This window comes from Pseudomonas sp. AC255 (assembly GCF_979258175.1).
Window position 1 is genome coordinate 2,105,179 of record NZ_OZ409841.1, and the last position, 57,671, is coordinate 2,162,849.

At 60.6% G+C, this 57,671-nt stretch carries 40 protein-coding genes (1 of these 40 running past the window's edge); 29 read left to right on the forward strand and 11 right to left on the reverse strand.

The genetic code is table 11. The annotated features are described in order from the left end of the window. Positions 1 to 1,775, reverse strand: the 5' portion of a protein-coding gene (locus tag ACZZ0K_RS09740) for an efflux RND transporter permease subunit (protein ID WP_041480270.1). 1,417 nt of this gene lie to the left of the window's left edge; only the first 1,775 of its 3,192 coding nucleotides appear in the window; it begins with the start codon at positions 1,773 to 1,775; its stop codon lies off the left edge, out of view. 15 nt (positions 1,776 to 1,790) lie between these two features. Further along, positions 1,791 to 3,044 carry a multidrug efflux RND transporter periplasmic adaptor subunit MexE gene (gene mexE, locus ACZZ0K_RS09745; protein WP_039761553.1) on the reverse strand — a complete coding sequence of 418 codons (1,254 nt, stop codon included), beginning with the start codon at positions 3,042 to 3,044 and terminating at the stop codon, positions 1,791 to 1,793. A gap of 370 nt (positions 3,045 to 3,414) precedes the next feature. Between mexE and gcvA the strand changes: the two genes are divergently transcribed. From gcvA to ACZZ0K_RS09760, 3 genes are all read left to right on the forward strand, one after another. Next, positions 3,415 to 4,320 carry a transcriptional regulator GcvA gene (gene gcvA, locus ACZZ0K_RS09750; RefSeq protein WP_252884283.1) on the forward strand — a complete coding sequence of 302 codons (906 nt, stop codon included), beginning with the start codon at positions 3,415 to 3,417 and terminating at the stop codon, positions 4,318 to 4,320. 75 nt (positions 4,321 to 4,395) lie between these two features. Continuing rightward, positions 4,396 to 5,223: a DMT family transporter gene (locus tag ACZZ0K_RS09755; RefSeq protein ID WP_041480272.1), complete on the forward strand. Its 828-nt coding sequence runs from the start codon at positions 4,396 to 4,398 to the stop codon at positions 5,221 to 5,223. Positions 5,224 to 5,252: 29 nt separating this feature from the next. Beyond that, complete coding sequence (locus tag ACZZ0K_RS09760) at positions 5,253 to 6,014, forward strand: SDR family oxidoreductase (RefSeq protein WP_258706753.1); 762 nt, start codon at positions 5,253 to 5,255, stop codon at positions 6,012 to 6,014. Between the two features lie 3 nt (positions 6,015 to 6,017). On the opposite strand, the gene ACZZ0K_RS09765 is transcribed toward ACZZ0K_RS09760, so the two are convergent. Beyond that, a complete protein-coding gene (locus ACZZ0K_RS09765) occupies positions 6,018 to 6,932 on the reverse strand; it encodes a LysR family transcriptional regulator (protein ID WP_016774850.1) in 915 nt (304 codons plus the stop codon). 270 nt (positions 6,933 to 7,202) lie between these two features. On the opposite strand from ACZZ0K_RS09765, the gene ACZZ0K_RS09770 reads away from it, so the two are divergent. From ACZZ0K_RS09770 to pgm, 4 genes are all read left to right on the forward strand, one after another. Further along, on the forward strand, positions 7,203 to 8,225 hold the full coding sequence (locus ACZZ0K_RS09770) for a zinc-dependent alcohol dehydrogenase family protein (RefSeq protein ID WP_041480274.1): 1,023 nt from the start codon (positions 7,203 to 7,205) through the stop codon (positions 8,223 to 8,225). 550 nt (positions 8,226 to 8,775) lie between these two features. Further along, the gene (locus ACZZ0K_RS09775) at positions 8,776 to 10,242 is read left to right on the forward strand and encodes a hypothetical protein (protein ID WP_258706752.1); all 1,467 of its coding nucleotides are present in this window, start codon (positions 8,776 to 8,778) and stop codon (positions 10,240 to 10,242) included. A gap of 49 nt (positions 10,243 to 10,291) precedes the next feature. Then, positions 10,292 to 11,692, forward strand: a complete 1,401-nt coding sequence (locus ACZZ0K_RS09780) for an aminotransferase-like domain-containing protein (protein ID WP_236169045.1) — start codon at positions 10,292 to 10,294, stop codon at positions 11,690 to 11,692. A 108-nt stretch (positions 11,693 to 11,800) separates the two neighbouring features. Next, the gene (pgm, locus tag ACZZ0K_RS09785) at positions 11,801 to 13,447 is read left to right on the forward strand and encodes a phosphoglucomutase (alpha-D-glucose-1,6-bisphosphate-dependent) (protein ID WP_016774846.1); all 1,647 of its coding nucleotides are present in this window, start codon (positions 11,801 to 11,803) and stop codon (positions 13,445 to 13,447) included. Between the two features lie 54 nt (positions 13,448 to 13,501). On the opposite strand, the gene ACZZ0K_RS09790 is transcribed toward pgm, so the two are convergent. Then, a complete protein-coding gene (locus ACZZ0K_RS09790; RefSeq protein WP_016774845.1) occupies positions 13,502 to 14,197 on the reverse strand; it encodes a pirin family protein in 696 nt (231 codons plus the stop codon). A 259-nt stretch (positions 14,198 to 14,456) separates the two neighbouring features. Here ACZZ0K_RS09790 and ACZZ0K_RS09795 point away from each other — a divergent pair, with 259 nt between their 5' ends. Continuing rightward, complete coding sequence (locus ACZZ0K_RS09795; protein ID WP_258706750.1) at positions 14,457 to 16,931, forward strand: UvrD-helicase domain-containing protein; 2,475 nt, start codon at positions 14,457 to 14,459, stop codon at positions 16,929 to 16,931. Between the two features lie 50 nt (positions 16,932 to 16,981). Here the strand turns inward: ACZZ0K_RS09795 and ACZZ0K_RS09800 are convergent, their stop codons facing one another. Beyond that, positions 16,982 to 17,254 (reverse strand): DUF1652 domain-containing protein, encoded by a 273-nt coding sequence (locus ACZZ0K_RS09800; RefSeq protein WP_041480416.1) that lies wholly within the window; start codon positions 17,252 to 17,254, stop codon positions 16,982 to 16,984. 265 nt (positions 17,255 to 17,519) lie between these two features. Between ACZZ0K_RS09800 and ACZZ0K_RS09805 the strand changes: the two genes are divergently transcribed. The 13 genes from ACZZ0K_RS09805 (at position 17,520) to ACZZ0K_RS09865 (ending at position 38,933) form a co-directional block, all read left to right on the forward strand. Beyond that, positions 17,520 to 18,332 carry a helix-turn-helix domain-containing protein gene (locus ACZZ0K_RS09805; RefSeq protein ID WP_150740904.1) on the forward strand — a complete coding sequence of 271 codons (813 nt, stop codon included), beginning with the start codon at positions 17,520 to 17,522 and terminating at the stop codon, positions 18,330 to 18,332. 52 nt (positions 18,333 to 18,384) lie between these two features. Further along, the gene (locus ACZZ0K_RS09810) at positions 18,385 to 19,791 is read left to right on the forward strand and encodes an NAD(P)/FAD-dependent oxidoreductase (RefSeq protein ID WP_056789827.1); all 1,407 of its coding nucleotides are present in this window, start codon (positions 18,385 to 18,387) and stop codon (positions 19,789 to 19,791) included. A gap of 31 nt (positions 19,792 to 19,822) precedes the next feature. Continuing rightward, positions 19,823 to 20,167: a cupin domain-containing protein gene (locus ACZZ0K_RS09815; protein ID WP_041480281.1), complete on the forward strand. Its 345-nt coding sequence runs from the start codon at positions 19,823 to 19,825 to the stop codon at positions 20,165 to 20,167. Positions 20,168 to 20,222: 55 nt separating this feature from the next. Next, positions 20,223 to 21,308 (forward strand): polyamine ABC transporter substrate-binding protein, encoded by a 1,086-nt coding sequence (locus ACZZ0K_RS09820; protein ID WP_150740902.1) that lies wholly within the window; start codon positions 20,223 to 20,225, stop codon positions 21,306 to 21,308. Positions 21,309 to 21,764: 456 nt separating this feature from the next. Beyond that, positions 21,765 to 23,210: a serralysin family metalloprotease gene (locus tag ACZZ0K_RS09825; protein WP_095180087.1), complete on the forward strand. Its 1,446-nt coding sequence runs from the start codon at positions 21,765 to 21,767 to the stop codon at positions 23,208 to 23,210. 121 nt (positions 23,211 to 23,331) lie between these two features. Further along, positions 23,332 to 23,682, forward strand: a complete 351-nt coding sequence (locus ACZZ0K_RS09830) for an AprI/Inh family metalloprotease inhibitor (RefSeq protein ID WP_463559085.1) — start codon at positions 23,332 to 23,334, stop codon at positions 23,680 to 23,682. 220 nt (positions 23,683 to 23,902) lie between these two features. Beyond that, positions 23,903 to 25,675 carry a type I secretion system permease/ATPase gene (locus ACZZ0K_RS09835; RefSeq protein WP_252867671.1) on the forward strand — a complete coding sequence of 591 codons (1,773 nt, stop codon included), beginning with the start codon at positions 23,903 to 23,905 and terminating at the stop codon, positions 25,673 to 25,675. Then, entirely contained in the window at positions 25,672 to 27,021 is a 1,350-nt protein-coding gene (locus tag ACZZ0K_RS09840; protein WP_041480285.1) for an HlyD family type I secretion periplasmic adaptor subunit, read from the forward strand. Before ACZZ0K_RS09835 ends, ACZZ0K_RS09840 begins: the two co-directional genes overlap by 4 nt. A 2-nt stretch (positions 27,022 to 27,023) precedes the next feature. Beyond that, a complete protein-coding gene (locus ACZZ0K_RS09845; RefSeq protein ID WP_258706747.1) occupies positions 27,024 to 28,394 on the forward strand; it encodes a TolC family outer membrane protein in 1,371 nt (456 codons plus the stop codon). A gap of 362 nt (positions 28,395 to 28,756) precedes the next feature. Next, positions 28,757 to 31,702: an autotransporter serine peptidase EprS gene (gene eprS, locus ACZZ0K_RS09850; RefSeq protein WP_374046274.1), complete on the forward strand. Its 2,946-nt coding sequence runs from the start codon at positions 28,757 to 28,759 to the stop codon at positions 31,700 to 31,702. Between the two features lie 244 nt (positions 31,703 to 31,946). Next, positions 31,947 to 35,024, forward strand: a complete 3,078-nt coding sequence (locus ACZZ0K_RS09855; RefSeq protein WP_463559086.1) for an autotransporter domain-containing protein — start codon at positions 31,947 to 31,949, stop codon at positions 35,022 to 35,024. 57 nt (positions 35,025 to 35,081) lie between these two features. Next, positions 35,082 to 36,770, forward strand: a complete 1,689-nt coding sequence (locus tag ACZZ0K_RS09860) for a polyurethane esterase (protein ID WP_258706744.1) — start codon at positions 35,082 to 35,084, stop codon at positions 36,768 to 36,770. A 309-nt stretch (positions 36,771 to 37,079) separates the two neighbouring features. Further along, entirely contained in the window at positions 37,080 to 38,933 is a 1,854-nt protein-coding gene (locus ACZZ0K_RS09865; protein WP_258708206.1) for a polyurethane esterase, read from the forward strand. A gap of 142 nt (positions 38,934 to 39,075) precedes the next feature. Here the strand turns inward: ACZZ0K_RS09865 and ACZZ0K_RS09870 are convergent, their stop codons facing one another. After that, complete coding sequence (locus tag ACZZ0K_RS09870; protein WP_016774830.1) at positions 39,076 to 39,300, reverse strand: YgdI/YgdR family lipoprotein; 225 nt, start codon at positions 39,298 to 39,300, stop codon at positions 39,076 to 39,078. 195 nt (positions 39,301 to 39,495) lie between these two features. Here ACZZ0K_RS09870 and ACZZ0K_RS09875 point away from each other — a divergent pair, with 195 nt between their 5' ends. The 4 genes from ACZZ0K_RS09875 to ACZZ0K_RS09890 all read left to right on the forward strand — a co-directional run bounded on the left by ACZZ0K_RS09875 (position 39,496) and on the right by ACZZ0K_RS09890 (position 45,999). Beyond that, positions 39,496 to 41,148, forward strand: a complete 1,653-nt coding sequence (locus tag ACZZ0K_RS09875; RefSeq protein WP_258706743.1) for a VRR-NUC domain-containing protein — start codon at positions 39,496 to 39,498, stop codon at positions 41,146 to 41,148. Beyond that, on the forward strand, positions 41,145 to 43,475 hold the full coding sequence (locus tag ACZZ0K_RS09880; RefSeq protein WP_258706742.1) for an ATP-dependent DNA helicase: 2,331 nt from the start codon (positions 41,145 to 41,147) through the stop codon (positions 43,473 to 43,475). The genes ACZZ0K_RS09875 and ACZZ0K_RS09880 overlap by 4 nt, the downstream gene beginning before the upstream one ends. Continuing rightward, on the forward strand, positions 43,468 to 45,387 hold the full coding sequence (locus ACZZ0K_RS09885; RefSeq protein ID WP_258706741.1) for a hybrid sensor histidine kinase/response regulator: 1,920 nt from the start codon (positions 43,468 to 43,470) through the stop codon (positions 45,385 to 45,387). Before ACZZ0K_RS09880 ends, ACZZ0K_RS09885 begins: the two co-directional genes overlap by 8 nt. 78 nt (positions 45,388 to 45,465) lie before the next feature. Next, entirely contained in the window at positions 45,466 to 45,999 is a 534-nt protein-coding gene (locus ACZZ0K_RS09890; protein ID WP_016774826.1) for a hypothetical protein, read from the forward strand. Positions 46,000 to 46,233: 234 nt separating this feature from the next. Here the strand turns inward: ACZZ0K_RS09890 and ACZZ0K_RS09895 are convergent, their stop codons facing one another. From ACZZ0K_RS09895 to ACZZ0K_RS09915, 5 genes are all read right to left on the reverse strand, one after another. Continuing rightward, positions 46,234 to 46,527: a hypothetical protein gene (locus ACZZ0K_RS09895; RefSeq protein WP_056786199.1), complete on the reverse strand. Its 294-nt coding sequence runs from the start codon at positions 46,525 to 46,527 to the stop codon at positions 46,234 to 46,236. Between the two features lie 184 nt (positions 46,528 to 46,711). Beyond that, positions 46,712 to 48,055: a cation:proton antiporter gene (locus tag ACZZ0K_RS09900; protein ID WP_150740892.1), complete on the reverse strand. Its 1,344-nt coding sequence runs from the start codon at positions 48,053 to 48,055 to the stop codon at positions 46,712 to 46,714. A gap of 42 nt (positions 48,056 to 48,097) precedes the next feature. Further along, complete coding sequence (locus tag ACZZ0K_RS09905) at positions 48,098 to 48,709, reverse strand: Yip1 family protein (protein ID WP_056786193.1); 612 nt, start codon at positions 48,707 to 48,709, stop codon at positions 48,098 to 48,100. Positions 48,710 to 48,796: 87 nt separating this feature from the next. Continuing rightward, positions 48,797 to 49,654, reverse strand: a complete 858-nt coding sequence (locus ACZZ0K_RS09910) for a glucose 1-dehydrogenase (RefSeq protein WP_016774822.1) — start codon at positions 49,652 to 49,654, stop codon at positions 48,797 to 48,799. A gap of 229 nt (positions 49,655 to 49,883) precedes the next feature. Next, entirely contained in the window at positions 49,884 to 51,038 is a 1,155-nt protein-coding gene (locus ACZZ0K_RS09915; protein ID WP_258706740.1) for a MalY/PatB family protein, read from the reverse strand. Positions 51,039 to 51,389: 351 nt separating this feature from the next. Here ACZZ0K_RS09915 and fdnG point away from each other — a divergent pair, with 351 nt between their 5' ends. From fdnG to fdhE, 4 genes are read left to right on the forward strand one after another with little or no spacing between them, the layout of a single operon-like run. Continuing rightward, on the forward strand, positions 51,390 to 54,455 hold the full coding sequence (gene fdnG, locus ACZZ0K_RS09920) for a formate dehydrogenase-N subunit alpha (protein WP_258706739.1): 3,066 nt from the start codon (positions 51,390 to 51,392) through the stop codon (positions 54,453 to 54,455). Beyond that, positions 54,456 to 55,391, forward strand: a complete 936-nt coding sequence (fdxH, locus tag ACZZ0K_RS09925) for a formate dehydrogenase subunit beta (RefSeq protein WP_258706738.1) — start codon at positions 54,456 to 54,458, stop codon at positions 55,389 to 55,391. Continuing rightward, positions 55,388 to 56,053, forward strand: a complete 666-nt coding sequence (locus ACZZ0K_RS09930) for a formate dehydrogenase subunit gamma (protein ID WP_071172525.1) — start codon at positions 55,388 to 55,390, stop codon at positions 56,051 to 56,053. The genes fdxH and ACZZ0K_RS09930 overlap by 4 nt, the downstream gene beginning before the upstream one ends. 3 nt (positions 56,054 to 56,056) lie before the next feature. Further along, on the forward strand, positions 56,057 to 56,983 hold the full coding sequence (gene fdhE / locus ACZZ0K_RS09935; RefSeq protein WP_252884264.1) for a formate dehydrogenase accessory protein FdhE: 927 nt from the start codon (positions 56,057 to 56,059) through the stop codon (positions 56,981 to 56,983). Positions 56,984 to 57,671: the final 688 nt, after the last annotated feature.

Here is a 57,671-nt window from a genome sequence, read left to right on the forward strand (position 1 = left end):
CTCGCGGCATCTGGCAATTGCGCGAAGGCCACCAGGTATTGCTTGTCCTGGCCGGGTACGAAACCGGTCGGCGTGCTGGAGAAACCGAAGAAGGTCAGTACCATCAGGCCTGCATACACAAGCAGGGCGATGCCGCTGCTACGGATAACCCGGCGCACGGTGCCGACGTAGCCATGGCTGGCGCGATCGAAGAAGCGGTTGAATGGACGGAACAGCCAGCCACCGAAGATCTTGTCGAGCACTTTCGAGAAGCGGTCTTTCGGCGCATCGTGGCTTTTCAGCAACACAGCAGCCAGCGCTGGCGACAGGGTCAGCGAGTTGAACGCCGAGATCACTGTCGAGATCGCGATGGTCAGTGCGAACTGTTTGTAGAACTGCCCGGTGAGGCCGGAAATGAACGCCGCTGGAATGAACACCGCACACAGCACCAGTGCGGTGGCCACGATCGGCCCGGTCACTTCCCGCATGGCGCGCTTGGTCGCTTCGACCGGCGTCAGGCCGAGTTCGATGTTCCGTTCGACGTTTTCCACCACGACGATGGCGTCATCCACCACGATACCGATGGCCAGTACCAGGCCAAACAGCGACAGGGCGTTGAGCGAGAAACCGAACAGGTGCATGACCGCAAACGTACCGATCAACGATACCGGCACCGCCACCAACGGGATGATCGAGGCGCGCCAGGTCTGCAGGAACAGAATCACCACCAGCACCACGAGGATCAGCGCTTCGAACAGGGTGTGCACCACCGCCTCGATCGAGCCACGAACGAAGATCGTCGGGTCATACACGATGCTGTAGTCCATGCCCTGCGGGAAGCCTTTCTTCAGCTCTTCCATCTTGCCGCGCACTTCGTTGGAAATGTCGATGGCGTTGGAACCGGGACGCTGGAAGATCGGAATCGCTACAGCCGGCTGATTGTTCAGCAGCGAGCGCAAGGCGTATTGGCTGGAACCCAGTTCAATGCGTGCGATGTCCTTCAGGCGAGTGATCTCACCGTCGTCGCCTGCGCGAATGACGATATTCTCGAACTCTTCTTCGGAAACCAGACGGCCTTGAGTGTTGACCGACAGCTGGAAACTTTGCGCGGTCGGGGCAGGGGGCGCGCCCAGTTGACCGGCGGCGACCTGACGGTTCTGCTCGCGAATCGCGGTCACCACATCGGTGGCGGTCAGATTGCGTGAAGCGGTCTTGTTCGGGTCAAGCCAGACGCGCAGCGAGTAGTCGCCCATACCGAACAACTGCACGTCACCGACACCACCGAGGCGAGCAAGCTCATCCTTGATGTTGAGGATCGCGTAGTTGGACAGGTACAGCATGTCGTAGCGCTTGTCCGGTGAGGTCAAGTGCACAACCATGGTCAGGTCGGGCGATGCCTTGTCGACGGTGATACCGATGCGCGTTACTTCCTCGGGAAGCTTCGGCTCTGTCCGGGTCACCCGGTTCTGCACCTGCACCTGCGCGTTGTCCAGGTCAGTGCCCAGGGCGAAGGTGATGGTCAGGGTGATCTTGCCGTCGGCGGTCGACTGCGAGGACATGTACAGCATGTTCTCGACGCCGGTGATGGCCTGTTCCAGCGGAGCGGCCACGGTTTCACCGATGACTTTGGGGTTGGCGCCCGGGAAGTTGGCGCGCACGACCACGGTCGGCGGCACGACTTCCGGGTATTCGCTGATCGGCAACTGGAACAGCGAGATCGCACCGGCGATCAGGATCAACAGCGACAGCACCGCTGCGAAGATCGGCCGGGAAATGAAGAATTGGGAAAAATTCATCGGAGTTGTCGTCCCTTAACCGCGTGGGGTCGTAGCAGCCAGCTTCGCAGCCGAACCCGATGCACCCTTGGCAGGGGCGACTTTGGGCAGGTTGCTGGCTTCCAGCGCTTGACGTTGTTGAGCGAGGGCGGCGAGGGTCTGCTCGCTGGCCATCGGAATCACTTCAGGGGTGACCGGGGAGCCAGGACGAACCCGTTGCAAGCCCTTGACGATGATGGTGTCGTCCTTGTTCAGACCGTTGCGGACGATGCGCAGGCCTTCGATTTTCGGACCGAGTTCGACGGCGCGGTAGGCGGTCTTGTTGTCGCCATCCATAACCAGCACAAACTTCTTGCCCAGGTCAGTGCCCACGGCTTCGTCATTGATCAGCATGGCGTTGTAGGTGCCGCTGCCGACCAGTTTCAGCCGTGCGTACAGGCCCGGGGTATAGGTGCCGTCAGCGTTGTCGAAGACTGCGCGACCACGGATGGTGCCGGTTTTCGGATTGACCTGGTTGTCGACGAAGTTCATCTGGCCGAGGTGCGGGTTGCCGTCTTCGTTGGACAGGCCCATGTACACCGGCGTAGTGGCGCCACGCTGGCCGTTGCGGGCCAGTTGGGTGTATTTGAGGAATACGCGTTCGTCGGCGTCGAAATAGGCGTAGACCTTGTCGGTGGAGACGACGCTGGTCAGTGCGGTGGTGTCGGCGGTCACCAGGTTGCCGGCAGTGATTTCGGCGCGGCTGACGCGGCCGCTGATCGGTGCGGTCACGCGGGTGAAGCTCAGATTCAGTTTGGCCAGGTCCAGTTGTGCCTGTAGAGCACCGACGGCGGCGCGGGCCTCTTGGGCAGCGCTGGTGCGCGAGTCGGCCAGTTCAGCGGAAATGGCGTTGCTGGTACGCAGACGTTCACCGCGAGCGGCTTCGTTTTCGCTGCGAGTGGCGGTGGCGCGGGCTTGAGCAACCAGAGCTTCGAGGCGGCGTACCTCGGCCTGGAACGGACGCGGATCGATCTGGAACAGCAGGTCGCCTTTCTTGACCAGCGCGCCTTCGGTGAACGCGACCTGATCGATCTGGCCCGAAACCCGTGGGCGGATTTCAACGGTTTCCGGCGCTTCGAGGCGCCCGGTAAATTCGTCCCACTCGTTGACCGGTTGTTCCAGCACCTTGGCTACGCTGACTTTGGCAGCGGGCGGGGCGCCGGCAGTCTCCGGAGTTTTGCCGCAAGCGCTCATCACCAGTACGGCCAGCATGGCCAACGGGAAGCGCAAATGTTTGAGTGATTGTTCCATGGATGCAATCCGCCGAAGTATTGAAGATGGGCGGATGATGCTCGGCGCGGGTGTGATGGCACGAATCGAATGAAGCAAAGGTAACTATCATTCGGAATGATATAAGCGCCGAGGCAGCCCTCTAGCATGCACCTTTCGTTAGGGGGCTAACAATCGGCCTGAAAGCAATTCTGTGTTGCTTGATCTGCAATGATTGCGACCGACGCTGCGCGCGGAGGATTATCCGGCGATTAAATACCTCGCTGTTACCAGCACCTCGCCCACTTGCCGGAGCAATACGCCAATATCGCGGAACGGGCAACCAAGGGAGTTTCGCTCTAACATGAGCGTAACCTCATGCTCTGACATTTATCGTCCTCGGATCATTTTTATGCGAGACCTGCCCCCGACCGCGACCCTGCGGGCTTTCGAAGTGGCCACCCGGCACCCGACGTTCACCGCTGCCGCTCAAGAACTGCACGTGACCCAGAGCGCCGTCAGTCACCAGCTCCGGCACCTCGAAGAACTTTGGGGCTTGCAATTGTTCGAGCGCGGCAAGGCGTTACGCCTTACAACAGCGGGGGCGACGCTGGCGCCGATCGTGCGCGAGTTTTTCATCAGCCTTGAAGCAACGCTGGAGGATCTGCGCGAGCAAAAGGACAGGGTTCGCCTGACTGTCAGCACCACTTATTCGTTTGCCTTGAAGTGGCTGCTACCACGCTTGCCGACTCTGTCGCGCCTGCACCCGGAGCTGTTGGTTTCGCTGGATACCACGGACAAGATCATCCACTTCGCCAATGGCGAAGCCGATGTCGCAATCCGCTTGGGCAAGGGCAATTACCCCGGTCTGTATTCAGAGTTCCTGTTCGGCGAACAGGTGTTTCCCGTGGCCAGCCCCGAACTGCTGCAGCGCGTCGGCAGGCCGGGCAGTCCCGCGGAGTTGCTGCAGATGCCGTTACTCATTCGCGACGGCGCCGAGTTGGCGCCGAAATGGGAGGTGTGGTTTCAGTCCGTCGGGCTGGAGTTTTTACCGCTGCGCGAAGGCGTCAGGTTTGGTGATACCAACATGACGGTGGAAGCTGCGTTGCTCGGCCAGGGCGTTGCATTGGTGCGCAGCGGCCATGTCGAAAACGAAATCGCCGATGGCCGTCTGGTGAGGCTGTTCGATGTGCCGTTCACTTCGCCGCTTGCTTATTATTTCGTCTGCCCCAAAGGCATCGAGGCCCAGCCGCACATCCTCAGATTTCGTCAATGGTTACTCAGTGAAGCGCTGAAGGTGCAGAGCGCACAGCGCTGAAGTATGAGCAATTGCTCACGGTGTAATGAGGAGACTTCACTGTAAGGCCAATGCCAGGGATGCCTAGAATGCTGCATGCCAATCCATCTCGTACTCCTCGTTCTGTTCGCCGCGCTCCTGCACGCCAGCTGGAACGCGCTGCTGCGCGGTGGCGCCGATCGGCTCTGGTCGATGACGATGATGTGCGTGGCCATCGCCATCGTCTGCCTCATCGCCACCTTTTTCATGGCCGCGCCTGCACCTGAGAGCTGGGGGTATGCGCTGCTATCGGCACTGCTGCATGTCGGCTACAACCTGTTTCTGGTGCGCAGCTATCGGGTCGGCGATCTAGGGCAGATCTATCCGATTTCCCGTGGGTCGTCGCCAGCGCTGATCACCCTCGGCGCCGCGCTGTTTGCCGGCGAAACCATAACCCCCGGCGAACTGCTCGGCATTGGTCTGGTGTCCGGGGGGATCATTTCGTTGGCGTTCCGAGGGCGCAGCCTGTCGGTGCCGAGCCTGCCGTATGCGCTGGGCACCGGTTGTTTCATCGCCGCCTACAGCGTCGTCGATGGCATTGGCGCCAGGCTGTCCGGTGCGCCGCTCGCGTACACGGTGTGGATGAGCGCCCTGTGGGGTGTGTTGATGCCATTGGTGTATATCGGCCTGCGCGACGCCCGCAGTCTGTTTTCCGTACGGCCCGGCATGCTCGCCGCTGTGGGCGGCGGACTGGTTTCCTTACTGGCTTACGCAATCGTTATCTACGCGATGAACGAAGCGCCACTGGGCGCGGTGTCGGCCCTGCGTGAAACCAGCGTGCTGTTCGCGGCATTGCTCGGCTATTTGTTCCTCGGTGAAAAGCTCACCGTCCGCAGGATGCTGGCATGCGTGGTCATCGCCAGCGGCGCCATCATCATCGGCTGACATAGGCCAACTGCTCAGGAGAACGTCGCATGGATAAAGTCTCGCAAGCACCGCTGATTCTGATCACCGGCGGCAGTCGCGGAGTCGGCGCCGCCACCGCCCGACTCGCCGCCGCGCAAGGCTATGACGTTGCCATCAGCTACGTTGCCAACGAGTCTGCCGCGATGGCGGTGGTGGCGGATATCGAAGCGTTGGGGCGAAAGGCGCTGGCGGTGCGTGCTGACAGCGCTGACCCTGAGCAGGTCGCTGAGCTGTTCTCGGCCATCGATCGTACATTCGGGCGTATCGACGTTCTGGTCAATAACGCTGGCGTGCTGGCGAAGCAGTCACGCATGGAGAACCTGAGCTTCGAACGCATGCAACGCATCTTCGCGGTCAATGCTCTGGGACCGATCCTGTGCGCGCAGCAAGCGGTGAAGCGCATGGCTTATCGGCACGGCGGCACAGGTGGCGCAGTGATCAACGTTTCTTCTGCCTCGGCGCGCCTGGGCAGCCCGAATGAATACGTCGACTACGCAGCATCGAAAGGCGCGCTGGAAACTTTCACCATCGGCTTTGCCAAGGAAGTCGCGCGCGAGGGGATTCGGGTCAACTGCATTCGCCCGGGGCACATCTATACCGACATGCACGCCAGCGGCGGCGAACCGGGGCGGGTGGATCGCGTGAAGGAGTCGATCCCGATGGGCCGGGGCGGTCAGCCGGAAGAGGTGGCGCGGGCCATCTTGTGGCTGGCCAGCGCGGAGGCTTCGTTTGTCACCGGGACTTTTCTGGATGTGACGGGTGGCAAGTAGTTCCTAAAGACTATCCGGATCTCCAAAAAACATCTGAATCCGCGACCTCAACCACCGCTCTCCCGGGTCGTTATCCTGCGACCCACGCCATGCCATGTGCAATTCAAAGGTCCGCGTCGGCAGCGGTGGATCTTCAGCACGAAGCCCTCCAGCTGCCGTCAGTGCCTCAGCCGTGTAATCCGGCACGGTCGCGACGATATCGGTGCCTGCCAGCAGCGTGCCCAATCCGTTGAACTGCGGTACCGCCAGCACTACGTGCCGTTTGCGTCCGAGTTTTTCCAGTTCTTCATCGACAAAACCACTGAGGTCGCCAGCGAACGACACCAGTGCATGCGGTCGGGCGCAGTAGTCGTCCAGGCTCAGCGGCCCCGGCACGGTGTCGGCGCGCAGCAGCTTCGGTGCGCTGCGGCGCAGGACCTTGCGCTTGGCGTTGGCCGGTAGGTCGGTGGTGTAGCTGACGCCGATCGAAATCTCGCCGGAGGCCAGCAGGCCCGGCATCAGGATGTAATTGACCCGCCGTACCACGAGGACAATGCCCGGTGCTTCGGCGCGCAGACGCTTGAGCAGCATGGGCAGCAGCGCGAATTCGACGTCGTCGGACAAACCGATGCGAAACACCGAGGTGCTGGTCGCCGGATCAAAATCGGCGGCACGACTGACGGCGGTCGAGATCGAATCAAGGGCAGGCGAGAGCAGGGCGAAGATTTCCACCGCGCGCGCGGAAGGTTCCATGCTGCGACCAGTGCGGACAAACAAGGGATCGTCAAACAGGCTGCGCAGGCGCGACAGCGCCGCACTGATAGCCGGTTGGCCGAGGAACAATTTTTCCGCGGCCCGAGTCACACTGCGTTCGTGCATCAATGTTTCGAACACGATCAGCAGGTTCAGGTCGACACGACGCAGGTCATTACGATTCATCTGGAGTCCTGGCAGAGTCATCAAACTTGACGAGGGCGGCCATATGAGAACAATGGCCGGCATGAATCTTACGGGGAAAGGCTGGTACTCTGCACCGGAAAATTCAGCTTTACTGCGACGGTGGCAGGCCTTTTTTCATGGATTTTGCCAATGCCGCCCTTGATGCGGAATCAATGACAGGCATGTCGACTATTAATAGCCACTGATGGTCTTGGGTCCAAAGCCCAGATAGAGTTCATGGCATTAGAGGTTACTTTGACGAGGTTTGCGATGTCCCGCACGATCCGTTTTCACAAGTTTGGTCCGGCCGAGGTGCTCAAATGCGAAGAGCATGCGGCTGCTCAGCCAGGTCCTGGCGAAGTGCAGGTGCGTGTCGAGGCAATCGGCATCAGTTGGTACGACACCCTGTGGCGCCAGAATCTGGCGTCGTCCCAGGCACGTCTGCCTTCGGGCCTCGGTCATGAAATGGCTGGCGTGGTCACTGCGGTGGGCGCTGATGTTGACGACCTGTCCGTCGGCGACAAAGTGGCCAGTTTTCCGGCGGAAAGCCCGAACGACTATCCGGTTTACGGCGAGTCGATCGTCCTGCCGCGCACCGCGCTGACCCGTTATCCCGATGTGCTCAGCCCGATCGAAGCGAGCGTGCATTACACGCCGCTGCTGATCGCCTACTTCGCTTATGCCGATCTGGCGCGGGTCAAACCCGGTCAATTTGCGCTGGTGACTGACGCCAGCCACTGCGCCGGCCCGTCGTTTGTGCAATTGGGCAAGGCGCTGGGTGTGCGAGTGATCGCCGCGACCAAATCGGCGGAGGAGCGGGAGTACCTGCTGTCCCTCGGTGCGGAGAAGGTCATCGTCACCGAAGAGGAAGATCTGTTGATGCGTATCAACAAGATCACCGACAACCGCGGCGTCGATGTGGTGTTCGATGGTCTTGGCGGCCCGCAGATGTCGTTGCTCGGCGATGTGCTGGCGCCACGCGGCAGTCTGGTGCTGTACGGGCTGCAAGGTGGTAACCAGACCCCGTTCCCGGCGTGTGCAGCGTTCCAGAAAAACATTCAGTTCTTTGTGCACTGCATCGGCAACTTCACCGGCAAGCCGGAGCTGGGCATTGTCCAGGACCACGTCGCTCTGCAGCGTGCTTTGCGTGACATCAACCAGTTGACCGCTGACCGCGTGCTTTTGCCGCTCAAGACTCGTGTATTCCCGTTCAACGAGTTCGTCGAAGCACATCGCTACATGGACGAATGCCCATGCCGCGAGCGAGTGGCCCTGCAAGTGGAAACCGCGTAAATCCGCTCATCAGAGTCCGTGGCCGCCACGGACTCTTTTCTGTTTATACCCTCGCTGTCAGTAAACCCTCCCCAATATCGAAGCATTGGCCTTTTCAGCAACTGAACTGGTTTTTGCCGTTCATCTGTATCTTCTAATCACACTATAAGCACTGATAATTGAATGATTACTTTCATCTCAAGGAATGAGCTATGGCTGTGCATTCAATTTGTCCGAGGCAATATCAAATGGCTGGCTCAGCTGGCTTCGTCAATTTCTGTTTAATTGCTGTAGGGCGATTCGGAAGTTGCTTCTCTTTTTCTTGTAATGATTTGGCGTGGGACGTTGTGGGAAGTTTCCTCAGAACATTGTTGAGTGGCGAAAGGCCAATGAATACGGGTGGTTGAGCGTCAAGCCTGGCATCTGGAAGGCTTTGTTCAGGTGAAGTGTTTCAAATAACTACAACTTTGTAAGTGTTAGCATTTCAGCGTCTATTACTTATTGATCCAATTGCCGCGCGCCTACTGTCATGTCTGCGCGGCATGAAACTTTTGATACCGGGTAAATACCGATGAGCACGATCCATGATCAGGCAATGAACTATGTCTATCAGCAAGTATTGCAGCGTTTGCTGAGTTTCTTTTCCCGAGCCGAGCGCACGGCATTGCAATTGCTGATACAGCGCCTGGTGGTGGCCGCAGGCGGCATGGAAAACATCGGGCAATTCAAGGTGCTGGTGCCTCAGTCCGGCCTGCGGGACGGCTGCTATACCCTGGCCTTGCTCCGGGCCGCTCAGTTGACCATTGCCGGCCGTGCTCCGGCGACCTTTCAGCTGCGCGTGGCTTCCCTGCGCTGGAATGGCGACAGCCCGCTCGCCCTGCAAAACCTGCATCGCAGCTACAGTGCGCTATTCCTTTATGACGATCCGCGGGTCGAGGTGCTGATGGTGGATAACCGCGAGGTCCTGCCGTTCGACCATCGCACGCCTGTCAGCAATGAAGGGCGCGAGGCCAGCCGGGTCAATCTGCTGCTGGTGGGGCACTGCCGCACCTGGCTTGAAACACCTGAATTATGGGATGACGCCTACCTGGCGACGGCCGAGTACTACAGCCAGATCGCGCGCTGGAACAACGGCGTCGACGCCATGATCAGCACCGAAACCAAAGGCAGTCAGCAGCATTTCCTCGAAGGCCTGAACCGCGCGATGCAGCGAGTGGCAATACCGGCTCCAGGCCTGGTCAATGCCGGATTCGAAACGCTTTTTCCTCTGCTCGACGAGCTCGGTGATGACTTTTACCGGGAACTGCGTGCCGATGATGACCGGACCGTGTGGCGGCCGGAAGGTGAATTCGAAGCCTGCCGGCGCACCAGTTTTATCGACATCAACGACATGATGGTCGGCAAGCTCGAGGACCGCTGGCCGCTGTTGGGCGAGTTTCTCGGTTATGAACCTGATGATCTGGCGCTGTACCAAGGCGAAGCGGTGTTTGCTGATCCTCTGATCTCGGCACACGTGCGAGGGTTGTATGCACGGTTCATCGAAGGGCGCGCCTATGAGGCGGGCATCGACGATTACTTCCGGCACACGCTGGCCGACATGCGGCGAAAGCAAGTTGCCGAAACCGTCTGCGAGCACTTGCTGGCCAGCTACGACAACGCCGGCGGGCCAGAACAACTGCGGATGCTTGCCGAGGATTACCTCAGCAATGGTTTCGGATTGAACGAAACGCAGTTGGCGTGCCTGCTGTTTGCGCCGTTCATCGACAACGGCAAAGGTCTCGAACGCTTCCTGCGCAATTGTCATCCCGGCATGCTGGTCGCCATGCCGGACCTGCACCGCGCCATGCAGGGTCTGCACGCACCTGAGCAGGTGATGAAGTGGCTGACGGAAGTCAGCGGCTTGCCAGTCAGGCTGTTGAACCGCCTGTATGCGATGGGTCCTGTGCAGATTGATGCACCTGCGCAATTCTCCTCGGAGAGTTCGGGTTCGGACGAGGCGCGTTCGGCTGCGCCGTTCGAGCGGTCGACGGAACGCTGACGGTGAGCCAGAGCCTGGATTGTGAACCAATATCTACGGAAATGAGGGTGTGAAGGGCGCGCGGGACAACGACTTTGTTTATCAGGCAGTTTATCGATATCTGACAACGCTGATTGATGCTGCCGGAGGTGGCGGGGCGGTACGCATGCCTTCCTTGCGACAACTGGCGGACCGGCTGAATGTCTCCATCTCAACGGTGCAATACGCCTATTCGCTTCTGGAAAAGGAAGGCCGGGTCTATTCGATCGCCAAGTCAGGGTATTACGCGCAAGCGCAGTTCAGCATGGATGCACCCGGCAACGGCAATGACCTGCTGGAGACCCTGTACGTCAACGCCAGGCGTCCCGGGATGTGTGTGTTGAGTGCTGACGAACCGGCCTCGCTGCAACCGTTGGACAGTCCGTTGCTGACCTCGGAACGTGAGCTCTTGCGTCAATACCCGCGTCAGTTGCAGACATTCGTGCAGCCTTGCGGTGAACTGGAACTGCGGGTTGCGCTGGCGGCGCGGTATACCAGCTCGACAGAGCACTTCTGGCATGCCGATGACATTTATATCGGCGCTGATCTGCGTGGCGTCCTGGAGATTCTGATTTCGGTGCTTGGATTGCGTCAGGCCACCGTGATTGTCGAATCACCGTGCGACTGGGTCATCCTGCGCCTGCTCGAGTCGTGCGGAGTACGCGTGATCGAGTGGCCATTGCTTGCCCGAGGCGTGCTCGATCTGTCGGCACTCGAATCACTGCTGAAGAACGAGCCGGTTCGTTTGATCCTGCTGTCTTCCGTACTGAGCATGCCCCAAGGCAACGGTTTCACTCGCGAGTGTCAGCAGGCCACGGCGCAGTTGCTCAATCATCATGGCGTCTGGGTACTGGAAAACGACTGCTACAGCGAGCTTGACGAGCGCAATGATTCGCAGCGTTTGCGCAGTTGGCTCGATCCTGATCGTCTGCTGGTGTTTTCCACTTTCGAGAAATTCATCGGCGCCGAAGCACCATTCGGCTTTGTCTTGTCGCGTCACTGGCGCGAGGAATTGCAGCGCCATTTTCTGCTGCGGGCGTTTCGCTTGTCGCCCATTCGCCAAAAGGCGATTGCGCGGCTGTTGAATGGCGGACGGCTTGATCAGCATTTATTCGTGTTGCGGCGAATGCTGGGTGAGCGGCGAGCCGTGTTGATCCAGACACTGCGCGAACGCCTGGGCGATACCCTGCAGATTGGCGAGCCGCCGGGCGGGGCGACGGTGTGGGTGCGTTCGTTACGCCCGGTCGACATGGCAAGCGTGTTTCATCGCCTGCTCAAGCAACAGATCATCGTGGCGCCGGGCGAGCTGTTCAGTCTGCAGGGCTTGCATGCGGATCATCTGCGTTTGAGCGCGCTGAACCATGGCGAGCGGGATTTGCCGAGTGTCATCGGCTTGCTCGGCGATGCCTTGCGCCTGTCGCCCGGCCAATAACGTTAAAAAACATCGGGCGAGTTTCGGATACATCCCGTCGCACAGTGGTCAAACTGCCAGTAAACTGCGCTGCATTTCCTGAACCACTCCGATTTCAGAGGTTTTTGCATGACACTCAGTCCTTTTGCGGGCAAACCGGCACCGGCAGAACTGTTGGTCGACATCCCGCGACTGGTTACGGCCTATTACACCGGCCAGCCTGATGCATCGATTTCTACCCAGCGAGTGGCGTTCGGCACGTCCGGCCACCGCGGCAGTTCGTTCGATTTGAGTTTCAACGAATGGCACGTTCTGGCCATCAGCCAGGCGATCTGCCTGTATCGCGAAGCCCAGGGCATCACCGGCCCGCTGTTCGTCGGCATCGACACCCATGCATTGTCGACCCCGGCGGGCGCCAGCGCACTGGAAGTCCTCGCCGCCAACGGCGTCACCGTGATGATCGCCGAAGGCGATGAGTACACGCCGACCCCGGCAGTTTCACACGCCATTCTCTGCTACAACCGCGGCCGTACCTCTGGCCTGGCGGACGGTATCGTCATCACGCCGTCGCATAACCCGCCACAGAGCGGTGGCTACAAATACAACCCAACCAACGGTGGCCCGGCCGATACCCACATTACCAAGTGGATCGAAGCCAAGGCCAACGAGCTGCTGGCGAACAAACTGGCCGGGGTTAAACGCATCAGCTACGAGCAGGCGCTCAAGGCCAGCACCACCCATCGCCACGATTACTTGAACACTTATGTCGCCGACCTGATCAACGTCATCGACTTCGATGCCATCCGCGACGCCAAGCTGCGTCTGGGTGTCGATCCGCTGGGCGGAGCAGGGGTGCGCTACTGGTCGGCCATCGCCGAACACTACCGTCTCGACCTGGAAGTGGTGAATAAACAGGTCGATTCAACGTTCCGTTTCATGACCGTCGACTGGGACGGTCAGATCCGTATGGACCCATCGTCCAGCCACGCAATGCAGGGCCTGATCGGCCTGAAAGAGCGCTTCGACGTGGCGTTTGCCTGCGACCCGGATCATGACCGCCACGGCATCGTCACGCCGTCCGGTGGTTTGCTCGCGCCGAACAACTATCTGGCGGTATCCATCGACTACCTGTTCCAGAACCGTCCGCAATGGCGCGCTGATGCCGCCGTGGGCAAAACCGTGGTCAGCAGCGGCCTGATCGACCGCGTGGCCAAGCGCCTGGGCCGTCGTCTCTACGAAGTGCCGGTTGGTTTCAAGTGGTTCGCCGATGGCCTGTTCGATGGTTCGCTGGGTTTTGGCGGTGAAGAGAGTGCTGGCGCCTCGTTCCTGCGCAAGGATGGCGGTGTATGGAGCACCGACAAGGACGGTCTGATTCCAGCCTTGCTCGCCGCTGAAATGACGGCGCGCACCGGGCGCGATCCAAGTCAGGCCTACCGAGCGCTGACCGACGAACTGGGCGAGCCGTTCTCGGTACGCGTCGACGCCAAGGCCAACCCTGAGCAAAAGGCACTGCTGAGCAAGCTGGCGCCGGAACAGGTTACCTCGACCGAGCTGGCAGGCGAAAAGATCCAGAGCATCCTCAGCCATGCACCGGGCAATGATCAAGCCATTGGCGGCCTGAAAGTCATGACCGAAAACGGCTGGTTCGCGGCGCGTCCGTCCGGCACCGAAGACATCTACAAGATCTACGCCGAAAGCTTCCTCGGCGACGACCACCTCAAGCAATTGGTGGCAGAAGCGCAAACTTTGGTGGATGGCGCTATTTCCACTAAATGATGGGCACATGAAAAAGGGCAACCGTCAGGGTTGCCCTTTTTTATTGCCTGCGGATCAGGCCAGGTCGACCAGTACGATCTCGCTGTCCTCGATCGCCGTGACCGTCAGCACTTGCTCATGGGCTACCGCCACACCGTCACGCGCTTGGGCACGCAAGCCATTGACCTCGATCACGCCAGTGGCCGGAACCAGATAGGCGCGCCGTCCTTCATCCAGTCGATATTCAGCGGTTTCACCGGCCTTGATGTTCGCCGCCACCAGGCGCGCATTGGCGCGAATGTGCAGGCTCTCATCGTCGCCGTCCTTGCCGCTGGCCAAGGTGACAAAACCTTCGCGCTCGCCTTTGGGAAACGGCTTGGCGCCCCACGACGGCGGCGCACCGGTTTCGGTCGGCAGAATCCAGATCTGGAAGATCTTGGTTTCCTTGTCTTCTAGGTTGTACTCGCTGTGGGCGATGCCGGTGCCGGCACTCATCACTTGTACGTCACCGGCTTCGGTGCGGCCCTTGTTGCCCAAATTGTCCTGGTGCGTGATGGCACCTTCACGCACGTAAGTGATGATTTCCATGTCGCGGTGCGGATGCTGCGGGAAACCGGTGCCTGCGGCGATGATGTCGTCGTTCCACACGCGCAAATTGCCCCAGCTCATACGCTGCGGATCGTAGTATTCGGCAAACGAAAAGTGGTGATGCGCGTCCAGCCAGCCATGATGGGCGCCGCCCAGCGAGCTGAAGGGTCTGAGTTCAAGCATGATCGTCTCCTTAAATTAGGTTCGTCAGGGGGCGGGCCCCGTGGTTGATGACGACGATCATCTATCAGGCAATCATCGATAAAAAGCGCAAAAACTGCCGCATCATGATCAGGTTATTTGATAGGAATTTGCCTCAAAATCGTCTTATCCGACTTTCAATTCGTCGCCTAAACCGATGACCTGTAAGCATTTCGCTAGAACTCATCAGCAAATCCAGACACCATAGCCGCCACAGCCTCACACCCTGGAGTCCGTCAGCGTGGCGCAACACACCCCCGATCTTCCCCCTGAACTTCGTCCACTGGCCGAGATGCCCTGGTTCAAGCGTCTGGCCGCGCGATTCTTTGGTCACGGGTTGACCAAGCTGCGCGCGCAGCACCGGGCATCGTGGCTGCACGGGCAAGCTGACGGATTTCGCAGTGGCCACACAGCCGGCGTCGAATATGGTTTCAAGGAGGGCAAGCTTGAGGGTCTGGAGGAAGGCCGCCAGGTTCTGCTGATTCGCGACAGCCGCAACACCGAGCATCGGCCGCCCAGCGTCGATAACAACCTGTTCGATGACTGGCGCCTGCCGCTCACCGCCGAATTGAAAAAACGCATCAAGGCTGACGTCGCTCGTTTGCTCCCGGCCCACGCCCAGCCCAGCGCCGCGCAATGGAAAATGATCTTCAGCGATACGCCGTCCACCTCGGTGGTCGCCGGTGCGGGCGCCGGCAAGTCGACCACATTGGTGCTGCGCATACTGTTGCTCAGCCATTATCTGGGTTTTGAGCTGGATTCGATGACTGTGGTGACCTTCACCCGTGAATCGCGCAAGGACTTCATCAACAAGCTCATCGAAATATTCACGTTGTGGGGGCAGCCGCTGAACCTCAAGCAGGCGCGCGAACTGGTGCGAACCTTCCACTCGCGCATCCTGCCGATGGTGCGCAGCCTGCCGGGTTTCGAGCGCTTGCAGGCCTTCGAGAACCTCAGCGATCGCCCGCAAAGTGGCGCAGAGGAGGTCGACAGCAATCCGTTTGACCTGCGGATCAACGACGCGCAACGGCAGCAACTCAATGCCTGCTACCACCGCTTGTTCAACGAGGATGAGCGTTTCCGCCAATTGATCCAGCCGCTGTCCCGCGCGGGTTTGCAATTAAAGGAACTGGAACGCGACCACCCCGATGTGCAGAAACGCATGGCGGTCACCGAACTGGCGGCCAAGCGCGATGAAGAGCTCTGCGATGTGATTGAAGATTTATGGTTTCGTGCAGGGGCGTGGCCCATTAAAGGCATCGAGCCGAATCGGCAGGCCTTCGAAATCAATGGCTCGAAGTTCCACGCTCATGGCTATATTCCCAGTCTCGATGCCTGGGTGGTGCTCGGCTTTGATCCCAGGGAAAACGCCCAGCTAACCCGACCCAACGCCAAGCTGAGTGTCCGCGCAGAATGGGCGGTCAAGCGCACCCTGTTTCAAGCTTTCTGCCGTAAGCCATTGATATGGCTGGATAGTTACGAGTCATCCAGGCGCGTTCTTGCGACGTTGGCCGGAGATGCCAGCGCCGGTCCCGGATTTGATTACAAGGTCAAGGGCGAGCTGGCATCCGCGCCATTGCTGGACTGTTTTGTCGCCGCGGCGGGCTTCATCGAAAACCTCGGCCTGGATGTGCCGGACGCGGTCAGCCGGATGAGCTTCGCCAAGGACGATCCTGATCGTTTTTTCTTTGAGGCCCTGAGCCTGTTCTGGCGCGCATTTGAAGATCACCTGCTGGATCAGAAACCGCCAGTCATGACCTACAACCGCATGTTCGCGCTGTTCAGCGAACACTCGCCGGAAAACCTCAAGTTGCTCAGCGACGAGTTGCTGCGGCCGATGGCGCATCTGATGATCGACGAATTCCAGGACGTATCGCCGCAGATCGTTTCGTGGATTCGCGCCAGCCTCAATGAAATCCGCAGCCGTGGCCCGGCCATGCACGTTGGGCGAGGGGCACAACGTTCATCGCTGCTGTGTGTCGGTGATGACTGGCAGTCGATTTACGGCTGGCGCGGCAGTTCTCCGAGTTACTTCATGGAGTTCAACAAGGAATTTCCGTCGCCGAGCACCACGCGGGTCATGCTCAGTGACAACTACCGCAGCCACCAGCACATCATCGACGCCGCTGAACACATTGTCCGTGCAGCGCCGGCGATCGCAGGCAAGAAGGCCAAGGCCAGTGGTGAGCCCAAGCCGCTTCACCCGGTCAACGTGCTTGAGCGTGAAGATGAAGCGTTGGGACAGCGTCTGGCCGAGCATTACCGGCGGGGTGATTCAATCCTGATGCTTTATCGAAAAAGCAGCGATAAGTTATTGATAGAGCAGCATATTCAGCCTGTACTTAATGTGGATTCGAGCTTGCCCAATGAGGCTCGGCGGCTGAAACAGCTGACCTATCACAGCGCCAAAGGCTTGCAGGCTGATGCAGTATTTCTGCTGGGTGATTGCCAGCATCTGACCAGTTCTCCGTACAAGAACCAGGTGTATCGCATGGCGGGATTGGGCAAAAGTGGCGATAGCGAGCCGTACGACAATGCGCAAAAAGACGAAATCCTGCGCCTTGCCTACGTTGGTATCACGCGCGCCGTCAGCCATTGCTACTGGTACGTCGAACCGCAGGAAACCCAAGCGGTAAATATGCCGAGGGCATCGGATCGAGTTGCCAAGGGCAAGCCGTTCTTCGTCGATCATCGAACCGAGAAGGCCAGCGCCTGATCAATAAAAAAGCCCGCATCGCTGCGGGCTTTTTGTTTTAAATCAGTCGTTTATGCGTAGTTCTTGAGAGATTCCGGAGGAGTGAAAGCTTCCAGCTCATCTTCGATGGCCTCGATGATGCGCTCGACGTCCGCCGCGTTCATCACCGTTGCGCAGGGAATGCCAGCGATGGCGATCATGGTTTCGCCGCTGGCACGATCAAACAGACGGGCGATCAGGCTGCCCGGCGCATCCATCGTCGCCTCGAAACCCATGGGATGAAAATGCCAGCGCATCAGCTGGCAAGCGTTTGGAAAGGTGACTTTGCTGAACCCTTTATTCATGGTGTTGCCCGCCTGCTTCATCGAGCGCTTCCTTTTGCTCATGTTAGGTGGGAAGAGCCTTCATTGGCTCAACCAGTGCTTGAGCTTTAAAAGTAGCATCCGTGTGTGAAAAAACTGTGAGTTTTTTCAGTCCGTTTAGCGATTGATTCGCATTTTTTGATGTAAGTCACTGGCTCATCGATTATCGCCAAAACGCCACCATGGATTTTTCATTGAAGCGGCAGACGAAGTTGGGCAAGCTCGGTTCTTTTTCGCCGAGCCGCTTATGCACGCCGATGACGACGGCCCAGAACAGACCCAGGCCACGGCCGCCACGGTCATGCGCTATCACCTGAGCTGGAAACACCGGGATCTGGACAGCGTCATGGCGCTTTATCACGCCGATATCCAGTACAGCGATTTCTTTCAGAACCGTGTACTCGGTCTTAATGAGTTGCGCGACTACGTGCGCGTGAGCATGCCGCGAGAATCCGACGAACTGCTCGAGCATTGCGACCGCATTCGGGTGGATGGCAATACCGCGTTCATTCAGTACGAAGTGACCTTGCGTGGCGGCGATGGTTTGGTGTCGTTCCGTTCCAGCGAAGCGATCACGGTCAAGGACGGCCTGATATGGCGCGTCAATGAATACGCCTCGCTGGTGCGTACCCAAACCGACGGCAGTTCGGCACCGAGCCGTCCGGCGGTCAGTCGTCTCGGTCTGTCACCGCGCCAACTGAGCTTCATGGCCGAAGACCTGCAGCAGTATTTCGAAAAGCAGCAGCCCTATCTGGACCCTGAGCTTGACCTGCAAAGGGTGGCGAAGGAGTGCGGGTACAGCCGCAATCAGATTTCCTATCTGCTCAATCAGGTACTCGGGCAAAGCTTTTATCGCTACGTCAACCAGGCGCGCCTGCAGCATTTGCTGCGTGCACTGGACAGCGCCGCACCGCCATTGCGCGTCGACGAGCTGGCGTTTGCCGCCGGTTTCAATTCGCTGTCGGCGTTTTACAAATGCTTTCGAGAGCACACCGGCCAGTCGCCCAAGGCCTACGCCAAACAAATTTCTCTGCGGGCACGCGCGCAAGACATCCACTGAAGGCAGCCACTAGGATCGACGCCATCGAAGGTTTTCAGTGGCGGAGTCTGGCATGTCGGCGTGGCGCACGATCAGTTTGTGGATGGATCAGCTCGATGAACCGCTGCTGGCGCGCCCTGCGCTTGAGCGGGATCTAGATGTCGACGTGGCGATCATCGGCGCCGGTTACACCGGACTGTGGACGGCGTACTACCTGAAAAAACAGGCGCCCGGCCTGGATATCGCCATCATCGAGGCGCAAACCGCCGGGTTCGGTGCGTCCGGACGCAATGGCGGCTGGCTGATGGGTAACTTGCTGGGTGAGGATCGCTTGCTCGCAGGCTTATCGCCGCAGCAACGGCGGGCGTCGTTTGATCTGCTGCACAGCATTCCTGATGAAGTAGAGATCGTCGTTGAACGCGAAGGCATCGACTGCGATTACCGCAAGGGCGGGGTGCTTTATTGTGCTGCGCGCTACCCAGAGCAGGAAACCGTTCTGCGCGATTACCTGAACAAGCTGCATGCCCAAGGCCTGACTGACGACGATTACCGCTGGCTGAGTCCCGAGCAACTGGCCCAGCAGATCCGCGTGGCCAAGCCCTACGGCGGCATCTTCGCCCCCCATGTCGCGACCATTCACCCAGCGAAACTGGTCCGTGGCCTGGCGCGTACCGTGCAGAACATGGGCGTGAAAATCTACGAAAACAGCCCGGTTACCCACTGGCAATCCGGCAGTTTGCGCACGGCCAAGGCCAGCGTACGCAGCCGCTGGATCGTCCCGGCCGTGGAAGGCTATTCGGTGACGTTGCCGCCGCTGGGCCGTTATCAGTTGCCGGTGCAAAGTCTGATTGTCGCCACCGAGCCGCTGTCCGCCGCGACCTGGGACGAAATCGGCCTCAATCGCGGCCAGGCCTTCAGTGAATTCAGCCGTCAGGTCACCTATGGCCAGCGCAGTGCCGACAACCGCCTGATTTTCGGCGCCCGTGGCGGTTATCAGTTCGCCGGCAAGCTTCGCCATGACTTCAACCTCACTCGCGATGAAGTCGAGTTGCGCCGCTATCTGTTCGGCGAACTGTTCCCGCAGCTGAAAAATGTGCAGATCACCCACGCCTGGGGCGGCAACCTCGGCATGTCGCGGCATTTCAAACCGCACATGCTCTGCGACCGCGCCAACGGCATCGCGCTATCGGGCGGTTACGGCGGCGAGGGCGTCGGCGCCAGCAACCTTGGCGGGCGCACCCTGGCCGATCTGATTCTCGAGCGCGACAGCGAGCTGACCCAACAACCGTGGGTCCTGCCCGACGGTGGCATTCACGCGCTGCGTGCCTGGGAGCCAGAGCCATGCCGCTGGCTCGGCTACAACGCGATCATCAAAAGTTTCGTGCATGAAGACCAGACGCTGGCCAATCCGGCGACTGCGCCCTGGCGGCGCAAGCTCGCCAGCCAAGTCGCCGGGTTCATGGAAGGTTTCATGCACTAAACGCCGTTTCCCTCAATAAACAGGTCACGCCATGAGCATCACCCAATTCAAGAACACCGCCACGCTGGAGCTCGATGAATCCAGCCCGGTCGCCGTGCCCCTCGGCGAGCCCGTCGCAATTGCCTCGACCACCAGCGTCGAGCGCGATGACGGCGTTGAAACCGGCGTCTGGGAATGCACCCCGGGCCGCTGGCGGCGGCAGATCACCGCGCAGGAGTTCTGCCATTTCATTTCCGGGCGCTGCACCTTCACCCCCGACGGTGGCGGCGAAACCCTGCACATACAAGGCGGCGACGCACTGATGTTGCCAGCCAACACGCTCGGGATCTGGGATATCCAGGAAACCGTGCGCAAGAGCTACGTGCTGATTTTCTGATTGTTCGATCCTTTGATTGCCTGCCAACAAAAAAAGCCCATACAGGAATCGCCCCATGATCCAGAAAACCCTCGCATTGGCGCCGCTGCTGCTGGCCGCTTCCGTCAGTCACGCGGCCGAGACGGTCAAGGTCTACAACTGGTCCGACTACATCGCCCCGGACACCACGAAGAATTTCCAGAAAGACACGGGCATCGGCGTCACCTACGACGTCTACGACAGCAACGAAACCCTCGACGGCAAATTGATGACCGGCAAATCCGGTTACGACGTGGTCTTCCCGTCGAACCACTTCATGGCGCGGCAGATTCAGGGTGGGGCGCTGAAGAAACTCGACAAGAGTCAGTTGCCGAACTGGAAGAACCTCAACCCGGCACTGCTCAAAGCCTTGCAGACCAACGACCCGAACAACGAGCACGGTTTCCCTTATCTGTGGGGCAGCACCGGCATCGGCTACAACATCGCCAAGGTCAAAGCGGTGCTGGGCGACGACGCGCCGGTGGATTCCTGGGATCTGATCTTCAAACCCGAATACATGGAAAAACTGCAAAAGTGCGGCGTGGCGATCCTCGATAACGGCCCGGAACTGCTCCCGGCGGCACTTAACTACCTCGGCCTGCCGCACCACAGCAAGAATCCCGAAGACTACAAAAAAGCCGAAGCTTTGCTGATGAAAGTGCGGCCCTACGTCAGCTACTTCCATTCCTCGAAGTACACCAGTGACCTGGCCAACGGCGACATCTGCGTAGCAGTCGGCTTTTCCGGCGACATCCTGCAAGCGGAGAACCGCGCCAAGGAGGCCAAGAACGGCGTCGAGATCGGTTATGCGATTCCCAAGGAAGGCGCGGCCATCTGGTTCGACATGGTCGCCATGCCCGCCGACGCACCGGACGAAAAGGCCGGCTACGCCTTCATGAACTACCTGCTGCGCCCCGATGTCATGGCCGGCATCACCAACTACGTGCACTACGCCAATGGCAACGAACAGGCGGACACGCTCATCGATCCGGCGATCAAGAACGACACCAAGGTTTACCCGAGCGCGGAAATGATGGGCAAGCTGTTTGCGCTGGAAGCGATGCCGCTGAATATCGACCGGATCCGGACGCGGGTCTGGAACAAGATTCGTACCGGTAGCTGAACCTCCGTCCTCTGTAGGAGCTGACGAGTGTAACGAGGCTGCGATCTCTTGATCTTGATCTTCAAAAGGTCAAAGTCAAAAGATCGCAGCCTCGTTGCACTCGTCAGCTCCTACAGTCCGAATGACGTCGTAGAGTTGATATCAAATCACTGGCACCATTGGCCGAAAGTGTGACTTGCCCAACAAATCCAAACTTACCGATATTTAATATTTAAATAGAAAATCGTCAGACAATTTGCGCCCTCGCTACAACTAAAAACAATATTTCCTCCCCGCACGCTTTGTTTACGGCAGTTTCCTGATACCACCAAATTGGATCGCAAAAAAATCCTTTACGACAGATTTCCAATTGTGTCAGGTTCGTTACGCCTTCATTGGGCGAGTGATAGGACGATCTCGCCAAAGATCGTCCTGTCGGACAAAAACTGTTCCATTGCTAAACAAGGAAGTGTGTTTATGTCGAAAGTTAAAACCAATGCTGTTGATTCCGCCGAACAGGCTTTCCAGCTGGCTGCCTTCAGCTCGGCGTACAACCAGATCAATAGCTTCAGCCATCAGTATGACCGTGGCGGCAACCTCACGGTCAATGGCAAACCCTCGTACTCCGTCGACCAGGCGGCTACGCAATTGCTGCGTGACGGCGCTGCCTATCAGGACAAGGACAGCAGCGGCAAGATCGAACTCACCTATACGTTCCTGACCTCGGCCTCGAACAGCACGATGAACAAGCACGGGATCACCGGGTTCAGTCAGTTCAGCGCGCAGCAACAGGCGCAGGCCAAGCTCGCCATGCAGTCCTGGGCCGATGTGGCCAATGTCACTTTCACCGAGAGAGCCTCGGGCGGCGACGGGCACATGACCTTCGGTAATTACAGCGGTGGCCAGGATGGCGCTGCGGCGTTTGCCTATCTGCCGGGGACCGGCGCCGGTTATGACGGCACCTCGTGGTACTTGATCAACAGCGGTTACACGCAGAACAAGAACCCGGATCTGAACAACTACGGTCGTCAGACCCTGACCCACGAAATCGGCCATACCCTGGGCCTTGCTCACCCTGGCGACTACAACGCCGGCAACGGCAACCCGACCTACAACGACGCGACCTACGGCCAGGACACCCGTGGCTACAGCGTCATGAGTTACTGGAGCGAGAGCAACACCAACCAGAACTTCAGCAAGGGCGGCGTCGAAGCCTATTCGTCCGGCCCGCTGATGGACGACATCGCAGCCATCCAGAAACTCTACGGCGCCAACACCACCACCCGCACCGGCGACACCACCTACGGCTTCAACTCCAATACCGGCCGCGATTTCCTCAGCGCGTCGTCGTCGAGCGACAAAGTGGTGTTCTCGGTCTGGGATGCCGGCGGCAAGGACACCCTGGATTTCTCCGGTTTCACCCAGAACCAGAAGATCAACCTCAACAGCGCTTCGTTCTCCGACGTTGGCGGCATGGTCGGTAACGTGTCGATCGCCAAGGGCGCGGTCATCGAGAACGCGATTGGCGGTTCCGGCAGCGATCTGTTGATCGGCAACAGCGTGGCCAACGAGCTGAAGGGCGGTGCCGGTAACGACATCCTGTACGGCGCTGGCGGTGCCGACAAGCTGTGGGGCGGCGCCGGTTCGGACACTTTCGTGTTCGCCGCCAGCTCGGACTCCAAGCCGGGTGCGATCGATCAGATCCTCGATTTCGTCAGCGGTCTGGACAAAATCGACCTGACCGGCATCACCAACGGTGCGGGCCTGCACTTCGTCAACAGCTTCACCGGTTCGGCCGGCGACGCAGTGTTGACCTCGTCGGGCGGCAATAGCCTGTTGTCGGTGGATTTCTCCGGGCATGGCGTGGCTGACTTCATCGTCAGCACCGTGGGCCAGGCTGCGACCAGCGACATCGTGGCGTGATGTGAAAGGAAAGCGGCGCCTCGTGCGTCGCTTTCTTCGCTTGCATCGGCCTGATCCCCGAGCAAGGCTACGAGCGGAAGTGAAATTTCCTATGACTCGATACGTTTTAACTGACACGACGATGGCATGGCTGATGGCAGTCACGCTGATGATGACCGGAGCGACAAGCATGGCAAGCAGCCTCAGACTCGAAGAACCCTCGGCATTCGCCGGGCGCTGGCAGGCCACATTGACCGGTCACAACGACACACCCGAAACGCGGTCGTTGCAAGACAAGCCGTCGAACACATGCGTTGTCGATCTTGCGCCAAACAAGACCTTGGGCGAGGGCGCCGATTGTCTGGGCGCATGGTTGAGCGAAGCCCCGATTGGTTGGTTTCCAGAACCCGATGGCATTGCCATCACTGGCAAGGAGGGTTCGAAAATCGCCTTTTTCAGCCGCCGGGGGATGGCTCTTACGCAAGCAGGTTGAGTTCGCAATTGCTTATCTTGCTCGAACGCGTCGGGCACTAAGCGGTGGCTGGGTAGTTGCGCGAAGTTGATGTACTGCAATAACTGAGCGTTATAACCGCGAAGCCGATCAACTTGTTATGAAATTGTAAGCACTACTTGCAAATGATCTTTGGCAGGTACGCGAAATATCAATGGAATGCTCGTCCGCACCGACGAGACTATGAACTCAGGAAGAATCAATGAAGATGGCGAAGTCTCCGGCCGCTCCGTTAATCAAGGCATTGGGCGACTATAAAAGCATTCTGATCAGCGTCGGTTGTTTCACTGCGTTGATCAACGTGCTGATGCTGGTTCCGTCGATCTACATGCTGCAAGTTTACGACCGGGTGCTGTCGTCACAGAACGAAACCACTCTGGCGATGCTGTCGTTGATGGTGGTCGGGTTCTTCGCCTTCATCGGCCTGCTGGAAGTGATCCGCAGCTTTATCGTCATCCGCATCGGCAGCCAGTTGGAGCGTCGTTTCAACCTCCGCGTCTATCAAGCCGCGTTCGAGCGCAACCTGTTCAAGGGTGAGGGTAACGCCGGGCAGTCGCTGGGCGACCTGACCCACATTCGCCAGTTCGTCACCGGACCGGCGCTGTTCGCCTTCTTCGATGCGCCGTGGTTTCCGGTCTATCTGTTTGTCATTTACCTGTTCAACGTCTGGCTTGGCGTGCTGGCCACGGCAGGCGCGTTGCTGCTGATCGCACTGGCCTGCCTCAACGAATACATGACCAAAAAACCGCTGGGCGAAGCCGCCGGCTTTTCCCAGCAGTCGAGTCAGTTGGCTACCAGCCACTTACACAACGCCGAAACCATTCAGGCGATGGGCATGCTCGGCTCGCTGCGCAAGCGCTGGTTCGGGGTGCATTCGCGCTTTCTCGGCTTGCAGAACCAGGCCAGCGACACCGGCGCGGTGATCAGTTCGCTGAGCAAGACCTTGCGTCTATGCCTGCAATCCCTGGTGCTGGGCCTGGGCGCGTTGCTGGTGATCAAGGGCGACATGACTGCGGGGATGATGATCGCCGGTTCGATCCTGATGGGGCGCGTACTGAGCCCGATCGATCAGTTGATCGCCGTTTGGAAGCAGTGGAGTGGGGCGAAGCTGGCTTACCGGCGCCTTGATGCGTTGTTGCAGGCGTTCCCGCCTAGCGACGAGGCGATGGCACTGCCGGCACCGAAAGGCCAGATCAGCTTCGAACAAGTCAGCGCCGGCCCGCCGGGGCAGCGAGCGGCCACTTTGCACATGGTCAATTTCAATCTGAGTGCTGGCGAAGTGCTCGGCGTGCTCGGCGCGTCTGGTTCCGGCAAGTCGACGCTGGCTCGAGTGCTGGTCGGCGTGTGGCCGGTTCTGGGCGGCACGGTGCGCCTCGACGGCGCTGATATCCACCGCTGGAACCGTGATCAGCTCGGCCCATACATTGGTTATTTGCCGCAAGACATCGAGTTGTTCAGCGGCAGCATCGCGGAGAACATCGCGCGCTTCAGCGAAGCCGACCCGCAAAAAGTCGTCACCGCCGCGCAACAGGCCGGTGTCCACGAGATGATCCTGCGCCTGCCGCAAGGTTACGACACGCAACTGGGCGAGGACGGCAGCGGCTTGTCCGGAGGCCAGAAGCAACGCGTGGCCCTGGCCCGCGCGCTGTACGGCACGCCGAGTCTGGTGGTGCTCGATGAACCCAATTCCAACCTCGACACCGTCGGCGAAGCCGCACTGGCCAGCGCCATTGCGCAACTCAAGGCTCAGGGCACCACGGTGATTCTGGTCACGCACCGTTCTTCGGTGCTGGCTCAGGCTGACAAATTGCTCGTGCTCAACGATGGCCGCTTGCAGGCGTTCGGCCCGAGTCAGGACGTGCTCAAGGCACTTTCCGGCCAGCACGAACAGCAACGTGAAAAAGCCGCACAAACACCGGGCGGGCTCAGCATGAGCCGGCAGTATCAGCCCTCGACAAGGAATTCGGGTGTATGAGCAGCGCCAGCATGAACACTGAAAACGAAGCGAATATGGAACACGCCTACCTCACCGAGCGCCCGGAGCGTGATGCGAAATTCTTCGCGCGCATGGGCTGGATTCTGGCCATCGTCGGCGCTGGCAGTTTCTTCACCTGGGCGGCACTGGCGCCGCTGGATCAGGGCATTCCGGTGCAGGGCACGGTGGTGGTCTCGGGCAAGCGCAAGGCCGTGCAGTCGATGAGCAGCGGCGTGGTCAGCCGGATTCTGGTGCGCGAAGGCGAGATCGTGAAGCAGGGCCAGCCGTTGTTCCGCCTTGATCAGACGCAGGTCGCCGCCGACGTGCAATCGCTGCAGGCGCAGTACCGCATGGCTTGGGCCAGCCTCGCGCGTTGGCAAGCCGAGCGCGACAACCTCAAGCAAGTGACCTTTCCGGCCGAGCTGAGCAACGACCCGGACCCGCGCCTGGCGCTGGTGCTGGAAGGCCAGCGGCAACTGTTCAGCAGCCGCCGCGAAGCGTTCTCCCGGGAACAAGCGGCACTGCGCGCCAATATCGAAGGCGCCACCGCACAACTGGCCGGCATGCGCCGCGCCCGCAGCGACCTCAATGCCCAGGCCAGTTCCTTGCAGCAACAATTGAGCAACCTGCAACCGCTGGCCGACAACGGCTACATCCCGCGCAACCGCTTGATGGACTACCAACGGCAACTGTCGCAAGTGCAGCAGCAATTGGCGGAAAACACCGGTGAAAGCGGGCGTGTGGAGCAGGGCATCCTTGAATCGCGCCTGAAGTTGCAGCAGCACGGCGAGGAATACCAGAAGGAAGTGCGCACGCAACTGGCCGATGCGCAGTTGAAAAGCGTAACCCTGTCCGAGCAATTGACCTCCGCCGGTTTCGACCTGCAACACAGCGAGATCCTCGCCACCGCCGATGGCGTGGCAGTCAACCTCGGCGTGCACACCGAAGGCGCTGTGGTGCGTCAGGGCGAAACCCTGCTGGAGATCGTTCCGCAAGGCACCACCCTGGAAGTAGAGGGGCACTTGCCGATCAACCTGATCGACAAGGTCGGCACGCATTTGCCGGTGGACATTCTGTTTACCGCCTTCAACCAGAGCAAAACCCCGCGCGTGCCCGGCGCAGTCAGCCTGATCTCCGCTGACCAGATGGTCGATGAGAAAACCGGCGTGCCGTATTACGTGTTGCGCAGCAGCGTCAGCGATCAGGCCATGGAAAAGCTCAACGGTCTGGTGATCAAGCCCGGCATGCCGGCGGAAATGTTCGTGCGCACCGGTGAGCGTTCACTCCTCAACTATTTGTTCAAACCGCTGCTCGATCGCGCCGGTTCTGCGTTGACCGAGGAATAAGGATGTTCGGCTGTATGAAAAAGCTTTGCATGCTGGGGGCCGCAATGACGCTGCTCGCGAGTCACTCGGCAGTCGCGGCCATGGGGCCATTCGAGATTTACGAACAGGCATTGCGCAACGATCCGGTGTTTCTCGGTGCAATCAAGGAACGCGATGCTGGCCTGGAAAACCGCGCGATTGGCCGCGCCGGGCTGCTGCCACGGATCGGCTACACCTACAACAAGGGCCGCAACTCGTCCAAGGCGACGTCTCTGGATGATCGTGCGCGCAACCGCACCGATGAGCGCAACTACAACAGTTACGGCTCGGCGCTGACGGTGCAGCAACCGCTGCTCGATTACGAAGCTTACGCGGCGTATCGCAAAGGCGTGGCGCAGTCGTTGTTCGCCGACGAAGCGTTTCGCGGCAAGAGTCAGGAACTGTTGGTGCGCGTGCTGGACAACTACACCAAAGCCTTGTTCGCCCAGGACCAGATCGACATCGCCCAGGCGAAGAAGAAGGCCTACGAGCAACAGTTCCAGCAGAACGAACACATGTTCAAGCAGGGCGAGGGCACGCGCACCGATATTCTCGAAGCCGAGTCGCGCTATGAGCTGGCGACTGCCGAGGAGATCGAAGCGCGCAACGAGCAGGATGCCGCCTTGCGTGAGCTCGGGGCGCTGGTCGGCGTGCCGGCGGTGGATATCGGTGATCTGGCGCCGCTTGGTCAGCAATTCCAGACCTTCACGCTGCAACCGGCCAACTTCGACACTTGGCATGAACTGGCGATCAGCAACAACCCGAACCTCGCTTCGCAGCGTCAGGCCGTGGAAGTGGCGCGCTATGAAGTCGAACGCAACCGCGCCGGGCATCTGCCGAAAGTAAGCGCCTATGCCTCGATGCGCGACAACGAGTCGGAAAGCGGCAACACCTATAACCAGCGCTACGAAACCAACACCATCGGCCTGGAACTCAGCGTGCCGCTGTACGCCGGCGGCGGGGTGTCGGCCTCGACGCGCCAGGCCAGCCGCACCATGGAACAGGCCGAATACGAACTGGATGGCAAAACCCGCGAAACCCTGATCGAACTGCGCCGACAGTTCAGCGCGTGCCTGTCCGGAGTGAGCAAATTGCGTGCTTATCAGAAGGCCTTGAAGTCGGCCGAGGCGCTGGTGGTCTCGACCCGACAAAGCATTCTGGGCGGCGAACGCACCAATCTCGATGCGTTGAATGCCGAGCAGCAACTGTTCACCACCCGCCGCGACCTGGCCCAGGCACGCTACGACTACCTCATGGCCTGGACCAAATTGCATTACTACGCCGGGACTTTGAACGAACAGGATCTGGCGCGGGTGGACGAAGCATTTGTGGTCGCGCAACAGCCCTCACCCTAACCCTCTCCCAGAGGGAGAGGGGACCGATCCGGGGAGATTGGCGAGATGCACCGACTTGAACGAGCTGTGCTGAATCCGTAATCGACTGGTTTTCCAGGTCGCTGAATAACTGAAGACAACACGGTCGGCTCCCTCCCCCTTTGGGAGAGGGCTGGGGTGAGGGGACCGATCCGGGAAGGTTGGCGAGATGCACCGATTTGAACGAGCTGTGCTGAATCCGTAATCGACTGGTTTTCCAGGTCGCTGAATAACTGAAGACAACACGGTCGGCTCCCTCTCCCTTTGGGAGAGGGCTGGGGTGAGGGGAACGGGCGACATCGCTATCAGCCCTGAACAAAACAACAAAAACGAGAATGATGACCATGGACGTACGCATCAAGCCGATTTCGCTCGGCACGCTATTGCTGGTGACCTCGGCAACGCAGGCGCAATACCTGGAACCCGGCCAGCCCGGCAATCCGGCCAGTTGGCGCAGCGCCGAGTTCCTGCGCGACTGGGGCCTGGAACGCATGCAGGCCGATCAGGCCTACGCAGCCGGCATCACCGGCAAGGGCGTGAAAATCGGCGCGCTCGATTCCGGTTTCGATGCCGCCCATCCCGAATTCTCCGCCGACCGTTATCACCCGGTAACCGCCAGCGGCAGCTACGTCGATGGCTCAGCGTTCAACGTCGACGGCACGCTCAACCCGAACAACGATTCCCACGGCACCCACGTGGTCGGCACCATGGGCGCCGCCCGTGATGGCAGCGGCATGCACGGGGTGGCGTACAACGCGCAAATCTACGTCGGCAACACCAACAAGAACGACAGTTTCCTCTTCGGCCCCGGCCCTGATCCGCGTTATTTCAAAGCGGTCTACGACAGCCTCGCCGATGCCGGGGTTCGAGCGATCAACAACAGTTGGGGCAGTCAGCCGCCGGATGTCAGTTACCGCACTCTCGCGGATCTGCACGCCGCCTACGCGCAGCACTGGAACAAGGGCACTTGGCTCGACGCCGCTGCCGATGTTTCCCGGCGCGGCGTGATCAATGTCTTCAGCGCCGGCAACAGCGGCTACCCGAATGCCAGCGTACGTTCGGCGCTGCCGTACTTTCAGCCGGATCTGGAAGGTCACTGGCTGGCGGTGTCCGGGCTCGATCAGAGCAATCAGCAGAAATACAACCAGTGCGGCATCGCCAAATACTGGTGCATCACCACACCGGGGGCGAAGATCGACAGCACCATTCCCGGTGGCGGTTATGCGATCAAGTCCGGTACCTCGATGGCGGCGCCGCACGCGACCGGCGCCCTGGCGCTGGTGATGGAGCGTTATCCGTACATGACCAACCAGCAGGCGCTCGAGGTGCTGCTGACCACCGCCACCCAGCTCGATGGCGCGGTCACAGACGCACCGAACGAGCGCGTCGGTTGGGGCGTCGCCAATCTCAATCGGGCGATGCGCGGGCCGGGACAATTGCTCGGTGCGTTCGACGCGAATCTGGGGGCAGGGCAGCGCGATGTCTGGAGCAACGACATCTCCGACAACGCGCTGCTCCAGCGTCAAAACGAAGACCTCGCCGAGCACAGCGCCTGGCAGCAAACCCTGCAGGACAAAGGCTGGCAGAGCGGTGTCCCGGCCGGCGCAAGTCAGCAGGACCAGACCGATTACGCGGTCGGCATGTTGCGTGATGCGGCAGCGGCAAACCGGGTGTATGAGGGCAGCCTGATCAAGTCCGGCGCCGGGCAATTGCTGCTCAGTGGCGCTAACACCTATCGCGGCCCGACCACCGTCAACGGCGGTCTGCTGACCGTGAACGGTTCGCTGACCTCAGCGGTCACCGTCAACAACAGCGGCACCCTCGGCGGCTCAGGACGCATCGGCGCGTTGACCGCCAACAGCGGCGGCCGTGTCGCACCGGGCAATTCCATCGGCACCTTGAACGTCGCCGGTGATGTGACACTCGCCCCGGGCTCGACTTACGCCGTCGAGCTATCGCCCACAAGCAGTGACCGCATCGTTGCCGGTGGCACGGCAACCGTCAGCGGCGCCAGCGTCAGCCTGGCGCTGGAAAACAGGCCGACCTTGCTCAGCAGCGCCGAAGCGCAAAGCCTGCTCGGTCGCCAGTACAACATCCTGCAAGCGGCCGGCGGCGTGCAGGGACAGTTCGCTGCGGTGGTGCCGAACTACCTGTTCATCGGCGGCGCCCTCGACTACGCCGCAAGCGGCATCCAGCTGAATATCCAGCGCAATGCCACCAGCTTCGCCAGCGTCGGGCAAACGCCGAACCAGCGCTCGGTGGCCGCTGCAGTTGAAGGTCTGGGCGCCGGCAATTCGGTTTACGAAAGCGTGCTTCGTGCACCGACTCAGGCCTCGGCCCAGCAGGCCTTCCAGCAACTGAGCGGCGAGATTTATCCCGCGCTGGGGACAATGCTGATCAACGACAGCCGCCAGTTGCGTGATGCGGTTGGCGAGCGGCTGCACGATGAATCGGCGACACGCAGCAATGGCTGGATCAAAGCACTCGGCGCCTGGGGCAGTACCGATTCGGGCCACGACACGGCCGGCTACAACACCTCGATCGGCGGCCTGCTGGCGGGGGTCGACGGCGCGCTGGACGAGCAGACCCGCATCGGTCTGGTCACCGGTTATAGCGACAGCTCGTTGAACATGGGCTCGGGCACGCATTCTTCGGCGAAAGTCGACAGCTATCACCTCGGCACTTACGCCGCACACGACCTCGGCGCCTGGCGCTTGAGCACTGGCGCGGCCTACAGCTGGCATCGCGGCGATGTGACGCGCGATCTGCAATACGACGAGGTCAGCGCCAAGCAGAAAGCCAAAGTTGACGCGACCACCACCCAAGTCTTCGGCGAAGCGGCGTATCGCTTGCAGCTGCAACCGTTGGCGCTGGAACCGTTCGCCAACCTGACCTACCTGCATCTGGAGACCGAAGGCTTTACCGAAAAGGGCGATGCCGCTGCGCTGAAAAGCTCGGGCGATCAGCGCGATGTGGCGCTGAGCACTCTGGGCGTGCGGGCGAGCAAAACCTTCAACCTTTCCAGCCAGCAAGCGCTGGACGTCAGCGCCCGTCTCGGCTGGCAGCACAGCCTCAGCGATATCGAATCAGAACAGCATTTGCGTTTTGCCAGCGGCGGCACGCCGTATTCCGTGGAGAGCTCGGCGCTGGTACGCGATGCCGCACTGGTCGGCGTGCAGGCCAGTCTGGCCTTGAGCAAGGACGTGCGGGTCAACCTCGATTACAACGGCCAACTGGCCAGCCGCGAGCAGCTGCATGGCGTTGGCCTGAGCCTGAACTGGCAGTTCTGATTGCATGTGTGTGAGTCACCGTGGCGAGGGGATTTATCCCCGCTCGACTGCGCAGCAGTCGCAAAACCTGATCGTTCCCACGTGCAGCAAGGGAATTGATCGTCCCCACGCTCTGCGTGGGAACGCCTCCAGGGACGCTCCGCGTTCCAATGGGACGCGGAGCGTCCGGGCTGCATTCCCACGCGGAGCGTGGGAACGATCAAGGCAACCGGATTTTTCGCAACATCACTAAGGAAGGTCGTGGATGGATAACAACAATACCCCCGCGCAATCGGGTGGCCGCTTTGCCCTGAAAACCCTGACAGTCGCCATGCTCTGTGCCAGTGCGATAGCACAGGCAGCGCCTTACGTTGAAAACGGCCGCAGCGGCGATCCGTCGAGCTGGCGCAGCAATGAATTCAAGGCTGACTGGGGCTTGGGTGCGATCGGCGCGGATTACGCCTACGCCGCCGGCTACACCGGCAAAGGCGTGAAGCTGGGCATCTTCGATCAGCCGGTCTACGCCGCACATCCGGAGTTCTCCGGCAGCAACAAAGTCGTCACCCTGGTCACCAGCGGCATTCGCGAATACACCGACCCTTACATCCCGGTAAAGGCCGGCGATGCGTTCCTCTATGACGGTTCACCCTCGGTCGGCTCCAACGGCAAGCTCGGCGCCCATGGCACGCACGTCGGCGGCATCGCGGCGGGCAGTCGCGACGGCGGGGTGATGCACGGTGTTGCATTCGGTGCGCAGATCATCAGCGCCGATAACGGCGACCCAGGCCCGGAAGACGGCATCGTGCGCGGCAACGACGGCGCGGTGTACAAGGCCGGTTGGGATGCGCTGATCGCCAGCGGGGCGCGGATCATCAACAACAGCTGGGGCATCGGCATCACCGACCGCTTCGACCTCGGCGGCCGCGATCCGGCGTATCCGCACTTCACCGTCAACGACGCGCAATTGCAATTCAACGAAATCCGTACGCTGCTCGGCACCAAACCCGGCGGCGCTTACGACGGCGCCATCGCCGCGGCTCGCAGCGGCATCGTGACCATCTTTGCCGCCGGCAACGATTACAACCTGAACAATCCCGACGCCATTGCCGGCCTGGGTTATTTCGTCCCGGACATCGCGCCGAACTGGATCACCGTCGCCGCGTTGCAGCAGAACCCGGACACCGCCAGCGCCAATCCGTACGTGATCAGCACGTTCTCCTCGCGCTGCGGCTATACGGCGAGTTACTGCGTCTCGGCGCCGGGCACCAAGATTTATAGCTCGATCATCGAAGGCACCAACGCCGGCAACCTGACCACCAGCTACGCCAATTACAACGGCACCTCGATGGCGGCGCCGCATGTCGCTGGTTCCATTGCCGTACTGATGGAGCGTTTTCCGTACATGAGCGGCGACCAGGTCGCCAGCGTGTTGCGCACCACTGCGACCGACCTCGGTGCGCCGGGCATCGACGCCTTGTACGGTTGGGGCATGATCAACCTGCGCAAGGCCATCGATGGCCCGGCGATGTTCGTGACCGAGCAGGACATTCCCGAGGAATTCCGCGTGCAGGGCGCTTACGGTTCCGGCCAGTTTGTCGCTGACTTGCCGGGCATCGGTGCGATCATCGATCAGGGCAAACCCACCGAACGCGTGTGCAGCGACATCACGTGCGGCCTCGACACCTGGCGCAACGACATCGGCGGCCACGGCGGTCTGACCAAGCAAGGCATCGGCACTTTGGTGCTGACCGGCAATAACCCTTACAGCGGCCCGACCCTGGTCAATCAGGGTCGACTGGCCATCAACGGTTCGCTGCAATCGGCGGTCACCGTCAACAATGGCGGCATCCTCGGCGGCAATGGCCGCATCGGCGCGCTGGCAGTGAACAGCGGCGGTACGGTGGCGCCGGGCAACTCCATCGGCACCCTGAACGTCGCCGGTGACGTGACCTTCGCGCCGGGTTCGACCTACGCCGTAGAGCTGTCGCCAACCAACAGCGATCAGATCGTTGCGGGCGGCAAAGCCATCATCGACGGCGCCACGGTGAGCCTGTCGCTGGAAAACAGCCCGACCTTGCTCAGCACCGGCGAAGTGCAAAGCCTGCTTGGCACTCGCTACAACATTCTGCAAGCGGCGGGTGGCATTGAAGGGCGCTTCGGTCAGGTCTTGCCGAATTACGCCTTCCTTGGCGGCACCCTGGATTACTCGGCGGGCGGCATTCAGCTGGCGGTGGGACGCAATGAGGCATCGTTCGCCAGCGTCGGTCTGACGCCGAACCAGCGCGCCGTCGGTGCCGCCGCCGAACGTCTGGGGGCGGGCAATGCGCTGTTCGAAACCCTGTTGCTGTCGCCCAACGCGGCGTCGGCGCAGCAGGCCTTTCAACAGTTGTCCGGCGAGATTCACCCGGCCATCGGCACGCTGCTGATCAACGACAGCCGCTACCTGCGCGAAGCCGTCGGCGAGCGCCTGCGTGAGCGTGATCTGTTCAACGCCGATGCGCCGACTGATGAGCGCAGCAACGTCTGGGTCAAGGTCCTCGGCTCGTGGGGCGAGAGTGACGGCGGACACGACAATGCCGATTCCAATAGCTCCATCGGTGGGCTGCTGGCTGGTGTCGACGGTCTGATTGCTGAAGATACCCGTCTCGGTTTCGTCACCGGTTACAGCGACAGTTCGTTGAGCATGGGCAGCGGCACGCATTCGTCGGCGTCGGTCGACAGCTACCACTTGGGTGCGTATCTGGGCCATGAAATCGACGCGTTGCGCCTGACCGTCGGCGGCGCCTACAGCTGGCATCGCATCGACGTCAAACGTGATCTGCAGTTCGGCGACGTCAGCGGCAAACAGAAAACCAAACGTGACGCGACCACCGCGCAAGTGTTCACCGAGGCCGCATACGATCTGGGCCTGCAACCGATGAACCTGGAGCCGTTCGCCAATCTGTCCTACGTGCACCTCAACACCGACAGCTTCACCGAGAAGGGTGACGCTGCCGCGCTCAAGGGTGGTGAAGACAACCGCGACGTGGTGCTGTCGACCCTCGGCGTGCGAGCCAAGCGCAGCTTCGCTGTGTCGGACAAGCATCAGCTGGAACTGGGCGCCAGCCTCGGCTGGCAGCACAACCTGAGCAGCGTCGATGCCGACAGCCATCTGGCCTTCGCCAACGGCAACAGCGCGTTCACCGTGCAGAGCGTGTCGATGGATCGTGACGCTGCTGTGGTCGGAGTGCGCGCCGGGCTGGCGCTCAATCGCGACGTGCGGGTCAACCTTGACTACAACGGCCTGATCGGTTCGAACGAAAAAGATCACGGCGTCGGTCTGACCCTCGACTGGCAGTTCTGAGGCGTAACCGGCAGCGCTTCTGGGCTGCCGGTTTTTCAAGGAAAAGGAGCGCTGCACATGGGATTGTTCGATTACAAAAATGCCGATGGCAAAGGGGTGTACAGCGACGCCATCGCACTGACGCTGTATGCCTACACGCCCACCGGCAAACCATTGCCGGCCACGGCGTGGGCACCGGTCGCCGCGACGACGCTGGGCTATCAGGGCAAGGTCGGCGTGCAAGGCACGTTCTTCGGGGAACAGGATGGCTTCACCAGCGCCGAGGCGGAAGTGCTCGGCAAGTATGACGCTGCTGGCAAGTTGATCGGCCTTGGCATTGCCTTTCGCGGCACCGGCGGGCTGGGTTACAGCGACACTTTCGGTGATCTGAAAAACAATCTGCTCGCGGCGGTCGGGCCGTCGGATTACGCGAGCAATTACGCGAAAAACGCGTTCGACAATCTGCTCAAGGCCGTCGCCGCTTTCGCGATCGCCAACGGTGTCGATGCCAAGGATGTGCTGATCAGCGGCCACAGCCTCGGCGGGCTTGGGGTTAATAGCGTTGCTGAATTGAGCGCGGACAACTGGGGCGGCTTCTACAAGGATGCCAATTACATCGCCTTCGCCTCGCCGACCCAGAGCAGCACCGGCCCCCAGGTGCTCAACATCGGTTTCGAAAATGATCCGGTGTTTCGCGTACTCGATGGCACCACGTTCAGCACGGCGTCGATGGGCAAGCACGACAAGCCCCACGAATCGACCACTGACAACCTGGTCAATTTCACCGACAACTACGCTTCCACGGCGCAGAACCTGGTGCCGTTCAGCATCGCCAACCCGCTGAACTGGTCGGCGCACAGTTCACTGGGCTACGCCGATGGCTTGAATCGGGTGATCGATTCGGCGTTCTACAACCTGACCGAGCGCGACTCGACAATCATCGTTGCCAATCTCGAAGAGGCATCGCGGAGCAAGACCTGGGTCGAGGACCTGGGCCGCAGCGGCGAACCGCACAGCGGCAGCACCTTCATCATCGGCACGCAGAGCAGCGACTGGCTCAAGGGCGGGGCGGGTAACGACTTTCTTGAAGGGCTGGGCGGCGACGATCGTTTCCGTGATGACGGCGGCTACAACGTCATTTTTGGCGGGCAGGGCCATAACACCTTCGAACTGCAGAAACCGTTGCAGAACTTCAGCTTCGCTAACGACGGCGACGGCACGCTGTACGTGCGCGACGCCTACGGCGGCATCAGCCTGACCCGTGACATCGGCGCGCTGGTCAGTAAAGAGGCCGGTTCGTGGTGGGGCAGCAAGGAGATCACCTGGGGCGTCACCGCCAAGGGCCTGAGCAACGGCAGCGAACTGACCCAGTACAACCATTCGCTCAGCGGTGATGGCTACGGCAATGCCTTGCATGCCACGGCCGATGGCGACTGGCTGTTCGGGCTTGGTGGCGATGATCAACTGATCAGTGACAAGTCGCAGGTGACTTTCGTGGGTGGCGCCGGCAACGACGTGATGACGGCGGTGGGTGGCGGCAACACCTTCCTGTTCAGCGGCGCGTTCGGTTTCGATGCGATCAATGGTTATCAAGGCAGCGACAAACTGCTGTTCATGGGCGTCGCGGGCGCGGGACAGGGTTATGACTACAAGCAGCATGCCGCGCAGTCCGGCGCTGATACCGTGCTGAAGGTCGGCGATTTTGCCGTGACGCTGATTGGCGTCGGCGTGACTGACCTGACGGACTCGAGTTTCGTCTTTGCCTGATTCCGAAGGTGCAGGAGATCTCAGTGTGGGAGCGAGCTTGCTCGCGAAAACGGTGGGTCAGGCGATCGTGATGTTGAATGTGCTGCCGCCTTCGCGAGCAGGCTCGCTCCCACAGGTACGGGGTACGCATGAAATTGATCGTTCCCACGCTCTGCGTGGGAATGCAGTCGGGGACGCTCTGCGTCCCACAAGATAGCAGCCTTCGGCAGCTCCTACAGAGGATGTGCAAGATGTAACGAATGCTCCAGAGCCCCGCGCTCTGGCTGTGAGCTATCTCTGACAATTCCAACAACAAGAGAGGCAATGGCAATGGGTGTATACGACTACAAAAACTTCGGCACAGCCGATTCCAAGGCGCTGTTCAGTGATGCCATGGCGATCACGCTGTATTCCTATCACAACCTCGATAACGGCTTCGCCGCCGGTTATCAGCACAACGGCTTCGGCCTTGGCCTGCCGGCGACACTGGTCACCGCACTGATTGGCGGCACCGATTCGCAAGGGGTGATCCCCGGTATCCCGTGGAATCCCGACTCGGAAAAACTCGCCCTCGATGCCGTGAAAAAGGCCGGCTGGACGCCCATCACCGCTGCGCAATTGGGCTACGACGGCAAGACCGATGCACGCGGGACGTTCTTCGGCGAGAAGGCTGGCTACACCAGCGCGCAAGTGGAAATCCTCGGCAAGTACGATGCCCAGGGTCACCTCACCGAACTGGGTATCGCCTTTCGCGGCACCAGCGGCCCGCGCGAAATCCTCATTGGTGATTCGATTGGCGACGTGATCAACGATCTGCTCGCAGCGTTCGGCCCGGCCGATTACGCAAAAAACTACGTCGGCGAAGCTTTCGGCAATCTGCTCAACGATGTTGTCCTATTCGCCCGGGCCAACGGCCTCAGCGGCAAGGACGTGCTGGTCAGCGGTCATAGCCTTGGCGGCCTGGCGGTGAACAGCATGGCTGACTTGAGCGCTGGCAAGTGGGGCGGTTTCTTCGCCGATTCCAACTACATCGCCTACGCCTCGCCGACGCAAAGCAGCACCGACAAGGTGCTGAATATCGGCTACGAAAACGACCCGGTGTTTCGCGCCCTCGACGGTTCGACCTTCAGCAGTGCCTCGGTGGGTGTGCACGATGCGCCGCACACATCCACCACCGACAACCTCGTCAGCTTCAACGATCACTACGCCTCGAACGCCTGGAACGTGCTGCCGTATTCGATCCTGAATATCCCGACCTGGATTTCGCACCTGCCCACTGGCTACGGCGACGGCATGACGCGCGTGCTGGAGTCGAAGTTCTACGACCTGACCAGCCGCGACTCGACGATCATCGTCGCCAACCTCTCCGACGCGGCGCGGGCCAACACTTGGGTACAGGACCTCAACCGTAACGCCGAAACCCACAAGGGCAGCACGTTCATTATTGGCAGTGACGGCAATGACCTGATCCAGGGCGGCAGCGGCAACGACTATCTGGAGGGCGGCGCCGGCAACGACAGCTTCCGCGACAACGGCGGCTACAACGTCATTCTGGGTGGGCAGGGCAACAACACGCTCGACTTGCAGCAGACGGTGAAGAACTTTGATTTCGCCAATGACGGCGCCGGCAACCTGTACATCCGCGATGCCAACGGCGGGATCAGCATTACCCGCGACATCGGCAGCATTGTCAGCAAAGAGCCGGGTTTTCTCTGGGGCGTGTTCAAGGACGACGTGTTGCACAGCGTCACGGCCACGGGGCTGAAAGTCGGCAGCAACCTCACCGCTTATGAGTCGAGCATGAAAGGCACGGCTGCCAATGACACGCTCAAGGCGCATGCGGGCGGTGACTGGCTGTTTGGCCTTGAGGGCAATGATCATTTGCTCGGCGGCGCGGGCAATGATGTGTTTGTCGGCGGCGCTGGCAATGACCTGCTGGAATCGGGCGGCGGGGCGGATACGTTTCTGTTCCACGGCGCGTTCGGCCAGGATCGGGTCGTTGGCTATACGGCCGATGACAAACTGGTGTTTCTCGGCGTACAGGGTGTGTTGCCGGGGGATGATTTGCGCGCCCATGCCTCGGCGGTCGGGCAGGATACCGTGCTGACATTTGGCGGGGATTCGGTGACGTTGGTGGGGGTGGCGCTGGGGAGCCTCAACAGCGACGGGATCGTGATTGCCTGATGGTTATGCGGCGCCAGTAATGGCGCCATCGCTGGCAAGCCAGCTCCCACAGAGTCTGAGTCGTACATCCACGCTGTGAACGACATAAGACCTGTGGGAGCGGGCTTGCCCGCGATTGAAGGATAACGCGGTAATTATCGGATCAGTCTTCCTTACGCACGGTCGCTACTTCATCAGCGCGAACCTTGACCTTGGCGCCGGAAATGTCCTCGAACTCATAGAAACCGTCTTCGGTCTCGGTCTTCGGCATGTCCTCGGTCAGGTACTGGGTGCCGTTCTGCAGCGTCACCACGGTCTGGGTCGAACAGCCGCCCAGCGCCAACAGGGCTGCGACCGCTACAGGAATGCCCAGCATCTTGATTTTCATACCCACCTCTGACTCCTTGCTTGAATGTGATTGCGGGCATTGTCGGCCCTGTAACGCGGTTGGTGCCAGCAGCGGCGGAAAAGTTCGATGGCGGCACGAAAAAATGCCATTGATCTTTTTCCGTTTGCGCCGGGCGGGGCTGAGCTGTTATCTGTACGCATAACCAGTGTTCGCTTGCCGTGGCTTTGAATTCCCGTGACCTCCAACCCTCTCGACGATCCGTTCTATTACCTCAACAACTTCCGGCAAGTGCTTGATTGGCTTGGGCTTCGCTATGCCGATGTGATGAGCGCAAGCGAACACGGCTTCATCCGCGACTTCAATACGCTGCCGCAAGCCTCGCAGGGATTGCTGGTGCGCATGGTCATGCGCAAGGGCATTCACTTTCGCGCGAGCAAACTCAATTATCTGGAAATCGGCGACATCGCTGAGGCGGCGCAGCCGTTGCTTGATCGCGGCTGGCTCGATGAACACGCTGCGCTGACCCTGGCAGAGCTGTTTGATGTCCTGCTCAAGGCCGAGCTGCTGCAAGCGTTCGGCACCTTTATCGATCAACCGAAAGGGCGCAAGGACGAATGGCTGCCCGTGCTGGCCGAACAGTTCAGCGAGTCGCAGGCCCTGCGCGTCTGGGCGCCGCAACTGGCTGATCGGCTGTTCAGCCTCACCCTGATGGACCTGTGCGATCGCCTGCGCCTGATGTTCTTCGGCAATCTGTATCAGGACTGGTCGGAGTTCGTGCTGGCCGACCTCGGCATCTTCACTTATGAAAAAGTCGAGTTCTGCGCTGACTCCCGAGGCCTGCGCAGTCGCGAAGACGTCGACGCCTGCCTGTTCCTGCATCAATGCCAGTTGCGCTTCGAAGCCGGTGAAGCGCTGGACGAGATCGTCGAACAGATCAACGCCGTGCAATTCGACAACCCGTGGCTGCGCCGCCGACAAGCCAAGGCGTTGTTCCAGATCGGCCAGTACGCCGAGCGCATCGGCGACTTTGCGCTGGCCCTGAGTGTTTACCGCGACTGCGCTTATCCGGGCGCACGGCTGCGCATGATCCGTGTGCTTGAACGTTGCGGCGAATATGCATTGGCGCTGGAACTCGGCACGCTGGCCGAACAGGCGCCGCAAAGTGCCGCCGAGCAGCAAGGCTTGCAGCGCATCGTCCCGCGTCTGCGGCGTAAACTCGGTGGCCCGCCGCTCAAGCGTGCCAAGGCCAGAGAGGTCGAGCGCCTCGATTTGCATTTGCCGCGCAGCGATCCGGCGCGGTCGGTGGAATTTCACGTACAAGCGCACTTGCACGCCGATGACGGCCCGGTGCATTACGTCGAGAACAGCCTGATCAATTCACTGTTCGGCCTGTTGTGCTGGCCAGCGATCTTCGCGCCGTTGCCGGGCGCGTTCTTCCACCCGTTCCAGCGCGGCCCGGTGGATCTGCTCAGTGAAGACTTCCTCGAGCGCCGCGCCGAGCTGTTCCAGGCGTGCCTGGGCGAACTCGATGACGGCCGCTACGCCGAGACCATTCGCCAGCGTTTTGTCGACAAGTGGGGCATTCAGTCGCCTTTCGTGTTCTGGGGCGCGCTCAACGAAGACTTGCTGGAGCAGGCGCTGGCCTGTCTGCCCGCCGAACACCTGAAACACTGGTTCAATCGCCTGTTGCTCGACATCAAGGCCAACCGCGCCGGCATGCCGGACCTGATCCAGTTCTGGCCGCAGCACAAGACCTACCGGATGATCGAAGTCAAAGGCCCCGGCGACCGCTTGCAGGACAATCAACTGCGCTGGCTGGAGTTCTGCCACGAGCACCAGATGCCGGTGGCGGTGTGTTACGTGCAATGGGCGGAGCAGAGCGCTTGAGTTACAGCGTTGCCGTGCGTGCACTGTGCGAGTTCACCGCCAAGACCGGTGATCTCGACCTGCGCTTCACCCCGTCACCGACCGCGCTCGAAGGCATCGTCGGCCATCGCACCGTGGCCTCGCGGCGCAGCGAGCAGTACCAGAGCGAAGTGGCTCTGCAAGGCGAATTCGGCGAGCTGAAGGTCAAGGGCAGGGCGGATGGCTACGACCCGGCGCAAAACTGCCTGGAAGAAGTCAAAACCTATCGCGGCGACCTGAGCAGGCAACCGGCCAATCACCGCCAGTTGCACTGGGCGCAGGCGAAAATCTACGGCTGGTTGATGTGCCAGAAACTGCAATTGCAGCAGATCAATCTGGCGCTGGTGTATTTCGACGTCGTCAGCGAAAAGGAAACCTGCCTGGTCGAATCCCACAGCGCCGAGTCACTCCAGACGTTTTTCACGCAGCAGTGCGGCTTGTTCCTGCAATGGGCCGAGCAGGAAATGGCCCATCGCGAAGCGCGCAATCTGGCCGCGCAGCAACTGGCGTTCCCGCATGCGGATTTTCGTCCCGGCCAACGGCATCTGGCCGAATCAGTGTTCAAAGCCGTCAGCACCGGCCGCTGTCTGATGGCCCAGGCACCGACCGGGATTGGCAAAACCCTTGGCACGCTGTTTCCGATGCTCAAGGCCCTGGCGCCGCAGCAACTGGACAAGGTGTTCTTTCTCACCGCCAAGACTCCCGGACGCAAACTGGCGCTCGATGCCAGTCAAGTGTTGTTCAGGCAAGCGCCGGACTTGCCGCTGCGAGTGATGGAAATGGTTGCTCGCGACAAGGCCTGCGAACATCCGGACAAAGCCTGCCACGGTGAATCCTGTCCGTTGGCCCAGGGTTTTTATGATCGCCTGCCGGCTGCCCGCGAATCTGCCAGCCATATCAATCTGCTGGATCAGGCGGCGATGCGTGAAGTTGCCGCGCAGCACAGCGTATGCCCGTATTACCTGAGTCAGGAAATGGCCCGTTGGGCGGATGTGGTGGTTGCCGACTACAACTATTACTTCGACTTCAGCGCGCTGCTGTTCGGCCTGGCCCAGCTCAATCAATGGAAAGTCGCGGTGCTGGCCGACGAGGCGCACAACCTGGTCGAACGCGGCCGGCAAATGTACAGCGCCAGTCTCGACCAGTTCACCCTCGCCAGCGTGCGCAAAACCGCGCCGGCAGCGCTGAAGAATTCCCTGCAACGGGTCAACCGCGAATGGAACGCGCTGCATGCGCCGCAACTGGCGGCGTATCAGGCGTACGACAAGGCGCCGGACAAGCTCCTGCACGCCATCTCGCTGTGTTGCGCGGCCATTGGTGATTACCTCAACGAGCATCCGCAAGGCCTCGACAGCAGCTTGCAGAATTTCTATTTCGATCTGCTGCAATTCGCCCGGGTCGCCGAGCTGTACGACGAGCATTACCTGTTCGATATCAGCAAACGCGATCTCGACCGCAAGCGTCCGCTGTCGCAACTGTGTCTGCGCAACGTGGTGCCGGCGGCGTTCATCGGCCCGCGCCTGACCGCGGCGCGCAGCAGCGTGCTGTTCTCGGCCACGCTGAGCCCGCGCAACTACTACGCCGACCTGCTCGGCACGCCCGCCGACACGGTGTGCATCGACGTCGAATCGCCGTTCAGCGCCGAGCAATTGCAGGTACACATCGTCAGCCAGATCTCCACCCGTTTTAACCATCGCCAGGCCTCGCTGGAGCCTATCGTCGAGCTGATCGCGCGCCAGTTCAGCGAGCGCCCGGGCAACTATCTGGCGTTCTTCAGCAGTTTCGATTACCTGCAACAGGTCGCGACGTTATTGGCCGAGCGCCATCCGCACATCACTCAATGGCTGCAATCGCGGGGCATGGCCGAGGGCGCGCGGCAGGCGTTTCTCGACCAGTTCAGCGCCGACAGCCAGGGCGTCGGGTTTGCGGTGCTGGGCGGGGCATTTGGCGAGGGCATCGATTTGCCCGGCGCGCGGCTGATCGGCGCGTTCATCGCCACGCTGGGGCTGGCGCAGCTCAACCCGGTCAACGAGCAGATGAAGCGGCGCATGGCCGCCATTTTTGGCGCCGGCTACGACTACACCTATCTGTATCCGGGCATGCAAAAAGTCGTACAAGCCGCCGGGCGGGTGATTCGCACCCGCGAGGATCGCGGCACGGTCATGCTCATTGATGACCGCTTTGCCGAAAGCCGCATCCAGCAACTGCTGCCGCAGTGGTGGGCAATCAAAAGCGAGCCGGCACTTTCCAAATCAGTGGATTCACGCATACTTCAGCCCATGACAGTGGCTGGTGAGTGTGATGAGTGAAAACAACAGTACCGCAGCGATCGAAGACAGCCGTTTCCGGCTATTGATCGACGCGGTTGTCGACTATGCGATCTACATGATCGACCCCGACGGTACCATCACCAGTTGGAACTCCGGCGCCAAACGCTTCAAGGGCTACGAAGAAGCGGAAATCATCGGCGAGCATTTCTCGCGCTTCTATACCCCGGAAGACCGCGCCAACGGCATGCCGCAACGGGCGCTGGACACAGCGATCCGTGAAGGTCGCTTCGAAGGCGAGGGCTGGCGCGTGCGCAAGGACGGCACGCACTTCTGGTCGCACGTGGTGATCGACCCGATCATCGACCCCAACGGCAAGCTGCTGGGGTTCGCCAAGATCACCCGCGACCTCACCGACCGCAAAATGGCCGAGGAAACCCTCAAGCAAAGCGAACAGCAGTTCCGCCTGCTGGTGCAGGGCGTCACCGACTACGCGATCTACATGCTCAGCCCCGAAGGCTGCGTCAGCAACTGGAACCAGGGCGCGCAGCGCATCAAGGGTTACTTGCCGGAAGAAATCATCGGCCAGCATTTTTCGATTTTCTACACCCCCGAAGACCGCGAACTCGGCGAGCCGCAGCGCTCGCTGGAGATTGCCACCCGCGAAGGCCGGTTCGAGAGCCGCAGTTGGCGGATGCGCAAGGACGGCACGCGGTTTCTTGCCCACGTGGTCGTCGATGCGATTCGCGGCGACACCGGCACGCTGCTCGGCTTTGCCAAGATCACCCGCGATGTGACCGAGGCGCACGAGGCGCAGCAAGCCCTGGAAAAGACCCGCGAGGCGTTGTTCCAGGCGCAGAAGATGCAGGCGATCGGCCAACTCAGCGGCGGCATCGCCCATGACTTCAACAACCTGCTGACGGTGATTCTCGGCAATCTCGAGATCGTGCAGAAACGCATCGGCGACGCGCCGAAAATCGCTCGACTGCTGGAGAACGCCACCCAAGGGGCCTTGCGCGGTGTCTCGCTGACCCAGCGCATGCTGGCCTTCGCCCGGCGTCAGGAACTCAAGACCGAATCGGTGGATATCCCGCAACTGGTGCAAGGCATCACCGGGCTGCTGCGCAGTTCGCTCGGGCCGGGGATTCGTATCGAAACGCGCTTTCCCGACGATCTGCAGCCAGTGCTGGCCGATAGCAATCAGCTGGAACTGGCGATCCTCAATCTGGCGACCAACGCCCGCGATGCCATGCCCGAGGGCGGCACGGTGATCATTCAGGCGCAAGCCGAAGTGGTGCTGGAACAAACTCATTCGACCCTGGCGGCGGGGCGTTACGTCTGCCTGAGCCTGATCGACAGCGGCGAAGGCATGGACGAAGCCACGCTGGCCTGCGCCCGCGACCCGTTCTTCACCACCAAAGGCCTGGGCAAAGGCACCGGGCTCGGTTTGTCGATGGTGCATGGCTTCATCGAGCAGTTGGGCGGGCGCTTTACTCTCAAAAGCGAGAAGGGCCACGGCACGGCGGCCGAACTGTGGATTCCAGTGGCGCTTGAGCCAACGGCCAGCCGCCCGGCGTACAGCAACGCTGCGCCCATTGCGGTCCCAAGGCTCAGCGTGCTGGTGGTCGATGATGATTCACTGGTGCTGACCAGCACCAGTCTGTTGCTCGAAGACCTCGGTCATCGGGTCATCGGCGCGACTTCCGGCGCTCAGGCGCTGGCGCTGTTCGATCAGCGCGAGGTCATCGATCTGGTGATCACCGACATGGCCATGCCAAAAATGAGCGGCGCGCAACTGGCCCATGCCTTGCGTATGCTCAAGCCGGATCTGCCGATCATTCTCGCCACTGGATATGCCGAACGCCTGGAAGGCTTCGCCGCCGATCTGCCGCGTCTGCCGAAACCGTTCACCCAGTTGAATCTGGTCCAGATCATCGCCCAGTCGATGAAGTGACGCGCTGGTCGATCCGGCTGAACTAGTGCTTAAGCGTGCCTTTCCAAAAGTCTTGTTCACTTTTTGAGGGCACGTCTCTTGTCACGCATATTGACCCAGCCAAGCGCTGTTGAAGAAGCCTTGGCCGAACACGACGCCAAGATGTTTGGCTCACCCAAGGAGCGGCTGGATTTCTACCGCCGGGAAATCCAGTACGAAACCAGCATCCTCGCCAACCGCACCGACGCCTATCTGGCGGCGCAGTCGTTTCTGGTCATTGCTTTCGCCTCGTGCATGGCCAACCTAAATCCCGAGTGGGGCAAGATGTTCACCCTTGTCGTGCCGCCGTTTCTGGCGCTGCTTGGTGTGCTCAGTTCGCTGAATGCCTGGCCGGGGATTCGTGCGGCGTACGACATCATTGATCACTGGCACTTCAAGCAGAGCCAGTTGCTGCACAGCGAACCGGTGATGGGCGCGGCGTATGACGAGTCTCCACTGTTCAGCGAAATGGAATCGAGCCACAAGGGCTATCGCAAGTCGTTGCTGTTCTCGGTGCGCACGCCTTGGATTTTTGCGACGTTCTGGGTGATGTTGGGGGTGTATGCGGTGTTTATTCAGGTGACCAATCCTTGAGGTGGATTGGTCGGGGGCAGGGGACAGGTGCTGGATTTTGTGGTGTTAGTGAGATCTTACCCCCTCACCCCAGCCCTCTCCCCCAAGGGGGCGAGGGGGAAAGGGAGCAGATCTTCATGCTTTTCAAAATCTACATTCGGCGCGGTACGCCAGGTCGGTGTAGCACGTGAGAACACCCCGGTCAGTCCCCTCTCCCTCCGGGAGAGGGCTAGGGTGAGGGGCTTTTGACTTTTATCACGCAATTTCCAGCTCACGCCGCGGTGTAACAGCATTCTGCACCGCTGCCGGAATCGGCGGGAAATCCTCATTCAGCACACACAGATGATCAATCGCATCTTCAAATTTCGCATCGGCTTTCTTGCGCAGTGCCCGGTATTGCTCAAAGCGTTCGAAGTCGGTCGGGGTCTGTTCCAGCAGCGCGTTGGCCGCTCGGTTCAGTTCGTGGGCTTCTTCGAACAGTTGACGATTGCGTTCCAGAGCCAGTGCTCTGCAAGCCTTGATTTGCGCAGGAGTCGAGCATTCGTTCATGACTGTGACCTTGTTTGTGTCGGGGTTCCGTTTGATAGGCTGTTCACCGCAGGGGAACCGAACCTGCCGGGTCGCGCTGGATGGTTGGCGCGGTTAAAGGTGTGACCCTTGGGTCGCGCCCGGCGATCCATTTTTTTGTAGAAAAATCTTCGATGATTTTCGGCAAAGCGCAGCGGTTGAAGAATCAGCTTTTTCGTTGCTTCAGACTTTCATAGCGCGCCAGCATCGGCTGTGTGCTGATGCCATGCAGCAGGATACTCAGGGCCACCACCGACAACGTGATGTCGGTACAGACCTTGGCCACGTCGGAATCGAGGCCATGGTTCAGGGCGAAGAACAGATAGAACAGGCTGCCGATGCCACGAATGCCAAACCAGCCGATCAACAAACGCTGCGGTCCGCTGAGCAGATTGCCCCACGGCATCAGCGCCACGCTCAGTGGACGAATCAGACAGAACAGCACGGCGCCAATCCACAAGGCCCGCCAGTCCCAATGCGCAATCAGCACGACGCCGAGCAAGGTCACCAGAAACACCTCCATCGCCCGCTCGACCAGACTGCCGAATGCGAGCATGTCGCCCATCATGATTCCCGCCGCGACCTGGCTGTCTTCCAGCTTCTCGGTGTCGCCATGCACGGCGTTCTGTGGTTCGACGTTCTGATGACCGACCACCGGCTGCACCAGATGCTCGGCAGGTGCCTGGGTGATGCCCGTGGATTTGACTTCCTCCTGACGCAGACCCAGGCCAGCAGCGAAGACCGCAAGAAAGCCGTAGCCGCCAATGGCGTCGGCCACCACGTAGGACAGCGCGATCAGCGCGAGAGTGAGGTAATCGTTCGGGCCGAGGGTGCTGTCCTCGTTGTGAATGCGCAGCAACAGAGCGATGCGGCCAATGCCGCGCCCCATCCAGTAGCCGGTGAGCAAACCCGCCGGCACCGCCCATAACAGACTGCGAAGCACCCAGTGCTGCCATTCGCCAGCGCTGCCGTCACCGTGCAGCAACAGCAGACCGAGAATCACGAAAGGGAAAGCCACGCCATCATTGAGCCCGGCTTCACCGGAGAGGCCGAAGCGCACGCTGTCGACGTCCTGCGCATCATTGACCTGCACCAGTGCGGCGAGCACCGGGTCGGTCGGGGCCAGAATCGCGCCGATCAGCAACGACGGTCCCCACGGCAATTGCAGGCCCCAATGCAATAGCAGGCACACGCCGATAATCGTCAGAATCATTACCGGCCCGGCCAGACCAAAAGCGATACGCCAGGTCTTGTGGGCCAACGGCAACCGCAGCTTCAGACCGCAGACGAACAAGGAAAAGAGCACCGCGACTTCAGTCAGGTGCTCCATCCACAATGATGATTCTTCCAGCGGCAATTGCAGCAGGTCGAGGCCGCTGGGGCCAATGGCAATGCCCAGCAGCAGGCACACCGCCGAGGTGGTGACCGGCATCCAGCGCAACCATGACGACGTCAGGGCCAGCGTCAGCAGCACGGCGCCGAGCACCGCGACCCATACGCCGAAACTCATGACCGCTCACTTCGGTGAATTCTCGAGGACAGGCGCACCGGGTCAGCTCACGGTCGTGCGCAGGTACTCGGGGATGAGCACGTTGAACCACAGCAGGATCATCGACACCAGCATGGTCACCAGCACCAGCAGGCCAACGCCCCACACGCACGCCGAATACAGCAGGCCTTGCTCCTTGCGCTCATGCATGAAGGTCGGCAGGCCGACGAACAGCAAAAACGTCGAATAGATCGACGCCGCGCCGAGCACCAGAATCGCCAGCCAGCGGCTCGGGTACAGCCCGGCGATCCCGGCGAGGAAAAACGGCGTCACCGTGTAAGCGGCAAAACCGATGCATTGATTCAGCGTTGGCCGCGCATCGAACGATCGCGACATCCAGCGAATGAATCCGCCGATAACCGCCACACCGGCGACAATCGTCACGTACAGCAGCACGCTCAACTGCAGGGCGCTGGCCGTGCTCAGGCGCACGTTCTCACCCGCGGCGAGGCTCCAACCGACTTGAGTGGTGCCGATGAACAGGCACACGGCCGGAATCAACGCGAGCAGCAGCAAATGCGCGAGGTAGTGGCGGGGATGGGTTTCTTCTTCGCGGCGGATATCGGTCCAGGCGAAGTTGGGTTGGGTGAAGAGTCTGACGAGGGGGGCGGACATGACAACCTCCTGTTCCAGTTGGCCCGTAGGCGCTTAAAGGTATGGAGAGATGCCATGCCGCTCGGGTTCAGTTTTTCTGCTGCACGGTTACAGCATCGGTTTGCCGCCGGTCACGCCGTAGCGCTGGCCGGTGATATAGCTGGCTTCGTCGGAGGCCAGCAGCACGTAAATCGGTGCGACTTCCACCGGTTGGCCCGGACGGCCGAGCGGGGTGCTGCCGCCGAAGTTCTGTACTTCTTCATCGGGCATGGTCGAGACGATCAGCGGCGTCCAGATGGGGCCTGGGGCGACGCTGTTGACGCGAATTTCCTTCGGCCCGAGCATCTGCGCCAGGCCACCGGTGAAGTTGGCGATCGCGCCTTTGGTGGTGGCGTAGGCCAGTAGAGTCGGCTTGGGCATGTCCGAGTTGACCGAGCTGGTGTTGATAATCGACGAACCGGGGCGCATGTGTTTGATCGCCGCCTGGCAGATCCTGAACATGGCGGTGATGTTGACGTCGAAGGTCATCACCCATTCGTCATCGGGGATTTCCTCGAAGTTTTCATGGGTCATCTGGAACGCGGCGTTGTTGACCAATATGTCGATGCGGCCAAAGCGCTCGACGGTCTTGTCGACCAGCGCCTGGCACTGAGCCTTTTCGGCGATATCGCCCGGCAGCAGGATGCACTGACGCCCGGCCTGTTCGACCCAGCGTGCGGTTTCCTTGGCGTCTTCGTGTTCATTCAGGTAAGCCACGGCGACGTCGGCGCCTTCACGGGCGAAGGCAATCGCCACCGCGCGACCGATGCCGCTGTCGGCACCGGTGATCAGCGCGATCTTGCCGGCGAGGCGGCCGGAACCGACGTAACTTTGCTCGCCGCAGTCTGGATACGGTTCCATCTTGCGTTGCGAGCCGGGCACCGGTTGGGCTTGTTTCGGGAAGGGTGGTTTTGGATAGTCAGTCATCGCAGGGTCTCCTGATTTCAAGTCCAGTGTTCCGGGTTGACCCGGTGGCTTTGCCTTGAGTTCGATCGGATTTGCGCTGGATTTAGTTGGCTATGCAAAACCAATGTGGGAGCGAGCCTGCTCGCGAAAGCGGTCTGTCAGACGATAAATATGTCGACTGACACTGCGCTTTCGCGAGCAGGCTCGCTCCCACAGGGGGTCATTTATACAGGGGAATCTCGGGGCAGGATCAGAGATTGCGATTAGCCAGCGCCCGCTCCATCCGCGCAATCCCTTCTTCCAGCATCGCCCTCGGGCAACCGAAGTTCAAGCGCACGAACTGCTGATGCCGGTCACCAAAATCGAGCCCGGCACTCAGCCCGACCTTGCCCTGTTCGAGGAAGAACCGCTGCGGATCCGGCAGGTCCAGCGCGGTGCAATCGAGCCACGCCAGATACGTGCCCTGCGGCACAGTGATGGTCACGCCCGGCAGCCGCGTGCGTACGGCGTTCACCAGCCAGTCGCGGTTGGCCTGCAGGTAGATTTTCAATTCCGCGAGCCAAGGCCCGGCTTCGCTGTAGGCGACGCGGGTGGCTTCCATGCCCAGCGGGTTGACGCTGTCGACCATGCCGCAGCGGGCGTGGTTGACGCGTTCACGCAGCGCGGCGTCCTGGATGATCATGAACGAGGTCTTCAGACCGGCGATGTTGTAGGCCTTGCTCGCCGACATCAGGGTGATCGTGCGCTTGGAAATTTCCGGACTCAGCGAGGCGGTGGGAATGTGCACGCGGCCGTCGAAGCACAGTTCGGCATGAATTTCGTCGGAGATGATCCACGCGTCCTGCGCTGCGCAGATATCCGCCACTGCCTGCAATTCTTCGCGGTCGAAGACCTTGCCGAGCGGGTTGTGCGGGTTGCTCAACAGCAGGGCGCCGCCGCCTTTCAGCGACTCACGCAAAGATTCCAGCGGCGTGGCGTAAGTGCCATCGGCCTGGGCTTCGAATTGCAGCTCGACCTTGTTCAGGCCCCAGTGGCCCGGCGCATGGCGCAGCGGCGGATAGTTCGGCACTTGCACGACGACATTCTGCTGCGCCTGCACCAAAGCCTTGAGCGCCATGTTGAATCCCGATTCCACGCCCGGCAGGAAAATCAGCTCCTGCGGTTTGACCTGCCATGCGTACTTGTTCCACAGGTCGGCGACGATGGCTGCACGCAGGTTGTCCTGGGCCACGCTGTAACCTAGCAGCGGGTGCAGCAGGCGCTGTTGCAAGGCTTCGACGATGACCGGCGGCGCGGCGAAATCCATATCAGCGACCCACATCGGCAACACATCGGCCGGGTAGCGGCTCCACTTGGTGCTACCAGTGTGGTGGCGGTCGAACAGCTGATCAAAATCGAAAGTCATGCGCGGTCTCGGGGCGGCGGGTGGTTCGTGGGCGCCATGATAACTCGTGGCCCGGGCGGGGCACATAAATCCTGACGGCAACCTCATAACCCTGTGGGAGCTGGCTTGCCAGCGATGGCGCCGGCACAGTCGGCATAGGTGTTGCTGACCCACCGCAATCGCTGGCAAGCCAGCTCCCACAGGGATTGGGGTGCAGGGCAAATTCTGCGCCCACACACCCGACGGTCGGTTTTCACACAATCGGCAAGGTCTTTGTCTACAGTGAAAAAGTCGGCGTCAAGGCGTCGCAACCGTGATTGTCCAGATAAAGCCCGGCACAAGTACCGGGTTCCACCTGATCAGGAGTGCACGATGGATCTCAGCCGTCGTCAGTTCTTCAAGGTCGCCGGTATCGGCCTTGCAGGCTCAAGCTTGGGCGCGTTGGGCATGGCCCCGACGGCGGCCTTCGCCGAGCAGGTGCGTCACTTCAAGCTCGCCCACACCCGTGAAACCCGCAACACCTGCCCGTATTGCTCGGTCGGTTGCGGTTTGATCATGTACAGCCAGGGCGATGCCGGCAAGAACGTGGCGCAAAACATCATTCATATCGAAGGCGATTCCGACCACCCGGTCAATCGCGGCACGCTGTGCCCGAAAGGCGCGGGCCTGCTCGACTTCATTCACAGCCCCGGCCGCTTGCAGTACCCGCAAGTGCGCAAGCCCGGCAGCAATGAATGGACGCGCATCGGCTGGGACGAAGCCCTCGATCGCATCGCCGACCTGATGAAGGCCGACCGCGACGCCAACTTCATCGAGAAAAATGTTAACGGGCAAACGGTGAATCGCTGGCTGACCACCGGTTTTCTCGCGGCATCGGCGGCATCCAACGAAGCCGGCTACATCACTCAGAAGGTGATTCGCAGCCTCGGTCTGCTGGGGTTCGATAACCAGGCGCGTGTCTGACACGGCCCGACGGTGGCAAGTCTTGCCCCGACGTACGGCCGTGGTGCCATGACCAACACCTGGACCGATATCGCCAACGCGAATCTGATCCTGGTGATGGGTGGCAACGCAGCAGAAGCGCATCCGTGCGGCTTCAAATGGGTGACCGAGGCCAAGGCGCACAACGCCGCGCGGCTGATCGTGGTTGACCCGCGTTTTACCCGGACCGCTTCGGTGGCCGACTATTACGCGCCGATCCGCACCGGTACCGACATCGCCTTCATGGGCGGATTGATCAATTACCTGCTGACCGAGGACAAGATCCAGCACGAATACGTGCGCAATTACACCGACGTGTCGTTCATCGTCAAAGCCGGCTATGGCTTCGAAGACGGCCTGTTCAGCGGCTATGACGCGGAAAAACGCAGCTATACCGACAAGTCCGGCTGGGGTTACGAATTCGCCGAGGACGGTTTCGTCCGCGTCGACCCGACCCTGCAAGACCCGCGCTGCGTCTATCAACTGATGAAGCAGCATTACAGCCGCTACAACATCGACCTGGCCAGCCAGATCTGCGGCATGCCGGTCGACGCCATGCAGAAAATCTGGGAAGAGATCGCCACCTGCTCGACACCGGGCAAGACCATGACGATTCTCTACGCGCTCGGCTGGACGCAGCACTCGATCGGCGCGCAGATCATCCGCAGCGCGGCGATGGTGCAGTTGTTGTTGGGCAACGTCGGCATGCCCGGCGGTGGCGTCAACGCTTTGCGCGGGCACTCGAACATCCAGGGCCTGACCGACCTCGGTCTGCTGTCCAACGCCTTGCCCGGCTACCTCACGCTGCCCAGCGACAGCGAGCAGGATTACGGTCAGTTCATCTTCAAACGCACGCAGGTTCCGCTCAGACCGGGGCAGCTTTCGTACTGGCAGAACTACAGCAAGTTCCACGTCAGCCTGATGAAATCCTGGTACGGCGCCAACGCCACCGCCGAGAACAACTGGCTGTTCGACCATTTGCCGAAGCTCGACATCCCCAACTACGACGTGCTGAAAATGTTCGACCTGATGAGCCAGGGCAAGGTCAACGGCTACTTCTGCCAAGGCTTCAATCCGATCGCTGCGTTACCGGACAAGAACCGCGTGATGGGCGCATTGGCCAAGCTCAAGTGGCTGGTGGTGATGGACCCGCTGGCCACCGAGACTTCGGAGTTCTGGCAGAACGTCGGGCCGTACAACGACGTGAAAACCGCTGAAATCCAGACCGAAGTCATTCGCCTGCCGACCACCTGTTTTGCCGAGGAAGACGGCTCGCTGGTCAACAGCAGCCGCTGGCTGCAATGGCACTGGAAGGGTGCCGACGGCCCCGGCGAAGCACAGACCGACATTCGCATCATGAGCGAACTGTTCCTGCGCCTGCGCCAGCGTTATCAGATCGAAGGCGGCAAGTTTCCTGATCCGCTGCTGAAACTGTCGTGGCCGTACAAGATCCCCGACGAGCCTTCGCCGGAAGAACTGGCGCGGGAAATCAACGGCACCGCTGTCAGCGATTTCACCGATGCCAGTGGCGTTACGGTCAAGGCTGGTACGCAACTGGCCGGTTTCGGCTTGCTCAAGGATGACGGCAGCACCGCGTCCGGTTGCTGGATTTTCGCCGGCAGCTGGACCGAGGCCGGCAACCAGATGGCCCGGCGCGATAACGCCGACCCGTTCGGCATGCACCAGCATCAGGGCTGGGCGTGGGCGTGGCCGGCCAATCGGCGGATTCTCTACAACCGCGCCTCGGCGGACCCGGCGGGCAAACCGTGGGACCCGAAAAAGCGGCTGGTGTGGTGGAACGGCAAGACCTGGACCGGCACCGATGTGCCGGACTACAAGGCCGACGTGCCGCCGGAAGCCGGGATGAATCCGTTCATCATGAACCCCGAAGGCGTGGCCCGGTTCTTCGCCGTCGACAAGATGAACGAAGGGCCATTCCCTGAGCACTACGAGCCGTTCGAAACGCCGATCGGCATCAACCCGCTGCACCCGCAAAACAAGAAGGCCACCAGCAACCCGGCGGCGCGGATCTTCGATTCGGTCTGGGAAACCCTCGGCGAAGCCAAGGACTTCCCGTACGCCGGCACCAGCTACCGGCTTACCGAGCATTTCCATTTCTGGAGCAAGCACTGCAAGTTGAACGCGATTGCTCAGCCCGAGCAGTTCGTGGAAATCGGTGAAGTGCTGGCGAACGAGAAGGGCATCGCTGCCGGTGATCGGGTGCGGGTCAGTTGCAAGCGCGGCTTTATCGAAGCGGTGGCGGTGGTGACCAAACGGATCCGGCCGCTGCAGGTCAACGGCCAGGTCGTGCATCAGATCGGCATCCCGCTGCACTGGGGTTTCACCGGCCTGACGCGCCACGGTTACCTGACCAACACCCTGGTGCCGTTCCTCGGCGATGGCAACACTCAGACCCCGGAATCCAAGTCATTCCTGGTCAACGTGGAGAAACTGTAAATGGCCAGCCAAGACATCATTGCCCGCTCGGCCACCACCACCGTGCCGCCGTCGGTAAGGACTCAGCAGGGCGTTGCCAAGCTGATCGACACGACCAAGTGCATCGGCTGCAAGGCCTGCCAGGTCGCCTGCTCGGAATGGAACGAGCTGCGCGACGAGGTCGGCCACAACCACGGCACCTACGACAATCCGCAGGATTTGACGGCGGATTCGTGGACGCTGATGCGCTTCACCGAGCACGAAACCGACGCCGGCAACCTCGAATGGCTGATCCGCAAGGACGGCTGCATGCACTGCGCCGAGCCCGGTTGTCTGGCCGCGTGCCCAAGCCCCGGGGCGATCATTCAGCATGCCAACGGCATCGTCGATTTCGATCAGGACCACTGCATCGGTTGCGGCTATTGCATCACCGGTTGCCCGTTCAACATTCCGCGCATCTCGCAGAAGGATCACAAGGCCTACAAATGCACGCTGTGTTCCGATCGGGTGGCGGTGGGGCTGGAGCCGGCCTGCGTGAAAACCTGCCCGACCGGCGCGATCGTCTTCGGCACCAAGGAAGACATGAAAGAACACGCCGCCGAACGCATCGTCGACCTGAAAAGCCGTGGCTTTGAAAACGCCGGTTTGTACGACCCGGCAGGCGTTGGTGGCACCCACGTGATGTACGTGCTGCATCACGCCGACACGCCAAAAATCTATGCAGGTTTGCCGGACCATCCGGCGATCAGTCCGCTGGTGGGTTTGTGGAAAGGCATCAGCAAACCCCTCGGCCTGCTGGCGATGGGCGCGGCGGTGCTGGCCGGGTTCTTCCACTACGTGCGCATCGGGCCGAATCGCGTCGAGGAGGATGAACATCCGACGCCACCCGACAACTCGGTGCACGTGGTCGATCCGGCGGTGCACACCTTCGATCCACGCGGGGAGGAGCGGCCATGAGCAACAAGACGATCCTGCGTTACAGCGCCAACCAGCGCACCAATCACTGGCTGGTGGCGATTCTGTTTTTCATGGCCGGGTTGTCCGGGCTGGCGTTGTTTCATCCGTCGCTGTTCTGGCTCAGTAATCTGTTCGGCGGCGGCACCTGGACGCGCATCCTGCACCCGTACATGGGCATCGCCATGTTCGTGCTGTTTCTCGGCCTGGTGTTCAGCTTCTGGCGCACCAACTTTTTCATCGCCAATGATCGCCAGTGGCTGCGGCGGATCAACCGGGTGATGGTCAACGACGAAGAAAGCGTGCCGCCGGTAGGCAAATACAACGCCGGGCAGAAGTTGCTGTTCTGGACTTTACTGCTGTGCATGCTCGCGTTGCTGTTCACCGGGCTGGTGATCTGGCGCGCGTGGTTCAGCGCGTACTTCGGCATCACCACGATCCGCTGGGCCATGCTGTTGCATGCGCTGGCCGGATTCGTGCTGGTGCTGAGCATCATCGTGCACATCTACGCCGGTTTGTGGATCAAGGGTTCGGTCGACGCCATGCTGCATGGCTGGGTCAGCCGGCCGTGGGCGAAGAAACACCATGAACTGTGGTACCGCGAGGTGACCCGCGACGAACAGCCTCGGGACGTGCCCGAGCGACCGCTGACAAAAAAGGGCTGACTTTTGCCAAGCATTCTTGAACCTGGGGAAATCGAGGCGGCGGCCAGTTCGCCGCCGTTTCTGCATCTGCCGCCACGTAACCTGTTTGCCCTGCGCGCTGAACGCCTCGAGCGTCTGGCCGAGGGCAATGGGTTGGTGGATTATCTGCGGCTGATGGCCGGATTGTGCCGGGCGCAGCAGCAGGTCTTCGACGATCCGCCGCTCACCGCGCCGTTTGATGCGCAGCGTTTCGAAGCCTGTCAGCAACACGGTCTGCCACCATTCGCGGCAGATACCTTGGTGCGCGAAGATGCCTGGCAGCCGTGGCTTGACGCCTTGCTGCAGCGCTATGCGCCAGCGGATCAACCTGCAGTGATCGACGCGCTGGACACTCTGCGCGGGACCAGTTCCGGCCAGTTGCGCGCGTGGGCGGTGGCGCTGGTCAGTGGGCAGTATTCGCTGGTGCCGGCGGCGCTGGTGCCGTTTCTCGGCGCCGCCCTGCAAACCGCCTGGAGCCATTGGCTGCTCAGTGTGCCAAATCTGCAACTCAAGCCTGGCGACAGCCTCAGCCAATGCCCGGCCTGTGGTTCGCCGGCCATGGCCGGGGTGATTCGCCATCGCGGCAAGCACAACGGTTTGCGCTATCTGGTGTGTTCGCTGTGCGCCTGCGAATGGCATGTGGTGCGGGTCAAGTGCGTGTATTGCGAGCAGAGCAAGGGCCTTGAGTATCTGAGCCAGGAAGACGACCGGCACAGCGCCGAACAGGCGCCGCTGCGCGCCGAAGTCTGCCCGAGCTGCAACAGCTACCTGAAATTGCTCTATCTGGAGAACGACGCCGAAGCCGAGGCGTTGTCGGCGGATCTCGGCAGTTTGCTGTTGGACATGCGTTTGGCCCAGGACGGCTATCAGCGTCTGGCGCCCAATCTGTTGCTGGCGCCGGGGGACGAATGACCAGAGCGAAACTGGGGAAGGGGGTGTGCTCCCACAGGTTTTTGTGGTGACCGACAATGTTCATTCCACCCCGAATCCCTGTGGGAGCTGGCTTGCCGGCGATTGGTCGGCACATCCACCGCCTTCTTTGACTGACCCACCGCAATCGCTGGCAAGCCAGCTCCCACAAGTCTATGTGCCGAATCACAAAGCCCGGTCAGCCCCGGATTTCCCTGTGGGAGCGAGCCTGCTCGCGAAGGCGTCGTTTCAGACACATCATCTTTGACTGACTTACCGCATTCGCGAGCAGGCTCGCTCCCACAGGTTTTGTGGTGACCAACAATGTTCATTCCGCCCCGAATCCCTGTGGGAGCTGGCTTGCCAGCGATTGGTCGGCACATCCACCGCCTTCTTTGACTGACCCACCGCAATCGCTGGCAAGCCAGCTCCCACAGATTTGTGTGCCGAATCACAAAGCCCGGTCAGCCCCGGATTTCTCTGTGGGAGCGAGCCTGCTCGCGAAGGCGTCAGGTCAGCCACATCCACACTGACTGACACACCACATTCGCGAGCAGGCTCGCTCCCACAGGTTTTGTGGTGACCAACAATGTTCATTCCGCCCCGAATCCCTGTGGGAGCTGGCTTGCCAGCGATTCAATCGGCACATCCACCGCCTTCTTTGACGGACCCACCGCAATCGCTGGCAAGC

Coding starts and splice junctions, on each gene's coding strand:
- eprS (WP_374046274.1), top strand. CDS start 28,757: ATGGACGTACGCATCAAGCCGATTTCGCTCGGCACGCTATTGCTGGTG.
- ACZZ0K_RS09835 (WP_252867671.1), top strand. CDS start 23,903: ATGAAGATGGCGAAGTCTCCGGCCGCTCCGTTAATCAAGGCATTGGGC.
- ACZZ0K_RS09830 (WP_463559085.1), top strand. CDS start 23,332: ATGGCATGGCTGATGGCAGTCACGCTGATGATGACCGGAGCGACAAGC.
- ACZZ0K_RS09895 (WP_056786199.1), bottom strand. CDS start 46,527: ATGAACGAATGCTCGACTCCTGCGCAAATCAAGGCTTGCAGAGCACTG.
- ACZZ0K_RS09885 (WP_258706741.1), top strand. CDS start 43,468: ATGAGTGAAAACAACAGTACCGCAGCGATCGAAGACAGCCGTTTCCGG.
- ACZZ0K_RS09930 (WP_071172525.1), top strand. CDS start 55,388: ATGAGCAACAAGACGATCCTGCGTTACAGCGCCAACCAGCGCACCAAT.
- ACZZ0K_RS09760 (WP_258706753.1), top strand. CDS start 5,253: ATGGATAAAGTCTCGCAAGCACCGCTGATTCTGATCACCGGCGGCAGT.
- ACZZ0K_RS09900 (WP_150740892.1), bottom strand. CDS start 48,055: ATGAGTTTCGGCGTATGGGTCGCGGTGCTCGGCGCCGTGCTGCTGACG.
- fdxH (WP_258706738.1), top strand. CDS start 54,456: ATGGCCAGCCAAGACATCATTGCCCGCTCGGCCACCACCACCGTGCCG.
- ACZZ0K_RS09905 (WP_056786193.1), bottom strand. CDS start 48,709: ATGTCCGCCCCCCTCGTCAGACTCTTCACCCAACCCAACTTCGCCTGG.
- pgm (WP_016774846.1), top strand. CDS start 11,801: ATGACACTCAGTCCTTTTGCGGGCAAACCGGCACCGGCAGAACTGTTG.
- ACZZ0K_RS09845 (WP_258706747.1), top strand. CDS start 27,024: ATGTTCGGCTGTATGAAAAAGCTTTGCATGCTGGGGGCCGCAATGACG.
- ACZZ0K_RS09855 (WP_463559086.1), top strand. CDS start 31,947: ATGGATAACAACAATACCCCCGCGCAATCGGGTGGCCGCTTTGCCCTG.
- ACZZ0K_RS09915 (WP_258706740.1), bottom strand. CDS start 51,038: ATGACTTTCGATTTTGATCAGCTGTTCGACCGCCACCACACTGGTAGC.
- ACZZ0K_RS09825 (WP_095180087.1), top strand. CDS start 21,765: ATGTCGAAAGTTAAAACCAATGCTGTTGATTCCGCCGAACAGGCTTTC.
- ACZZ0K_RS09770 (WP_041480274.1), top strand. CDS start 7,203: ATGTCCCGCACGATCCGTTTTCACAAGTTTGGTCCGGCCGAGGTGCTC.
- gcvA (WP_252884283.1), top strand. CDS start 3,415: ATGCGAGACCTGCCCCCGACCGCGACCCTGCGGGCTTTCGAAGTGGCC.
- ACZZ0K_RS09775 (WP_258706752.1), top strand. CDS start 8,776: ATGAGCACGATCCATGATCAGGCAATGAACTATGTCTATCAGCAAGTA.
- ACZZ0K_RS09755 (WP_041480272.1), top strand. CDS start 4,396: ATGCCAATCCATCTCGTACTCCTCGTTCTGTTCGCCGCGCTCCTGCAC.
- ACZZ0K_RS09815 (WP_041480281.1), top strand. CDS start 19,823: ATGAGCATCACCCAATTCAAGAACACCGCCACGCTGGAGCTCGATGAA.
- ACZZ0K_RS09810 (WP_056789827.1), top strand. CDS start 18,385: ATGTCGGCGTGGCGCACGATCAGTTTGTGGATGGATCAGCTCGATGAA.
- ACZZ0K_RS09860 (WP_258706744.1), top strand. CDS start 35,082: ATGGGATTGTTCGATTACAAAAATGCCGATGGCAAAGGGGTGTACAGC.
- ACZZ0K_RS09870 (WP_016774830.1), bottom strand. CDS start 39,300: ATGAAAATCAAGATGCTGGGCATTCCTGTAGCGGTCGCAGCCCTGTTG.
- ACZZ0K_RS09820 (WP_150740902.1), top strand. CDS start 20,223: ATGATCCAGAAAACCCTCGCATTGGCGCCGCTGCTGCTGGCCGCTTCC.
- ACZZ0K_RS09805 (WP_150740904.1), top strand. CDS start 17,520: ATGCACGCCGATGACGACGGCCCAGAACAGACCCAGGCCACGGCCGCC.
- ACZZ0K_RS09800 (WP_041480416.1), bottom strand. CDS start 17,254: ATGAATAAAGGGTTCAGCAAAGTCACCTTTCCAAACGCTTGCCAGCTG.
- mexE (WP_039761553.1), bottom strand. CDS start 3,044: ATGGAACAATCACTCAAACATTTGCGCTTCCCGTTGGCCATGCTGGCC.
- ACZZ0K_RS09840 (WP_041480285.1), top strand. CDS start 25,672: ATGAGCAGCGCCAGCATGAACACTGAAAACGAAGCGAATATGGAACAC.
- ACZZ0K_RS09910 (WP_016774822.1), bottom strand. CDS start 49,654: ATGACTGACTATCCAAAACCACCCTTCCCGAAACAAGCCCAACCGGTG.
- ACZZ0K_RS09765 (WP_016774850.1), bottom strand. CDS start 6,932: ATGAATCGTAATGACCTGCGTCGTGTCGACCTGAACCTGCTGATCGTG.
- ACZZ0K_RS09865 (WP_258708206.1), top strand. CDS start 37,080: ATGGGTGTATACGACTACAAAAACTTCGGCACAGCCGATTCCAAGGCG.
- ACZZ0K_RS09790 (WP_016774845.1), bottom strand. CDS start 14,197: ATGCTTGAACTCAGACCCTTCAGCTCGCTGGGCGGCGCCCATCATGGC.